At 59.1% G+C, this 55,991-nt stretch carries 57 protein-coding genes and 5 pseudogenes (2 of these 62 running past the window's edge); 31 read left to right on the top strand and 31 right to left on the bottom strand.

Annotation, left to right across the window (positions count from 1 at the left end):
- From LRP30_RS03430 to LRP30_RS03420, 3 genes are all read left to right on the top strand, one after another.
- Positions 1-1,089 carry the 3' portion of a TRAP transporter substrate-binding protein gene (locus LRP30_RS03430; protein ID WP_128931130.1) on the top strand. The gene continues 51 nt to the left of window position 1, outside the view, so only the last 1,089 of its 1,140 coding nucleotides appear in the window; its start codon lies beyond the left edge, outside the window; it ends in the stop codon at positions 1,087-1,089.
- A 95-nt stretch (positions 1,090-1,184) separates the two neighbouring features.
- The gene (locus tag LRP30_RS03425; protein WP_128931129.1) at positions 1,185-1,853 is read left to right on the top strand and encodes a TRAP transporter small permease subunit; all 669 of its coding nucleotides are present in this window, start codon (positions 1,185-1,187) and stop codon (positions 1,851-1,853) included.
- Positions 1,850-3,598: a TRAP transporter large permease subunit gene (locus tag LRP30_RS03420; protein ID WP_128947202.1), complete on the top strand. Its 1,749-nt coding sequence runs from the start codon at positions 1,850-1,852 to the stop codon at positions 3,596-3,598. Before LRP30_RS03425 ends, LRP30_RS03420 begins: the two co-directional genes overlap by 4 nt.
- Positions 3,599-3,662: 64 nt before the next feature.
- Here the strand turns inward: LRP30_RS03420 and LRP30_RS03415 are convergent, their stop codons facing one another.
- The 7 genes from LRP30_RS03415 to LRP30_RS03385 form a co-directional block, all read right to left on the bottom strand.
- Positions 3,663-4,574, bottom strand: a complete 912-nt coding sequence (locus LRP30_RS03415) for an alpha/beta hydrolase (RefSeq protein ID WP_249759368.1) — start codon at positions 4,572-4,574, stop codon at positions 3,663-3,665.
- 143 nt (positions 4,575-4,717) lie between these two features.
- Positions 4,718-5,182: an ester cyclase gene (locus LRP30_RS03410; RefSeq protein WP_249759367.1), complete on the bottom strand. Its 465-nt coding sequence runs from the start codon at positions 5,180-5,182 to the stop codon at positions 4,718-4,720.
- Between the two features lie 40 nt (positions 5,183-5,222).
- Complete coding sequence (locus tag LRP30_RS03405) at positions 5,223-6,662, bottom strand: MFS transporter (protein ID WP_249759366.1); 1,440 nt, start codon at positions 6,660-6,662, stop codon at positions 5,223-5,225.
- 52 nt (positions 6,663-6,714) lie between these two features.
- Positions 6,715-7,248, bottom strand: a complete 534-nt coding sequence (locus LRP30_RS03400) for a TetR/AcrR family transcriptional regulator (protein ID WP_249759365.1) — start codon at positions 7,246-7,248, stop codon at positions 6,715-6,717.
- A 406-nt stretch (positions 7,249-7,654) separates the two neighbouring features.
- Positions 7,655-8,056, bottom strand: coding sequence for a nuclear transport factor 2 family protein (locus tag LRP30_RS03395; RefSeq protein WP_249759364.1), 402 nt, complete (start codon positions 8,054-8,056; stop codon positions 7,655-7,657).
- A 16-nt stretch (positions 8,057-8,072) separates the two neighbouring features.
- Positions 8,073-8,768: a glutathione S-transferase family protein gene (locus LRP30_RS03390; RefSeq protein ID WP_249759363.1), complete on the bottom strand. Its 696-nt coding sequence runs from the start codon at positions 8,766-8,768 to the stop codon at positions 8,073-8,075.
- Between the two features lie 78 nt (positions 8,769-8,846).
- Complete coding sequence (locus LRP30_RS03385) at positions 8,847-9,692, bottom strand: NIPSNAP family protein (RefSeq protein ID WP_249759362.1); 846 nt, start codon at positions 9,690-9,692, stop codon at positions 8,847-8,849.
- A gap of 95 nt (positions 9,693-9,787) precedes the next feature.
- Here LRP30_RS03385 and LRP30_RS03380 point away from each other — a divergent pair, with 95 nt between their 5' ends.
- Complete coding sequence (locus LRP30_RS03380) at positions 9,788-10,378, top strand: TetR/AcrR family transcriptional regulator (RefSeq protein WP_245508756.1); 591 nt, start codon at positions 9,788-9,790, stop codon at positions 10,376-10,378.
- 233 nt (positions 10,379-10,611) lie between these two features.
- On the opposite strand, the pseudogene LRP30_RS45205 reads toward LRP30_RS03380, so the two are convergent.
- From LRP30_RS45205 to LRP30_RS03370, 3 genes and pseudogenes are all read right to left on the bottom strand, one after another.
- Positions 10,612-10,796 (bottom strand): annotated as a pseudogene (locus tag LRP30_RS45205) (hypothetical protein); the annotation flags it as partial.
- A 616-nt stretch (positions 10,797-11,412) separates the two neighbouring features.
- Entirely contained in the window at positions 11,413-12,108 is a 696-nt protein-coding gene (locus LRP30_RS03375; protein WP_249759361.1) for a VIT family protein, read from the bottom strand.
- Between the two features lie 2,426 nt (positions 12,109-14,534).
- On the bottom strand, positions 14,535-14,933 hold the full coding sequence (locus LRP30_RS03370) for a hypothetical protein (RefSeq protein ID WP_249759360.1): 399 nt from the start codon (positions 14,931-14,933) through the stop codon (positions 14,535-14,537).
- Here LRP30_RS03370 and LRP30_RS03365 point away from each other — a divergent pair.
- Positions 14,895-15,481: pseudogene (locus tag LRP30_RS03365) on the top strand (transposase); the annotation flags it as partial. The gene LRP30_RS03370 and the pseudogene LRP30_RS03365 overlap by 39 nt on opposite strands.
- Before the next feature lie 597 nt (positions 15,482-16,078).
- Here the strand turns inward: LRP30_RS03365 and LRP30_RS03360 are convergent.
- Complete coding sequence (locus LRP30_RS03360) at positions 16,079-16,390, bottom strand: hypothetical protein (RefSeq protein ID WP_249759359.1); 312 nt, start codon at positions 16,388-16,390, stop codon at positions 16,079-16,081.
- Positions 16,391-18,046: 1,656 nt separating this feature from the next.
- Here LRP30_RS03360 and LRP30_RS03355 point away from each other — a divergent pair.
- Both LRP30_RS03355 and LRP30_RS03350 read left to right on the top strand, forming a co-directional pair.
- Positions 18,047-18,418 carry a signal transduction histidine kinase gene (locus LRP30_RS03355; RefSeq protein ID WP_166812063.1) on the top strand — a complete coding sequence of 124 codons (372 nt, stop codon included), beginning with the start codon at positions 18,047-18,049 and terminating at the stop codon, positions 18,416-18,418.
- A gap of 182 nt (positions 18,419-18,600) precedes the next feature.
- Positions 18,601-18,846, top strand: coding sequence for a DUF2061 domain-containing protein (locus LRP30_RS03350; RefSeq protein WP_166812065.1), 246 nt, complete (start codon positions 18,601-18,603; stop codon positions 18,844-18,846).
- A gap of 74 nt (positions 18,847-18,920) precedes the next feature.
- On the opposite strand, the gene LRP30_RS03345 is transcribed toward LRP30_RS03350, so the two are convergent.
- Together LRP30_RS03345 and LRP30_RS03340 are read right to left on the bottom strand one after the other, a co-directional pair.
- On the bottom strand, positions 18,921-19,598 hold the full coding sequence (locus tag LRP30_RS03345) for a Crp/Fnr family transcriptional regulator (protein ID WP_249759358.1): 678 nt from the start codon (positions 19,596-19,598) through the stop codon (positions 18,921-18,923).
- Between the two features lie 310 nt (positions 19,599-19,908).
- Positions 19,909-20,328, bottom strand: coding sequence for a hypothetical protein (locus LRP30_RS03340; protein WP_249759357.1), 420 nt, complete (start codon positions 20,326-20,328; stop codon positions 19,909-19,911).
- 996 nt (positions 20,329-21,324) lie between these two features.
- Between LRP30_RS03340 and LRP30_RS03330 the strand changes: the two genes are divergently transcribed.
- Both LRP30_RS03330 and LRP30_RS44905 read left to right on the top strand, forming a co-directional pair.
- Positions 21,325-21,708 carry a hypothetical protein gene (locus tag LRP30_RS03330; RefSeq protein ID WP_166812069.1) on the top strand — a complete coding sequence of 128 codons (384 nt, stop codon included), beginning with the start codon at positions 21,325-21,327 and terminating at the stop codon, positions 21,706-21,708.
- Between the two features lie 145 nt (positions 21,709-21,853).
- Positions 21,854-21,988 (top strand): hypothetical protein, encoded by a 135-nt coding sequence (locus LRP30_RS44905; RefSeq protein ID WP_256477653.1) that lies wholly within the window; start codon positions 21,854-21,856, stop codon positions 21,986-21,988.
- Positions 21,989-22,536: 548 nt separating this feature from the next.
- Here the strand turns inward: LRP30_RS44905 and LRP30_RS03325 are convergent.
- Positions 22,537-22,794 carry a hypothetical protein gene (locus tag LRP30_RS03325; RefSeq protein WP_249759356.1) on the bottom strand — a complete coding sequence of 86 codons (258 nt, stop codon included), beginning with the start codon at positions 22,792-22,794 and terminating at the stop codon, positions 22,537-22,539.
- 275 nt (positions 22,795-23,069) lie between these two features.
- Between LRP30_RS03325 and LRP30_RS03320 the strand changes: the two genes are divergently transcribed.
- Entirely contained in the window at positions 23,070-23,315 is a 246-nt protein-coding gene (locus LRP30_RS03320; RefSeq protein ID WP_249759355.1) for a hypothetical protein, read from the top strand.
- Positions 23,316-23,425: 110 nt separating this feature from the next.
- Here the strand turns inward: LRP30_RS03320 and LRP30_RS03315 are convergent, their stop codons facing one another.
- The gene (locus LRP30_RS03315; RefSeq protein ID WP_249759354.1) at positions 23,426-23,773 is read right to left on the bottom strand and encodes a hypothetical protein; all 348 of its coding nucleotides are present in this window, start codon (positions 23,771-23,773) and stop codon (positions 23,426-23,428) included.
- A 344-nt stretch (positions 23,774-24,117) separates the two neighbouring features.
- Between LRP30_RS03315 and LRP30_RS03310 the strand changes: the two genes are divergently transcribed.
- From LRP30_RS03310 to LRP30_RS03295, 4 genes are all read left to right on the top strand, one after another.
- The gene (locus LRP30_RS03310; protein WP_188107693.1) at positions 24,118-24,384 is read left to right on the top strand and encodes a hypothetical protein; all 267 of its coding nucleotides are present in this window, start codon (positions 24,118-24,120) and stop codon (positions 24,382-24,384) included.
- Entirely contained in the window at positions 24,377-24,673 is a 297-nt protein-coding gene (locus LRP30_RS03305; RefSeq protein WP_249759353.1) for a hypothetical protein, read from the top strand. The genes LRP30_RS03310 and LRP30_RS03305 overlap by 8 nt, the downstream gene beginning before the upstream one ends.
- A 61-nt stretch (positions 24,674-24,734) precedes the next feature.
- Positions 24,735-25,013, top strand: a complete 279-nt coding sequence (locus LRP30_RS03300; protein ID WP_249759352.1) for a DUF1488 domain-containing protein — start codon at positions 24,735-24,737, stop codon at positions 25,011-25,013.
- Between the two features lie 421 nt (positions 25,014-25,434).
- A complete protein-coding gene (locus LRP30_RS03295) occupies positions 25,435-25,626 on the top strand; it encodes a hypothetical protein (RefSeq protein ID WP_249759351.1) in 192 nt (63 codons plus the stop codon).
- 100 nt (positions 25,627-25,726) lie between these two features.
- Here LRP30_RS03295 and rpsU read toward each other — a convergent pair whose 3' ends face one another.
- On the bottom strand, positions 25,727-26,005 hold the full coding sequence (gene rpsU, locus LRP30_RS03290; protein WP_249759350.1) for a 30S ribosomal protein S21: 279 nt from the start codon (positions 26,003-26,005) through the stop codon (positions 25,727-25,729).
- Positions 26,006-26,451: 446 nt separating this feature from the next.
- On the opposite strand from rpsU, the gene LRP30_RS03285 reads away from it, so the two are divergent.
- The 3 genes from LRP30_RS03285 to LRP30_RS03275 all read left to right on the top strand — a co-directional run bounded on the left by LRP30_RS03285 (position 26,452) and on the right by LRP30_RS03275 (position 27,271).
- On the top strand, positions 26,452-26,661 hold the full coding sequence (locus tag LRP30_RS03285) for a cold-shock protein (protein WP_249759349.1): 210 nt from the start codon (positions 26,452-26,454) through the stop codon (positions 26,659-26,661).
- 96 nt (positions 26,662-26,757) lie between these two features.
- Positions 26,758-27,000 carry a transcriptional regulator gene (locus LRP30_RS03280; protein ID WP_249759348.1) on the top strand — a complete coding sequence of 81 codons (243 nt, stop codon included), beginning with the start codon at positions 26,758-26,760 and terminating at the stop codon, positions 26,998-27,000.
- 55 nt (positions 27,001-27,055) lie between these two features.
- Positions 27,056-27,271 carry a hypothetical protein gene (locus tag LRP30_RS03275; protein WP_249759347.1) on the top strand — a complete coding sequence of 72 codons (216 nt, stop codon included), beginning with the start codon at positions 27,056-27,058 and terminating at the stop codon, positions 27,269-27,271.
- A gap of 14 nt (positions 27,272-27,285) precedes the next feature.
- Here LRP30_RS03275 and LRP30_RS03270 read toward each other — a convergent pair whose 3' ends face one another.
- Both LRP30_RS03270 and LRP30_RS03265 read right to left on the bottom strand, forming a co-directional pair.
- Positions 27,286-27,468, bottom strand: a complete 183-nt coding sequence (locus LRP30_RS03270; protein WP_249761689.1) for a hypothetical protein — start codon at positions 27,466-27,468, stop codon at positions 27,286-27,288.
- Between the two features lie 311 nt (positions 27,469-27,779).
- Positions 27,780-28,718 carry a putative zinc-binding metallopeptidase gene (locus LRP30_RS03265; protein ID WP_249759346.1) on the bottom strand — a complete coding sequence of 313 codons (939 nt, stop codon included), beginning with the start codon at positions 28,716-28,718 and terminating at the stop codon, positions 27,780-27,782.
- 458 nt (positions 28,719-29,176) lie between these two features.
- Between LRP30_RS03265 and LRP30_RS03260 the strand changes: the two genes are divergently transcribed.
- Positions 29,177-29,986 (top strand): transglutaminase family protein, encoded by an 810-nt coding sequence (locus LRP30_RS03260; protein WP_249759345.1) that lies wholly within the window; start codon positions 29,177-29,179, stop codon positions 29,984-29,986.
- 62 nt (positions 29,987-30,048) lie between these two features.
- Here LRP30_RS03260 and LRP30_RS03255 read toward each other — a convergent pair whose 3' ends face one another.
- From LRP30_RS03255 to LRP30_RS03245, 3 genes are all read right to left on the bottom strand, one after another.
- Positions 30,049-30,282: a hypothetical protein gene (locus LRP30_RS03255; protein ID WP_249761688.1), complete on the bottom strand. Its 234-nt coding sequence runs from the start codon at positions 30,280-30,282 to the stop codon at positions 30,049-30,051.
- A 481-nt stretch (positions 30,283-30,763) separates the two neighbouring features.
- On the bottom strand, positions 30,764-31,000 hold the full coding sequence (locus LRP30_RS03250; RefSeq protein WP_249759344.1) for a hypothetical protein: 237 nt from the start codon (positions 30,998-31,000) through the stop codon (positions 30,764-30,766).
- 299 nt (positions 31,001-31,299) lie between these two features.
- The gene (locus LRP30_RS03245) at positions 31,300-32,238 is read right to left on the bottom strand and encodes a GAF domain-containing protein (protein ID WP_249759343.1); all 939 of its coding nucleotides are present in this window, start codon (positions 32,236-32,238) and stop codon (positions 31,300-31,302) included.
- 120 nt (positions 32,239-32,358) lie between these two features.
- Here LRP30_RS03245 and LRP30_RS03240 point away from each other — a divergent pair, with 120 nt between their 5' ends.
- The 4 genes and pseudogenes from LRP30_RS03240 (at position 32,359) to LRP30_RS03225 (ending at position 34,947) form a co-directional block, all read left to right on the top strand.
- Positions 32,359-32,721 carry a response regulator gene (locus tag LRP30_RS03240; RefSeq protein WP_249759342.1) on the top strand — a complete coding sequence of 121 codons (363 nt, stop codon included), beginning with the start codon at positions 32,359-32,361 and terminating at the stop codon, positions 32,719-32,721.
- A 50-nt stretch (positions 32,722-32,771) separates the two neighbouring features.
- Positions 32,772-33,068, top strand: a complete 297-nt coding sequence (locus LRP30_RS03235; protein ID WP_249759341.1) for a histidine kinase dimerization/phospho-acceptor domain-containing protein — start codon at positions 32,772-32,774, stop codon at positions 33,066-33,068.
- 48 nt (positions 33,069-33,116) lie between these two features.
- Positions 33,117-34,671: pseudogene (locus LRP30_RS03230) on the top strand (ISL3 family transposase).
- An 81-nt stretch (positions 34,672-34,752) separates the two neighbouring features.
- The gene (locus LRP30_RS03225) at positions 34,753-34,947 is read left to right on the top strand and encodes a hypothetical protein (RefSeq protein WP_249759340.1); all 195 of its coding nucleotides are present in this window, start codon (positions 34,753-34,755) and stop codon (positions 34,945-34,947) included.
- A gap of 863 nt (positions 34,948-35,810) precedes the next feature.
- Here the strand turns inward: LRP30_RS03225 and groL are convergent.
- From groL to LRP30_RS03210, 3 genes and pseudogenes are all read right to left on the bottom strand, one after another.
- On the bottom strand, positions 35,811-37,451 hold the full coding sequence (gene groL / locus LRP30_RS03220) for a chaperonin GroEL (RefSeq protein ID WP_249759339.1): 1,641 nt from the start codon (positions 37,449-37,451) through the stop codon (positions 35,811-35,813).
- Between the two features lie 139 nt (positions 37,452-37,590).
- Positions 37,591-37,908: a co-chaperone GroES gene (locus LRP30_RS03215; RefSeq protein WP_249759338.1), complete on the bottom strand. Its 318-nt coding sequence runs from the start codon at positions 37,906-37,908 to the stop codon at positions 37,591-37,593.
- A gap of 343 nt (positions 37,909-38,251) precedes the next feature.
- Positions 38,252-38,522 (bottom strand): annotated as a pseudogene (locus LRP30_RS03210) (hypothetical protein).
- 140 nt (positions 38,523-38,662) lie between these two features.
- Here LRP30_RS03210 and LRP30_RS03205 point away from each other — a divergent pair.
- A pseudogene (locus tag LRP30_RS03205) lies at positions 38,663-39,096 on the top strand (IS701 family transposase); the annotation flags it as partial.
- Between the two features lie 20 nt (positions 39,097-39,116).
- On the opposite strand, the gene LRP30_RS03200 reads toward LRP30_RS03205, so the two are convergent.
- The gene (locus LRP30_RS03200; RefSeq protein WP_249759337.1) at positions 39,117-39,392 is read right to left on the bottom strand and encodes a hypothetical protein; all 276 of its coding nucleotides are present in this window, start codon (positions 39,390-39,392) and stop codon (positions 39,117-39,119) included.
- 209 nt (positions 39,393-39,601) lie between these two features.
- Here LRP30_RS03200 and LRP30_RS03195 point away from each other — a divergent pair, with 209 nt between their 5' ends.
- Positions 39,602-39,850 carry a hypothetical protein gene (locus tag LRP30_RS03195; RefSeq protein ID WP_249759336.1) on the top strand — a complete coding sequence of 83 codons (249 nt, stop codon included), beginning with the start codon at positions 39,602-39,604 and terminating at the stop codon, positions 39,848-39,850.
- A 307-nt stretch (positions 39,851-40,157) separates the two neighbouring features.
- Positions 40,158-41,522 (top strand): trehalose-6-phosphate synthase, encoded by a 1,365-nt coding sequence (locus tag LRP30_RS03190; RefSeq protein WP_249759335.1) that lies wholly within the window; start codon positions 40,158-40,160, stop codon positions 41,520-41,522.
- Between the two features lie 95 nt (positions 41,523-41,617).
- On the opposite strand, the gene LRP30_RS03185 is transcribed toward LRP30_RS03190, so the two are convergent.
- Positions 41,618-41,971, bottom strand: coding sequence for a hypothetical protein (locus LRP30_RS03185; RefSeq protein WP_249759334.1), 354 nt, complete (start codon positions 41,969-41,971; stop codon positions 41,618-41,620).
- 1,206 nt (positions 41,972-43,177) lie between these two features.
- Between LRP30_RS03185 and LRP30_RS03180 the strand changes: the two genes are divergently transcribed.
- From LRP30_RS03180 to LRP30_RS03160, 5 genes are all read left to right on the top strand, one after another.
- On the top strand, positions 43,178-43,438 hold the full coding sequence (locus tag LRP30_RS03180) for a DUF1488 domain-containing protein (protein ID WP_249759333.1): 261 nt from the start codon (positions 43,178-43,180) through the stop codon (positions 43,436-43,438).
- Between the two features lie 308 nt (positions 43,439-43,746).
- A complete protein-coding gene (locus LRP30_RS03175; RefSeq protein ID WP_249759332.1) occupies positions 43,747-43,995 on the top strand; it encodes a hypothetical protein in 249 nt (82 codons plus the stop codon).
- Positions 43,996-44,708: 713 nt separating this feature from the next.
- Positions 44,709-44,909: a hypothetical protein gene (locus tag LRP30_RS45200; RefSeq protein ID WP_346016203.1), complete on the top strand. Its 201-nt coding sequence runs from the start codon at positions 44,709-44,711 to the stop codon at positions 44,907-44,909.
- A gap of 139 nt (positions 44,910-45,048) precedes the next feature.
- Complete coding sequence (locus tag LRP30_RS03165) at positions 45,049-45,300, top strand: hypothetical protein (RefSeq protein ID WP_249759330.1); 252 nt, start codon at positions 45,049-45,051, stop codon at positions 45,298-45,300.
- 194 nt (positions 45,301-45,494) lie between these two features.
- Positions 45,495-46,604 (top strand): IS630 family transposase, encoded by a 1,110-nt coding sequence (locus tag LRP30_RS03160; protein ID WP_249759329.1) that lies wholly within the window; start codon positions 45,495-45,497, stop codon positions 46,602-46,604.
- Positions 46,605-46,661: 57 nt separating this feature from the next.
- Here the strand turns inward: LRP30_RS03160 and LRP30_RS03155 are convergent, their stop codons facing one another.
- Entirely contained in the window at positions 46,662-46,859 is a 198-nt protein-coding gene (locus tag LRP30_RS03155) for a hypothetical protein (RefSeq protein ID WP_249759328.1), read from the bottom strand.
- A gap of 676 nt (positions 46,860-47,535) precedes the next feature.
- On the bottom strand, positions 47,536-48,078 hold the full coding sequence (locus tag LRP30_RS03150; protein WP_249759327.1) for a hypothetical protein: 543 nt from the start codon (positions 48,076-48,078) through the stop codon (positions 47,536-47,538).
- Between the two features lie 797 nt (positions 48,079-48,875).
- Here LRP30_RS03150 and LRP30_RS03145 point away from each other — a divergent pair.
- Entirely contained in the window at positions 48,876-50,474 is a 1,599-nt protein-coding gene (locus LRP30_RS03145) for an OpgC domain-containing protein (RefSeq protein WP_249759326.1), read from the top strand.
- A 1,132-nt stretch (positions 50,475-51,606) separates the two neighbouring features.
- On the opposite strand, the gene LRP30_RS03140 is transcribed toward LRP30_RS03145, so the two are convergent.
- From LRP30_RS03140 to LRP30_RS03130, 3 genes are all read right to left on the bottom strand, one after another.
- Positions 51,607-52,788: a DUF932 domain-containing protein gene (locus tag LRP30_RS03140; protein ID WP_249761687.1), complete on the bottom strand. Its 1,182-nt coding sequence runs from the start codon at positions 52,786-52,788 to the stop codon at positions 51,607-51,609.
- A 370-nt stretch (positions 52,789-53,158) separates the two neighbouring features.
- Positions 53,159-53,473: a DUF736 domain-containing protein gene (locus LRP30_RS03135; RefSeq protein ID WP_249759325.1), complete on the bottom strand. Its 315-nt coding sequence runs from the start codon at positions 53,471-53,473 to the stop codon at positions 53,159-53,161.
- Between the two features lie 703 nt (positions 53,474-54,176).
- Positions 54,177-55,991, bottom strand: partial view of a ParB/RepB/Spo0J family partition protein gene (locus tag LRP30_RS03130; RefSeq protein WP_249759324.1) — the 3' portion only. Its footprint extends 201 nt past the window's final position; the window shows 1,815 of its 2,016 coding nt (coding positions 202-2,016); its start codon lies off the right edge, out of view; the stop codon is at positions 54,177-54,179.

Here is a 55,991-nt window from a genome sequence, read left to right as displayed (position 1 = left end):
GTCGCTGCTGCGGGGGCCGCCGCGACGGTCGCCGCGCCGAGCGTCGTCAGCGCCCAGGGGCCGATCAGCATGCGCTGGCAAAGCACCTGGCCGTCAAAGGACATTTTCCACGAATACGCCCTCGACTACGCCAAGAAGGTCAACGACATGACCGGCGGCGATCTCAAGATCGAAGTGCTGCCGGCAGGCGCTGTCGTGCCCGCCTTCGGCCTGCTCGATGCCGTGTCCAAGGGCGTGCTCGACGGCGGCCATGGCGTGCTGGTCTATCACTACGGCAAGCAGACCGCGCTGGCGCTCTGGGGCTCGGGACCGGGCTTTGCGATGGACGCCAACATGCTGCTGGCCTGGCACCGCTATGGCGGCGGCAAGGAGCTCCTGGAAAAGCTCTACGCGTCGATCAACGCCAACGTCGTCTCGTTCCCCTACGGTCCGATGCCGACCCAGCCCTTCGGCTGGTTCAAGAAGCCGGTCGCAAAGGTCGAGGACGTCAAGGGCCTGAAATTCCGCACCGTCGGCATCTCGATCGACGTGTATTCGGGAATGGGTGCAGCCGTCAACGCGCTGCCCGGCGGCGAAATCGTAGCTGCCATGGACCGCGGCCTCCTGGACGCGGCCGAGTTCAACAACGCTACCTCCGACCGCGTGCTCGGCTTCCCCGACGTCTCGAAGGTCTGCATGCTGCAGAGCTTCCACCAGAACGCCGAGCAGCTCGAGATCATGTTCAACAAGGACAAGTACAACGCGCTGCCGGACAAGATGAAGGCGATCATCGCCAATGCGGTGGACGCGGCTTCGGCCGACATGTCGTGGAAGGCGATCGACCGCTACTCCAAGGACTATGTCGAGCTGCAGACCAAGGACAACGTCAAGTTCTACAAGACCCCCGACGCCATCCTGAAGCGGCAACTCGAGATCTATGACGATGTGGCGAAGAAGAAGGCGGCGGAGAACCCGTTGTTCAAGGAGATCGTGCAGTCGCAGATCGAATTCGCCAAGCGTGCCACGCAGTGGGAGCAGGATACCGTAGTGAACCGCCGCATGGCCTACGATCATTATTTCGGGCCGAACGCCGCGGCCAAGAAGATCTGATGACGAAATAAAGCCGGCAAGGCGCCGTCCGGACCACCCGCCGGACGGTGCCTTGTGCTATATTGGGGGTCATATTTAATGCCGAACCTTATCACATGAGTGTACGGCGCTTACTGCACACGATCGACGGCATCTCCACCTGGGTCGGCAAGGCGACAGCCTGGCTGATGATCCTGCTGATGAGCGTGGTCTGCATCGAAGTGTTCAAGCGCTACGCCGTGAACATGCCGACGGCGTGGATCTTCGACGCCGAGAACATGATGTACGGGTCGCTGTTCATGCTGGCCGGCGCCTATACGCTGGCGCAGAACGCCCATGTCCGCGGTGACTTCCTGTACTCCTCGATGCGTCCGCGCACGCAGGCCGCGCTCGACCTCGTTCTCTACTTCGTGTTCTTCATCCCGGGCATCGCCGCGCTGATCTATGCCGGCTACTTCTACGCCGCGGATTCCTGGGCCATCAACGAGCATTCCAACGTCACGGCCGAGGGGCCGCCGGTCTACCATTTCAAGACCGTCATCCCGATCGCGGGCGCGCTGATCATGCTGCAGGGGATCGCCGAGATCATCCGCTGCATCGTGTGCCTGAAGACCGGCGAATGGCCGAGCCGACTTGCCGACGTCGCCGAGACCGACGTCATCGAGGAGCAGCTCGCGCACTCTGAATTCGTGGACGAGGAATCACGCAAGCTCGCCATCGAGGGCGCGCAGCGCATCGATGAAATGGCGCGGCAGCGCGGCATGGGCGGGGACCTGAACACATGAGCGATCCGGCACTCGGCCTGTTGATGCTGACGCTCATCGTCGTCGTCATCATGATGGGCTTCGCCACGGCCTTCACTCTGATGGGCCTTGGCATGTTCTTCGGCTTCATCGCCTTCTACGACCCGTCGCAGAACTGGACGCACAACAAGGTCTTCGAGCTGATGGTCCAGCGCAGCTACGGCGCGATGACCAACGACGTGCTGATCTCCATCCCGTTGTTCGTGCTGATGGGCTACGTGATGGAGCGCGGCGCGCTGGTCGACAAGATGTTCTATTCGATCCAGCTCGCCTTCCGCCGCCTGCCCGCCTCGCTCGCGGTCACGACCCTGATCGTGTGCACGTTCTGGGGCATCGCCTCCGGGCTCGTCGGCGCGGTGGTGGTGCTGATGGGCGTGATCGCCTTCAACCCGATGCTGCGCGCCGGTTATGACGTGAAGCTCGCCTCCGGCGTCATCACCGCGGGCGGCACGCTCGGCATCCTGATCCCGCCTTCGGTGATGATCATCGTCTATGCCGCGGTCGCCGGCCAGTCCGTGGTCAAGCTCTATGCGGCGGCGATGCTTCCCGGCTTCTTCCTGGCCTTCCTCTACCTCGTCTATATCGTGGCCTGGGCGATGATCAACCCGAAGATCGCCCCGGCGCTGCCGGAGGAACAGACCCGCGTCAAGGTGCCGGAATGGATCAGGAATTTCGCGACGCTGTATTCGCCGAACCTGTTCGTCGGCCTGTTCAAGGCGCTGCTCTCGCCCGCAAAGGCGAAGATGCTCCAGATCGACGGCAAGCCGATGGGCTATGGCGCGATCGTGCAGAACTTCGTCATTTCGCTGGTGCCGTTCCTGATGACCGCAGCCGCGCTCGGCACGGTCTGGTGGTACGTCGTGATCCACCAGCAGGCCGGCGCCGCGAGCGAAGCCGTCGAGGGCCTGCAGCAGCTCGGCAGCCCGGTCGAGCCGAGGGAGCTGTCACCCGCCGAAAAGGGACCGGACACCCAATTCTACATCTGGTTCGCGCTATCAGCCGCCGTGCTGGCAGCGTGGACGGCGCGCTCCTACTTGCGCATGGACGGCGAGCGCTTCGAAGTGTTGAAGCTCTTGACGTCGTCGGTGATGCCGCTCGGCATCCTCACCGTCGTGGTGCTGGGGGTGATCCTGTTCGGCATCACGACTGCGACCGAGTCCGCCGGAGTCGGCGCCGCCGGCGCCTTCATCCTCGCTATCCACGCCCGGACGCTCGACTGGAAGCGCACCAAGGAAGCAGTGTTCCTGACCGCAAAGACGACCGCGATGGTGTGCTGGCTGTTCGTCGGCTCGGCGCTGTTCTCGGCGGTATTCGCCATTCTCGGCGGTCAGGCGCTGCTGGAAAGCTGGGTGCTGTCGCTCAACATGACGCCTGTACAGTTCATGATCTTGTCGCAGGCGATCATTTTCGTGCTGGGCTGGCCGCTAGAATGGACCGAGATTATCATCATCTTCGTGCCGATCTTCCTGCCGATGCTGAAGCACTTCAACATCGATCCGATCCTTTGGGGCACGCTGGTGTTCGTGAACTTGCAGGCCGCGTTCCTGTCGCCGCCGGTCGCGATGTCGGCGTTCTATCTCAAGGGCGTCGCCCCGAAGCACGTTACGCTGAACCAGATCTTCGCCGGCATGATGCCCTACATGCTGATCGTGATCCTGTGCATGGTGATCATGTATCTCTGGCCCGGCATGACGCTGTGGCTGCCGAACTATCTGTACGCGAGTTGAGGCGCAGCGGGGCGCACCGGGCGCCCGAGAGGCGCGCTCCCTGAGCAACGAGCGAGAGCGTTGCTCAACGGTGCGGCCCCATGAAATCAATCAATCCGGCTGCAAAGCCTTCAGGATTCTCCTCGGCGATCCAATGGCCTGCACCGGGGAGCGGGAGGACCCTCGGATCGGTGCTGACCTCCTCCATCATGCCGCGTACAGGGGAGGCGGTCGGGCTCGTCGCGCCGACCGCAACCAGCACCGGAATTCTCAGCTTGCCCTTGTTGGCGAGAAGATCGCGATTGTCTTTCGAATCCTGGTCAAACGATCGATAGAGTTCGAACGCCGCGCGCATGGCGCCCGGCGCCGTGTAGGCCGTCAGATAATCCCGGAAATCCGCTTCGGTGATGGCTGCCGGATTCGATATCCGGAAGTTGAAGAACCATTGCAAGTATTCTCGTTCGCGACCCGACACCAGTAGCTCGGGCAAGTCCCGGACTTTGTGGAACGAAAACTGCCAGTTGCGCGAATTGCCGGACAGTTGGTCGAAGATCGCCGTTCCCGGTAGCGGAGCATCGACTGCCACGAGATGAGTGACGTCCTCGTGATAGGTCTGCGCGAACGCGTAGGCCACCATGAGTCCGATATCGTGGCCGACCATCGCCACCGGGCACGACAGCTTCAGGTGCTCGTAGAGCAGCCGATAGATGTCAGTGGCCATCGTGCGCTTGTCGTAGCCGGAAAGCGGCTTCGACGAATTGCCAGCGCCCCGATAGTCAGGGGCAATGACGCGAAAGCCCGCATTGGCCAATCGCGGAATGATGTGACGCCAGGCTCGCCACGTCTGCGGAAACCCGTGCAGCAGCACAACCGTCCGCGGCCCGCTTCCGGCGACCACATAATGGATGCTGACGCCAGGTTCGATATCCGCGGTGGCATGTTGCAGCGATGGGCTGTCCGGTTTGCCGATACTGGATGAGGCAACGCGTTGTTCCACGTGGTTCTCCTCTCAATCTTCCTGACTGAACTCGCCACTAACGCGCGCTGGTATTTGGCTGAATCGCCATCGCGCGCCAGCTCCTTGATTGAGCACGATCTTTCCGGAAACCTGCTGCATACTTTTGCGGATCATGCTCTGGACTAGAACATGCCGTTGGCGTTAGCCGCCGTTGCTTCGGTGAGGGGCTGGCGCACGTCCCAATGCTCGACGATCTTGCCGTTCTCGAGCCGGAAGATGTCCACGATCGCCAATCCCAATTCGCTCGGTTGGCGCTGCGCGTGAACGTGAAGGATGACGAAATCGCCTTCGGCGAAGACGCGCTTGATGTCGCTGCGCAGCTCGGGAAATTGCTTCTTGAGGTCATGGACGAAAGAGCGAAAGCCGTCGATGCCGTCCTTGATCATCGGATTGTGCTGGATGTAGCGCGGTCCGAAGTGGGTGGCGGCGGCATCAAAATCCGACTGCCTTAGTGCGGCATCGTAAAATGCCAGCACGGTCTGCTTGTTGGCTTCGCGGATGTCGTCTCGGGCCTGGGATGTTCCGGCATGAGCCGGCACAGCGCCGGCCGAAGCCAAAGTGAGTCCGAATGTTCGCCTGTCAATCATCTGGCTTCTCCTGGAAATGCGGGGGGCTTGTCAGCCGGGATCATACGGTCTCAATGACCTTGCTCGGAGCGTTGTCGATGCCCGGCTTGGCAACCGGCTGATGCGATCGGGCGGCGCTTGGCAATCGCGACGACACCAGCGCGGCGGTCGCCGAGAGCCCGGCCGTCAACAGCAAGACCGCGGAGTAGCCGGCCGCCATGGTCTTTGCCGTCGCGAGATTTCCAAAGCCGCTGAACACGGCGACGGCCGCGGCCGCGCCGCAGGCCCATCCCAATTGCCGCATCGTATTGTAGATGCCGGACGCTTTGCCCATGTCGGCGGGCGCAACGGAGCCGAGTACCGCGCTCTGCACCGCGGGCATCGCTAGGGCTATTCCAACGCCCGCCAACACCAGTGGCGCGACCCAGGCGCCATAGTCATAGGCGCCAGCGCAAAGGGCTGACATCCACAGCAGCGCAGCGCTCTGCAGCAGCAGACCCGCCACGGCCGGGGCCTTCTCTCCGAAGAGACCGGCGGCGATGCCGCCAAGGGGCGCAACGGCGAACAGCGATATCGTCCAAGGCAGCATCCTTTCACCGGCGCCCGACGCCGTCGCCTGCTGGGCAATCGAAAAATACTGCGCCATGAACATCAACGTACCCATCATGCTCATGAACATCAGCAGACACGCGAGATTGCCGGCCCTGAACTGAACCGAGGCGAGCAGCCGGCTCGGCACCAGCGGATGCAAAGCCCTGCGCTGCCAAGCGAAGAAGGCAAGCGTTGCCGCGGTCCCGGCCGTCAGCGCCGTGACGACCGTCACCTCGGACCAGCCAGATACATTGCCTTCCGACACGCCCCAAACGGTAGCTGTCATCGCCGTCGTCAGCAGGGTGACGCCGAGCCAATCGATTTGAGCGGCGACACGATCGTTGCGCTCGATGCGCCAGCCCGCGAGGAGCGCGGTCACGGCGCAGAGCGGCAGATTGATCCAGAACACCCAGCGCCAGCCGAAAGCGTCGACCAGCAGGCCACCAATGACCGGTCCGGACAATACGGCAAGGCCCGTGATGCTGCTGAACAGGCCCATCGCGCGCGGCCGTTGCGCCGGCGTCACCGCCGTTCCGAGCATGGCCATCGCGACCGGTACAAGCAGCGCGGAAGCCGCGCCCTGCAGCGCCCGGGCTGCAATAAGCCATCCAATCGAAGTCGCGGCTGCGCAGCCTGCTGACGCAACGGCGAAAGCGGACAGACCAAGAATAAACATCGTACGGCGCCCGATCCGATCGCCAAGCGCTGCGCCCGCCATCAAGAGCGCGGCGAAGCTCAGGCTATAGGCCGTCATCGTCCAGTGCAGATCTGACAGCGGCGGCGACAGGTCGCGGCGGATGGCATCCAGTGCCGTGGTGACGACCATGCCGTCCATCACGGCGATGAACGAGGCCGCCGCGATCAAGCCCAGCACCCAGCGCTGCTGGCCGGTGAATCTTTCGACACTCACGTCTGCTCCTCATCATTATGGACTGATCGGTCCGCATTAGATCAAAAAATTTTTATGTCAGTGCATTCAGCACCAGCGCGAGCGTCTTCCGCCGGCCGTCGGTTTCGAAACCGGCGCGTCCCAGCACCTGAAGGCCGTAAAGATTAGTGATGAGAAAGCCCGAGAGCGCATCTGCATCGACCCCGGACGCGAATTCTCCTCTCGCCTGCCCCCGCAGGATGGCGTCACGGTACGCCCGCTGCAGCCGCTCGAGTCCGCGACGAACGCGCGTGCGGACGAGTTGGTCGTGCCCTGCCAGCTCCGTCGCGCAGACTTGCAGGAAACAAATCTTGGAGGAAGGCACAAAGCCCAGGATCTTCTCGAAGCTGCGCATGATCGCCACTCGCGCGGGTCCGCGTTGCAAGTCTTCGATGTTCGCCTGCAGCACGGTATCAATGTAACGGTCAAGTGATGCCAACAGCATTTCGTGCTTGCTACCGAATACTCCGTAGAGGCTGCTTTTGCTCAAACCAGTCTTTTCGAGCAGATCGTCGAGTGACGTCGCCTCGTAACCGGCGCGCCAGAACTGCTGGAGCCCGCTGTCCAAGACCTTCTCGTAATCGAATTCTCTAGGTCGCGCCATTTTTTGGACCGATTGGTCCGAAATTGATATTCCCCCAAATCGATCTAGTCAATCCCCCACGGATGCCCAAGCTATCCACCGATGGAGGCCCGCGAATGTGTATTTCCGCCCACGATTTACAGGCGCAGGATCACTGGTCCGACAGCCTCTCTTGAAGCCAATCGCCTGTATCCACGTTCGAAGTCCCCCATAGAGACTGGTGCTGTCTATTGAGCAGCTGCCGGTTTGATGGACGCCGGGTTGAGCTGGTAGCTGCGTCCCATGGTTCAAGCGATGGAGGGACGATCCAAAGCTGGCTGCATAACCATCGCTGCAAGACGGATGCGAAACCTCGTCTCAGCTGCAGCGGCTCCGCCGAAACAATTGATCGCTAACCTTCCTGCTCCAAGCGTTTCGATTGCCATGTCGATACCGCGGCCGACCATTCGACGAATAGCCCATCGCGCACCCGCAGGATTTCGATCCCAAACACCTCCATCCGTATCCCGGAAACGCTGTCGATCCACGTACCCGTCCATGACGAAGCGATTTGGGAATCTCGGATGAATTCCAGCTTCTTGGAAAGCCGGTAGTCGCGCATCGCCGAGAATCTCCGGAGCAGCAGTTCTCGCAGCGCGTCCTTGCCTGCAAACGGGGGATTGGCGCCGTAGCGAACGCACACATCGTCGGCAAATCCTTGCAGGATTCCATCGACGTCACCGGCCGCGAACAGCTTTTCATATTGTCGCAATGCGGCCTGGACGGCTTTGTCGGTTGGCTCAAGAAGCTGCATGTCATTCTCCTGTCGATCAAACCGGACGTTGCCCTTCGCGGCCCGCCGCCGCGTCGCCGGCAAGGTCGGCAAGGAAATCCGGAACCGGTCGCTTGCTTGAATAGAGAAATTTCACCATTGGCCCGACTACGCTGCGTACCGCCGGTCGGGCGCTCATCGCGTCGCGCCAGCGAAGCAGGGCCGGCATCGTCGCATCCAGCGGCGCACCCATTCGTTCAGCGAACAGCTGCGCCATGTAGAAAGCGATATCGGCGTAGGAGAAGCTTCCCGCGAGGAACCGGCGGTCGGAGAGGATCGCTTCCATTTCCCTGTAATACGCCAAAGCAACTTGCTTCGCTGCGGCGGCGGCAGCTGCATCCGGGTTCTTTCGCAAATTCATCAGCCGGATAATGTGCGCAAAAAACACCTCGTCCGATTTCAACTCGAGAATCCTCGCCCACGCTCGCGCCGCAGGTCCCGACGGCCAGAGCGCCGGCACCGGCTTGAGATCTTCGAGATATTCGAAGATTTGGGTCGAATCGAAGATTTCGAGATCACCGTGCACCAGCACCGGCACTTGCTGCTTTGGATTGATCCTCACGACCTCGGGATGCTTGGGCTCGTAGTCCGAAACGAAAGGGACCATGATTAGCTCAAAATTGAGCCCCTTCTCCCGGGCCGCGATTTCGGCCTTGGCTCCAAACATGCTGAGCGGGCCGGAATAGATGCGCATGGTCGGCTCGACGCTGGTCATCGCAGTCTGCCTTCACTTTGGGAGAGCGTGAATGCTGCGGGTGACTTCCGCTCTCGGCTACGGCCGCAGTAGTGAGCGCGAGGTCGGCGACAGCCGCAAGACTTGCGGCCTCCCGTACAGCCTGCGGACCAAATCGGGGTAGACTTCCGACCGCCAGCCCCCATCATGGCCGATGGCCGTCAGATATCGATGATACGCATCGATGCTATCGAGGGCGGCGAATGACACCACCACATGCTCGTTCTCACGCAATGGCAACCGCGGGAAATTGTTGGCGCTGTATTCGCGCGTGAAAAGGCCGAAGGATCTGGCGCCGGCCCGCGCCTGCAGCGGCTCTACGGCATTGAAGAAGAACTCGAAGAAATCCGGCTCTGGACGATCCGGGAGGTAATACAGCGTCACCACGATCAGGCCGCAGGGAGGCGGCGATTCGAGCGCGGGGCGCAGCGCCGGATCGTGCAAGCGGAAACCGCGCTCTCCGCTTACCGGCTTCAGCATCAGCGCATCGGTACTGTCTATCATGCTCGACCGGGCCTTCTCGCCGTAACGCGCCCATGCCTCGCTGTGAAGATAGAATGCATTCAGCGCCCGCGCCCTCGACGGCATGTCATCGAAGCCGCGCATCCATACGAACTTGTTGGGATCGCCGAGATCCCTGAACTGACCGATCAACCTCATGTCGCAGGCTTCCTGCGTCTCCACGAACTGGCCATCGAACAGGTTGATGAACTCGTCGCGCGTTCCCGGATAGAGCGTGTATTGCCGGAGATCAATGATCGGACTGGCGAACGCCCCGGCATGTATTGGGCTCTCTGATGCCTGCGCTGTGTCAGTTGCCACGGATATCTCCAAACAGACCGATTGATCTGTTTGTAATACAGACCGGTTGACCTGTTTTGTCAAGTTGCTATTTTCTGGGAATCGAAGCCTTGAGGATTCTATTGATGCCAATAGCAGCACGCAGCCGATCGAACGCCCCTGACGAGACCAAGCGTCGCGTGCTCGACGCTGCTGCCGCGGCCTTCCAGTCGCGCGGCTATCATTCGACCACGACTCACGAGATCATGCGCGACGCGGCGGTCACGGCCGGCGCCATGCATCACCATTTCCCATCCAAGAAGAGCATTGGGCTCGCGGTCATCCGCGAACGAGTGTCGCTCGCGGTAGAGCAAACCTGGATCGAGCCCGTGCGGTTGGCTCGAAGCGGGGCGGAAGGCGTCAGGCAGGCATTCGCCGCGATCGCGAACACACTGGACAGGCGCGGGAGCGTGCTCGGATGCCCGCTTGGCAACTTGGCCATCGAGCTGTCGCTGGCGGACCCTGATTTCCGTAGAGAGCTCCAGGACGTCTTTGACAGCTGGCAGCGGGCAATCGCCGACAAATTCAGGGCCGATCACAAATCTGGCGAACTGAGGCATGGCAGCCCCGACGAGCTTGCTACCTTTGTCGTGGCTTCTTACTCGGGTGCGATGGCGATCGCGAAAGCCCGGCAGGATTCACTGCCGCTCAAGAGCTGCGCAAAGCAACTCGCCGCCTTGTTCGAGGATCACGCGAACCGGCGGCCAACTAAGGTAAAGCCGTCAAAATGAAAAAGCCCGCCAAAGGCGGGCTTGCTTTACTTGATGTCGGCGGATTGGTTGCGGGGGCTCGACTTGAACGTACGTGAACTTGGCGACCCCTAGGGAGAGAAATCCGCGAACGTTCCGCCGATCATCTAGCGAACGCAATCGCAAGATCGTGCTGCAGCATGGAAAAGCGTAGTTTTGGTGCGCCACTCAGAATAAAACTGCGAACTCTTATGTAATTGAAATCACTAGGTAAATCAACCATACTTTTTTGCCGACCGCTTAAGGATTGGACCGATCTTAAATGGGACAAGCACGCCGGCTGGAAGGACCAAGAGAAAGAGAAAGCGAGCGGCCTCAAGTGCCGTCATGCAGCCGAGACCGGCGTGACAGCCTTCCGATAGACAACGTCCCCCACGTCGCCAGCCGCAAAGAGGCCTGGCTTGAGCATCGCGGGTCGGTGAGGCCTACGCTCGCCTGCGCTGATCATCCGAGGAACGAGAATACGTTCTGCTCCTTCCAACAAGGTATCGTGCGCTCCAGCGATTGGTAGCGTACTGCAACGGCTCTAGGTAAAGTGATGATCCTATGACGATCGTCGAGAAGCGGGAGACCAGGCAATGATACGGGATGAGAAGCTCGAAAGGACCATCGAACGCGCTATCCAATCAGCTTTCGTTGATTTTCCGGACGCGGGAAACGGGACGGTGTGGCCGAAAACCTACAAAGAGCCCAACGAATGCAAGACTATCGCAACAGCCGTCCTCTCCGCTCTCGAAAATGCAGGCTACAAAATTTCGTTCAATTCAGACTGAGCATCACGGGAAGCTGGCATGAGGGATCTGCGCGAAGGTCTAAGATCCGCTGCATTTCCTGCAGCGCATCGAAGCGGTATCCAGGTTTGCACAGCACTTCCGGGAGGCTCCGTCTATCGCCCCTCTCTTCAGTCTAAAATTCGCACCGACACCAGGGTAAGCGATGGAGGGAAAACTCCGAGGGAGCATATGCCAAGGAAGCCGGGAGAGTGCATGAGGTGGCTTCGCACGCGCTACCGACGCTCACACAACCTTTCCAACAACTGCGCCAATTCCGGCCGTCAATCCCATCGCGCAGGCTCCCCAGAATGTCACTCGCATGGTTGGCTTTAACAAGCCGGCGCCTCCTGCCTTGGCGCCGATCGCGCCGAGCAGCGACAGGAAGAGCAGCGAACCTGCAGCGACGGCCGGGATCAACACATTGGATGGCGAGACCAGGACAAGCACAAGCGGCGCTGCCGCTCCGGCGGAGAAGGTCGCAGCCGATGCCAACGCTGCCTGCACCGGACGAGCGGTGCTGATTTCCGAAATGCCAAGTTCGTCCCGGGCATGCGCGCTCAACGCGTCCTTTGCCATCAATTGCTTCGAAACCTCGCGGGCGAGACCGGCCTCGACGCCTCGCGCGACATAGATCTGAGCGAGCTCTTCCCTCTCAAACACCGGGTCGTCTGCCAGTTCACGCTTCTCACGCGCGAGGTCGGCATGTTCCGTATCCGACTGCGAACTGACTGAAACATATTCGCCAGCCGCCATGGACATGGCGCCGGCGACCAACCCGGCGATCCCGGTCAAGAGAATATCGCCTCGGGAGACGGCAGCCGACGCCACCCCCAGGATAAGACTTGCTGTCGATATGATCCCATCATTGGCGCCGAGCACGGCCGATCTCAACCAGCCGATGCGCGCAACGAGGTGGGCCCCTTTGTGGAGTCGGCTCATCTGTCCAGATTCTCTCGACCGGTCCTTGCCCGCCCTGCGGAGGCAGGTTGAAGAGCCTGGCATCATGATTGAATGCCTTGATCTTAAGTATCCGGGACTTGGCGCTTGCCGTCCAAAATCAATAGGGGACTGCATAGCGGCGGTTCTGAGCGAACAGACGCCACCCGCATCGGCATAAAGGTCAACAAGATTGCAGTCGGCGACGCGAGCCGTTGGTCGGGGGACAACGACAGGGAATGAGCAGAAGAGACGCCCGCGGTTGGTGTCCTTCAGTCAGATTTGCTGTCAAACTTCGCAACTTTGCGAGAGTGCTCCCATAGCTCGACATTACTGAAGTTCGTGAGCTGCTCTGCAAGTCTCTTGCAGCGTCATCGTCGACGCACTCAAGGTCGACAGCTCTAATGTGATGGCCGTCTCGAGAAATGAGGTAGGCTTTATAATTTGACATGGCCAACGCTCCTTGGTTGGCGGGAGCATGCAGCACTCTCTGTCACCGATAACAGCCAACGACGGACGGTGATGGCGGTCATTGTGCTCTGCCTTTGTGTTAGAACGCGTCCGAACCCGATCATCGGGGGTAGACCGGGTCGAACGCCTCAGTTGCTCCAATGTCGCCTGCCGTGAGCTTGTGGTTTCGGGCAAGGCACGGCGAGACTGCTACCAGAAACCCTGCCTCAATAGCTGGGCGTCATGAGGCTGCGTCCGTCCGCTCTGATACGCCTACCCGGACGTCTTATGTGTCGCTGAGCACGGGCTTATCGTACAAAACCGGGTCCAGCAACGAACCGACGACCTCGATTTTCCGTTGTAGTTGATCAAGCCGGGTCCGCCCCGACCTTCCGGGCCACCTGTGACTTCAATCATTCGCTTTCGATCCAGTTTCGCTTCCCACACTCGCAAGTGAACATGCGGATTGTACGCCCTGTTCGGGGCACTAGGATGCTGGTGATGAACTTGGGTCGCCTTCCGCAATCTGAGCAGGTCAGTGCGATCGACTGTTGTGACGGTTGGTTTTCCATGGGTGTCTCCCGTTCGTGAGCGGGAGCACTGCCGGGTCTCTCAGCCACCGGAAGCCCAACGGACAGGGCCGGTGATTACGACAGAACGGCCACGAGGCCATTTGGTTGCAAATCATTGATGGATGCCTTGTGGGACAGCGGCACTGTCTCGCATTTCCTTCCCTAGCCGACAATGAGGCTTGCGTTTCCTGCGCAAGACGCGGCTAATATTGAATCTCGCGCACCACGCGGCTAAGTCCGTTGGAGGGCGCAATGAATGATTACATCAATCACGAAAATATCCGGAGCTATAAGAAGCTCATCGCCATCAGCGAAGGTGACCGCATCGAGATGAGGCTCGCCACGAAACGTTGATCCGGCTTCTAGCCGAAGAAGCCAAGCACACGAAGCCGGATGACTGGCCCAACAACATATAGGCCGGCGTCCGCGCTGACGATGGGCGATCTGTGGGGGAGCACAGACTGCGGCATGGATGATCCCGCCCCCTTGGTGGGATCCCCCGCCATCGCAGGCTTTCCGGCCCCGTTAGGCGTTTCGCCTATGCCCACAGCCAGACAATGGCGGCTCGCAGAAGCAAAAAGAGCACGTACAGCCAAGCACACATTGCTATAGTTATGGTGATGAAAAAGGTTAGGCGCCAATTGCGAAGTCAGGCAATGTCTGCCACTTTGCGGGCGCCGCTGGCAAGCTCAGTGCTGGATCAATCGGGAAGTGCTCGACCCCGAAGGGCTGGGCCATGTTGCTATCCTACGTTGGCGGGGGGAGCGCAAAGGCGTCTCTCAGCCACCGAAGCCTGCGTGACGAGCCTTGACGGGTGATGCGGCCCAACGCGCCCTGATGGGGAAGGTTCAGTTCGTCCACGCTCTCAGCCAAGCTGCTTATGGTTTGGCTTCGGACTTCTTGGCGGGTGAGCAAAACGGTACAGCGGCGGAACTCCGGTCAGTCCATTGTTGATAGCTGTCCCAGATCTCCCCGCTCTCAACGAGCCGCTTCCCAACCATCCCCAATAGCCACAGACCTGTTCGCGACGACATTTTGGACTTTGCGTTCCCTTCCCCTGAAGATCCAAAGTTGAAATCTGACCAAGCTGCGCTCTGGAAGACCCAATCCGGTCAGTCATCTGGCTTGGCTGCATCAACGGAATCTCAGGCATTGAGAAGTGACGGAGATGCCGCCCACTCTCCTGATGGAGCGATCGGAGATACCGTCACGGCCCTGCGACAAATGTGGTGTGCCTATGAGGCATCGGCTCGATCTTCGCAGTGTTGGCGCCCGCCCAGCTCAACGGATATTCCATTGCGATAATTGCCGCCACGTCGTTTCAGAGAAGTGGTGAATGCGTCCGGCAGTCGTCGGAGACGGCTTATGTCTCAAGAGTGGGCGAACTGGTGCATCACGGGACTCCATCTACGCCTCGATCAAGCCACGCTCATAACAGGCTTTATCGTAAGGAAGAACGACCGCCGGATCCGGCCTCTGGAGACGACGGTGCCGTCCGGGATAGTTCAGACGCCACAGCATATCGCGAATGACATTGAGCCGCGCATGTTCCTTGTCGCCGGCCCGGACCACGGTCCAGGGCGAGGTAACAGTGTGCGTCCGCTCCAGCATCTTGTCCCGTGCTTCGGAATAGGCCTTCCAATACTTCTGCGCCTTGGCATCGATGCGACTCAGCTTCCACTGCTTCAGGGGATCCCTTTGGCGGTCGGCGAGCCGCCGCTTCTGCTCTTGTTTCGAAATGTCAAGGTTGTCATTCGGCCTGCAAAATTTGCAAGCCGATTGACACAAAGCACCCTGGACGGGCATCTGCCGTTCCTGGACGCGCAGTGGTCAGGCGGCTGTCGCAACGGTGCCGAACTCTGGCGCCGTTTGAAGGGACAAGGCTTCAAGGGATCGCTGCGCGTGGTGGCGGAATGGGCGACGCGACGGCGGCGCGCCGAGACTATCAGCCATCAACAATTGCAGAAGGTCCCCGCCGCCAGGACGATACGCAGCTGATGACGACGAAGCGCGACCACCTAACCAAGGCCGAGACCGTCACGCTTGCCGTCATCGAACAAAACGTTCCTATGCTGGCTGATGCCCAAGCTCTCGTTGGCCGCTTCCACGCGATGATCCGAAGGAACGCCGAGATGGAGCTCGAACCTTGGATTGATGAATCCAAGCGGAGCCTCATTGCCTCCTTCGCGAATGGAATCGCCAACGATAAGGGCGCAGTGCACGCCGCTATTACGCAACCATGGTCCAATGGCCAAGTGGAAGCTCAGATCACCAAGCTCAAGCTGGTCAAACGGCAGATGTACGGGCGCGCTAAGCTCGATCTCCTTCAGGCTAGGCTGATTGGCGCGCCATAAAAACAATCACGGTCATCGAATATGCGTCAGAGCCCAACTTTGACCCCGCCAATTCGAGATCCATCAAGCACTTGAAACGCCGATCGGCGCAAAAGCCGGTCGGCGCTGCGTCCGACCGCTAAAGCCTACCATCTTTCGTTGGTGGTTCGTCTAAGCCTCGATCGAGCCACGCTCATAGGCATCCGGCGTGGGCCGCAACCTCTGGCAGTTCCAATCGCCTGGCGGTCGTTTCCAAATAGGGAAGCAGCCTCACAGGGAGGATCAGTCCCGAAAAGCAGGTTCTCTCTTTGTTGGAATGATGGCGAGCAAGTTAAGCAGTGGCGGCAGATGAAATTACCGACATGCCGAACAGGAGAAGTGCGTACAATGAAGCCGAGAGAGGGCCTGGTGGTGCTCCAGCGCATGGACATCGCTGGCTTACCGGAAGCGGATGACAGCGGGACCGACAACTACAATCCACCGAAGGGATGGTGGCCCGGCCGACACAGCGTTGGTACCGAAGCCCACGACAGGTATGATCAAGCTTTCAACCTTCACTACAGGGATAGAGAAGAGTACAGGCAGTGCATCGTCCTCTTTGCCGCTCCAAACTGGCGATTAGCTCTTTGATTCACGGACCAATCGACATTGTCCCGCAGGCCTCACGTTGATCTTTGCGAGCTCGCGACGTTCGTCGTCCGACAACTGCCAATCCTCGCACTGACCGCAAAGCTGCCAGAACACGTCATATAACTTGCTTCGAGCGACCTTGACGATTTCGGTGTCGTCGAATTCGCAAGAGCTCAGAAAGATTGGCAAGGCAAAACTGGTCTGATCGCCCTCGAATTGAAACGTCAAACGGATGTCCATGCCTCGTTCGTTCGGCGAAATCATCTCGATGCGTGCGACCCCTATCTTGAAGTTTCCCATTGTCTCACCTCGCTGGGTCGACTTTGATCGATCTTTCCGTATGAAATATCACTTACCACGGGTCATTCGGACGTCGTGGTCTTCATGTCGTCATGGTCGCCGCCTCGGCTTGGTCTCGATCGGGTCTCAACAGCAATGCGGCCGCGATCGTAACCAAAATGCCAGCGAGGCTGGGCGCGATCTGCATCGCAAGCTCATTGGAGATGTTGAGCAGGCGATGTGGCTGGCAAGCGCAAGCAGAACGCCGCCTTTCGATTTAGAGTGCCATCTGTCGCGCGTAAGTGCGCGGCGCGGTATATCGCGATGCCCGTCAAGGTCGACGCGCATTTCACCGTCAAGAACTGATCGTTACCATCTCGAGGAAAGGGCTGCGGGGCGCCGGCGCTGGCACCACGATCCTTGTGGCAACGTAAAGTCTGGAGAGGACAAATGCCTCCATCGACTCTTCGTCGGCAGAGCGGGCCGGTAACAACCGTTCGATCCGGAACGGGTGCTTGAGCACCACCGATTTCTGTCGCGATCGGGTCGTCGTCATGGTCATTCTCGCGCATTGGCTCATGAGGCGCCGCGTAGCGGACGGACGCTGAACCTGGATATCTCGTCGGGCGCAAGTGGCAGTCCGCATTGAGGACGTCACGGCCTCGATTGCAAACTTGATTGACGTTGGCGGTGCGCGGACGGCGCGGGAGCCATTTTTTCATTGCGACGCCTCTACGCAGGATACACCTCCGCGCCGACACCACAATTGAAGACCACCGGACGGTGCACGCCTTTTGCTCGAATAGCTATCCTTTTCTTTGGCTGACCGAGTCATTCATCAGAGACCAAGCTCCAGTTCATGCGAGCACCGGGTCATCGTCTCTTGCTCTCTCGCTCGACGAGCAGAAGAGCCGCTCCGCGGCGTCCGAAGCTAAGACGGACAGCTTGTCTTACCATCCCGCAGCGAATCTCTTTGGATCGATAGAACAGAAGCTTAGCGTGCGAACCAGCGCCGGGCCGCGATTGCCGTGGTTCCGTCTGTCAGCACCACTGATCAGACCGTCCCTGACGGGCCTCTCGTTCTGGTCGGACGCTGTCGGGCACCTGCTTCTTCGCCGCAAATTGCAGCTGACGCTATCGCTCGCAACTACGGTGCGGTCGAAGATAGGAGTGACTTGTTTCTGATTGCAGTCCGCCGCAGCGGCCCTTTTCCCAGGCGGGACGGCTGGACGCACGGCAAAGCTTATCCGCGCACTCCTTTGGCAATCTTATTTATGCCACGGACTCGTTATTCAGCCGTTCGATCCCCATATCCAAATCTACCCTGGTCAACCATCGAGATTGGCCGGATTGCGCGGAGACTTCCAACGAAAGGGCTCTGCATATGTTCAAATCTCAGCAACATCGCGCAAGAGCAACCGCGTCCGGCGAACTCGTCAAGGGTTCGACCCGCGCTGAGGAAAGCCGTAAATTCAAGGCTTGGAGGGCTGGCTTCGTCTTATTGACGGAGCTCGGGGACAAGAATGAAGTCGGTCGCAACAAGCTACCTTTAGCAAAGGATAGGCCTAGCGCTACGAGATCGGGCGCTGCCGCTCTGTCGCGGTGGGAGAACGAGGGAGGCTCAGTCCGCGACGAACTGCCGATGTGAGTAAACGCGGAAAGACAGGAGGACTCCTAATGTCACTTACACAATTTAGCGTCGATGACGGCCCCCATAGTATGGATGGGCTACGGCTTTTTGCTCAGGATGGAACTGAACGCGTCGAGGCGTTCGTCGGCCGCAAAGTGATGGACGTCTGGGCCAAATCTACCGAGCACCATGGCGGACGGCAAAGTCTGTTCCGCGATCAATACAATGCGCTCGGAAAGCTAAATCTTGCGGCAATCCAACGGATTGTGAGCGCGAAATACCAGCGAGGGGCTGCGTTCAACCGGCAACATCCATTTATCGAGGTTCTGTTCTCGGACATTGCAGAAAGCGGCGAGGCTTTAGATCTAAGTCAGCTCGTGCGAGAGGTTTTGCCGCCAGCATTTCATAGGCTGGCTTGAGATCTGCACCACGAGAATACCGCGAAAAAGTCGCCGGACAAGACTCAGTCGCGATAGCCAGGCCCCCTCAAGGAGGATAATGCGACTACGATTCAATTCCCGCCCCCGAAGCAGCATCAGCTACAGCCTGCCTTTGCGGGGATAGCCGACGTGATCGAGCTTAGGAGGGACGGGAGGGACGGATGTTCATTCGGACGCGAGATTCCCATTTTCGCTCCTTGGTCAAAGCTGTCAGCTGGAGGATCACCGGTAGTATCGACACCTTCGTGCTGAGTCTTATCTTCACCGGTAGCGTCAAGGTTGCAGGTTCGATCGCCGGTGCTGAGGCCATTACGAAAATGATCCTCTACTATCTGCACGAAAGAGCCTGGTCCGCCATTCGCTGGAACCAGCAGGGACAAACTGGCGGCGGCCCCAGTTCGCCCTGATCCGCTATCGCGTGGGCTGATGGCACGCGTTTGGCCTGGGCAATCGGCCATGCATTGGATTGACCGCGCGGCGGTCAATCCTTCCGGTCTATCTCGGATTTGTCGCGCAGCACCGCGTTCAGAAGCGAGCTATGAACCTCGATCTTTCCATTGTAGCTGATGAAGCCGAGCTTGCGGAACTTGTTCATGAAGAAGCTCACCCGTGATCGGGTCGCACCGATCATTTCGGCCAGCGTTTCCTGGCTGATAGTGACGCCTATGGGTTGCGAGCTGGCTTCCTTGCCGAAATTCGCCAGCAGAAGCAGCAGGCGCGCCAAGCGTTTCTCGCTCGAATTGAAGAGTTGGTCGATCAGGTCTTCTTCAATCCGGCTATTGCGCGCGAGCAAATACGCCATGAACAACTGAGAGAACTTCGGCTTGCCTTCGAGCGCTGCAATCATCGCGGTCTTCGATATTCTCGTGATGATACAGGGCTCCATTGCCGTAGTCGTGGCAATACGCAATGGATGACCATTGAGGCAGCCCTCGCCAAAGAATTGTCCCGGCTCCAGAATTCCGACGACCGCTTCCTTACCTTGGTCCGAAACGACCGTGAGCTTGATCTTTCCCTCTTGAATGTAGAACACCGCATCCGCGACATCTCCCTGTGCGAACACGTTCTGACCTTTGCCAAATTTAGAAATCGATTTTCCGGCCCCGACCTTGGCAAGGAAGGCTCTGGGATCAAACAAGTCCTTCGCCGCTTTCACCAAGGCAGGACTCTCGTTCGCTGGATCGCTAACACGCTATCATACTACCACCTACGACAATTTGAAATCATGTTCACCGGTTGGAAGGCGGCGTGGCGTGCGGCAAATTGGAACTGAAATGACGAGAGGAAGCCTTCGGCTCGACGTGGGCTTCACGGATTTCGGCTTCTTCGAGTTCTTCGTTCAAAGTCGATACGACTTGATGCTTGACCATCTGGCGACGACTGTCTGGCCAGCTTTGCAAGAGCCCCTTCGACTGCGCGAGATGCAGACTGGCGTCTATGCGCGGATTTGCGCCGCGCGACTTGCCTGACTATCCCCCCAGCTCCACAGCTTTCTTGCTACCAAGCGATTCGGCACAAGCTATTGCAACGGCTGAGTTTGGCTCAGAGCTTCCCGGCATCGTGGCCCAACCGCCTTTTTCGACGAACTTGCTCTGATCCCATGCATAGGTCGCCTTCTTCATTTCGACCAAGTTCGCCGACGCATCAGCGGCTTGTCGGAACCTGTCAATGCAGATGGGTGTGAGAGCTGCGACGACAGCCGTTGCAGCGCGGTTCGTCGCGAGGGTCTCGGCGGCCCCGCCCGTCATCCAGCCGCCCCAGCTGAACCCCACCATCGCCAGAGCAATTGCTCCGGCCGCAGCTCCCCACAGTGCCGGCCGCACGGCAGCTTTTGTCTCCCTGGAGATTTCCATGATTTTCACCTGACTAAGAGGTATGTTGAGCTTCATCCGTTGGTGAGGCTAGACACGTCTAGGGATCGGCGTCTGTACCAAATTGCTCACTCAGCGCGTGCGGACACTCTCGGGATGGCCTGATGCGCCGGCTCGCTGCAGTCTGGCGACGACGAGCATCTGCCCCGCGATGCTCCTGGAAATGCAGAGCCTTTGTGAGATTCTCTGCATCCGAAGTTGAGCGCGGGCGGTGCCAATAATCGGTTCAGGTGTTCCTTTTTGAACAGACGGCGACGACTCTCCCCGATTTATTCCGTGCATTGCCTGACTTGGAATATATTACCGATCAGCCCGGCCCTCGTGGCCGGGCTTTTCGCTTGGGAGGCCGTTCGCGGTCGAGGCCGATGGAGCAGCAGCCTCACCTCGGCGTCTCGGCAAGCGAGAAGAAGCTTCTTGGAAAGGTTCGTCGGACCGCGGGGTAGGCAGGCGGGTCTCAACTTGCTCGCTCTTTCTGTTGAGAAAATAGTCGTTGTAAAGAAGTAAGGGTCGTCTCCGTTCGAGGTCTGTTGACAGTAGTCCTGGCTATTGCCGCGTAACGGGCGCATGGTCGTACTCCAAGCGTCGGTTGGGCCCCTCTTCTCGAAAGGTAGGCGTGCATGACCATCCCGCGCGCGGCGAGAAACTGTCACGTTCAAGCATTTCTTTCGGATCCGCGGCATCGAGAGGCTGCTGGCCGCCGGAGCATATGATGTCTTTCAGACGAGAAGTCGATCGAGGGCCTCACCAGCCTATCGCCGCGTCGCTACGATGATCGCGGTGCCCTCGGACGACGTCCGCGGCTCCATGGAGATGCTCTCGATCGGGTCGATCGATCTTGCTAATGCGCGGGCTGCCTATGCAAGCGCAGTGCAGTGATTGACAGATGAACTCTACGAAATTGCCGGAAACGTCACCTGTAGGTAGGGCGCGTTGCAACCGCCTGTGGTCGATCGCCACGAGAGGGAAGGCGCTCCTGTCCGTCACGCGCCGTTCCGTTCGCGGGCTGAGGTGCACGTGCTGAAATTTATTAAACTCACTGCAGCGGTGGTTGCTGCGCTCCTCTGGATATCTCACCTCACGAGATACTACGTTTTTCCTCGTGATCGCCTGATAGAGGTTATTACGCGTTGTGAGAACGATTCCGATAAGCTCATGGTGGCGGATACTGCAAAATCGGCCGAAGCTCACCATGATGGTGTATTCAATCCGTATCAACGGCAGAGAGATGAGCGGGTGGAGACCTGTATCAAGGCGGATGGTTGGTGTTCGATGAGCGACGAAAATGCTGCCAAGCCTAGCCACCCTACTCCTGCTACGTTCGCGCCGCGCGACCCTATTGCGCGAGCAGTGTACGGATGGCGGTATGCCAACAAGCCCATTGAGTTTTGCCGCTATTAGGGCCGCTTCGCCGAATGCGCTTCGCAATTCGGCAAGCAGCGACCAATACTGCGCTGTTTCAGCAGTCGCGGCAAATGTTCTTTCAACTTAGCGGCGGTTCGGGCTCCTGGCGAAGGCACCCGCTCGATCGTTTGCGACGGCCGTGTTGGCCGAGATCTTTTGGCGGGTCAAGATCCTGCGCAAGCGGCTCAAGCTGACGGATGAGCAGTTTACCAGCGTCCTTTGCAAATCGGGCATTTCTAACTCGGCTATCGCCAAGGAAGCCTCTACTTTGAAGTAACGAACAGCAGCGCATAAAGATCGTCTTGTCTTCATTGTCTTGCGACGCAATTGATTGTCGTGTCGATAGTCCGGCCGATTGTCCCAGTAGCTCAATCGTGACAGACGCTTCCAGATTCGTCGGCGTATCGCCAACGATATAGCGCTCGGGCGACCGGATCACGCGGCGCGAACATGGCTGGATTACTGAATGCCGGCCGGTCATCACTCATTGAACACCAGCCGTCCGCCTTAATGCAGACCTCGACTCGAGCATCCCTTTGCGCTCGATACGGATTATTTGTCCCACCGTTGTGAGCTTCCGTCCATTTTGCCGCGTCGGAGGCCGTTAACTTGTCTGAGTCGGTCTCGCACTGCTTTGCGATCTGAATCAGACGGTCGCGGGGAAAAGCATAGTATCTCACGGCATGGGGGATCAGCGCGAGCGCAATGGCTGCTGCCAACGTGATCTTGATCAATCTCAGCAAATGGCGCCCCAGCCGGCAAACAAAACAGTAGAAGAATGCTCGACAGGCTTCACCTCGGGGCCGCACGCTGCGCCAAGGTATTTCACTGCTTCACAGGCTCAGTCGGTTTCGCGGTATCCCATGGGCGTTTGCCGGACGCGTCACGATCCCATGGGCGCGCAACCGATCCTGCTTTCTCTTCCAATACATCTTTAGCGCGTGCGGCCTTGATCTGGTCGCGAATTGACATTTCGGCTGCAGCAGTCGCTTGCTCGGCCGATCGAACAATAGCACTGGATGACAGGAAGAGGATCGCGCCGACCACTAAGATCCTTTTCATCAATGCCGATAGCACGATCACCCGTTGTTGTCCGATTTATCTTCGGCCCCAGCGCGGAGCTAACAACAACGATCGCCTTCCACGCAACGCAGTCGACGCAGTGATAGTCCCCCGAAGGCTGCCGTGCAGCTTACGCAAGTGTGCCAGGCTAGACAGCGGACTTTCGGATCCTCGTGCGGGCCGTCGGACCAGCAACCATTTGCTGCCACATCTGTTGTCCTCCATCACCGATCGAGGCTGCACAAGGGGCATCGGTCGCTGACACATGGAGCTCCCGTCTGTCTCCGGAGCGCGTCATGACCCGGTACTACTTCGATCTCGTCGACGATGACGGCCTGTTCCTTGACGAAGAAGGTCTGGAACTCTCGGACTTTCGGGCGGTGCAGGTTGAGGCGGCAAAGTCATTGGCCGACATGGCACGGGATGCGATGTATGACTCTGGCAGATCTTCAAAGCGCCATATGGCGATTGAGGTACGGGACGACGCCGGTCCCGTGATGCATGTCGGGTTCGAATTTGGGAACGAAAGGCGGCAACAGTGACACGGGTTGTGGGTCCCGGCGTCGCTCCTCGATCCATCTTCGAGCATCCACGAGGTCGCGCCCTCGCCGCAATAGCGATCAAGCGTCCGCCTCAAGCTTGATTGCGCCGCCTACTTCTTTTTCGCCGGCCCGAAATCCGGCTGCCAGGCGATCTCTTTTCGGCTGGGCTGTGCCGCGATCACCTTGGCCTTTTCCTTCTTCGGCTTCTTGGCTTCGCGATTGCCGCGTTGCTGTCCCTTGGCCATGACGTCCATCTCCCGTTGGGGTTCAAGTTCATCCAGTTCGTCCGACTGCAGGATGCGCCCGCGCGGCGTACAGACGCGGACATCCATGTAGCCGTCACGCAACAGCTTTCGCGCGAGCCGCAGTGCAACGGTCGCGCTGCCGCGCCCGAGATTTGCGCTGCCATATTCGTTGGTTCCCGTGACCAGGTAAGGCACGCGCTTTGCCCTAGCCATTGAGGATGGCCGCAGCACACACCAGAAGCAAAAGGAATAACGGAACGATCACCGGCGGGACGATCCATTCCGAGGCGCGAAAACGCGACATCGAGTGCTCCTGCAACTCTGTCGGCGGGAGCGCACGTGACCCTCAGTCACCGGTCGATGCCGTTGAGAAGAGCGGTGATGCGTGAACCCTACGCCTGCGGAGCGCCAATAGCGAGTACAAAACGCCGTTCGGGCAAGGCTTCATTGCGGCGTCAGCGCGCGGCAGCGACGAATGTGCTGGCTATTGCCCCATCATAGGCGCATGGTCGTCGCCGTCGGTCGGTTAGGGCCCCTCTTGCAAAAGGCAGGCGTGCATGACCATCCGCTCACGGCGAGAGACCGTCACGTTCAGACATCCGTTCCGAATCCGCGGCATCGAGCGGGTGCTGCCCGCCGGCGTCTACGAGGTCATAACTGATGAAGAGACAATCGAAGGTCTCACCTTCTCGGCCTATCGCCGCATCGCTACGATGATCATGGTCCCCGCGGAAGGCCTTCGCGACTCCATGGAGATGCTCTCGATCGGCTCAGTCGATCTCGCCAATGCGCAGGCTGCGGATGCGAGCGCCTCGCATGACTGACCATCCCGTCGATCTCGACAAGCATCGCGGGATGGCTGCGCAGAAGGCTACCGATCTGCGCCGCGCGCTGGCCGACGTCGAGGCCCATGTCAGGGAATTGCGCGAGCGGGAGGCCGAGCTTGAACATCGCATGATGACGGTGCCCGCCGCTTCCTGGCCGGAGGCCGCCGTCAAGGCGCGGCATCTGCTCAACCTCTATGCCGCGAGCCTGCCTGCCGAGGATACGAGGCATCGGGCGCTGGTGGCGGCGTTGCTCGACGACTTCGTTCGGCTCTCCGGCGAGGGCTGACGGCAGAGCAACTTTCCGCACGCGCGATCGTGCCAGCAACCATCGCGTAAAGGAGGAAGCCATGACGCTCACGAGCGGTCGCTACATCGGCCACGAATATAACCGGATGATCGTACTGTTCTCGATGCAGGACGGCAGTAAGGAAATTCCTTGCGCGATCTCGACGACCGCGATGGATTATCTCGAGCGCGGCCCGCAGGTCCGCCCCGAGCAGCGCGAAGCCCAATTCGTCCGCTTACGCGACCGCATCGAGGCCCGCGCGGCCAGCAAGTATCGAGCGACGGAACTTGAAGGCAATCCACGGGGTATCGTGCTGCGGGGCATCGATTTCAGGACGTAGAACTCACGTCCCACAATTGGCTCGGTCTAAGGTCATCCTTCTCAGGTGTCCGGCTTACGGCCAGCAAATCTGAACCGGTGTCCGACTAGGAACTTTATGAATACAGGTATATTGTTGCCAGATCATCGGCTGAGGCTTTGCCCGTAGGCGCTGGTGGCTGAGAGACCGAGCGTGCTCCCGCCTGCATGATAAGCGGAGCGCTCGATGGCAGAGCCGATCGGGTTGGAAGCTCACGAACTGTTGGATGCCGCAGACCGGGCGATTGCCCGGAGCCGTGAGCTTGTCCGTCAACGCCGGGAGATGATTGCGGAATGGGAGAGAATCCGGCGCGCGGAGGAAGTCCGTCTTCCGTTTCGCCGCGAGATTTGGAAACCTAAGTAGGTGCTTCTGCGTTTCCAAGTTCGGCCACGGATGAAGACCCATGCCCGAGAAGCCCCGCCCGACGCACATCCAGATTTTTCACCCCGGCGACTATGATCGCGAGCAGATCGAACGCGCGCGAGACCTCATCAAACTTGCGAAGCAAGTGTTGGCGGAGTCTGATCCATCGATTCTATTGCGCTGGCAAATACCTAAACCACGCTCGGACGGCCGGTCGGACAGCCGCGAGTGACGGCCTGCCCCACCCCAAAACGTTGGTTGCCTTGTTCCCGCGTCGGCTAGGCGGAATGCCGCTTCAGTTGACGCCAGCATTCCCAGAACCGTTCCGCCGGTTAAGCCCGTTCCTTGCCGGCGATCTGCGGCAAGGGCGGCTTGCGCTCGGGAAGCCTCTTTTTCGGTGGGGCCGGCAGCAGACCTTCCCTGATGGCCTGCTTCCGAGCGAGCTTACGGGCCCGGCGAATAGCCTCGGATTTTTCGCGCGTCTTTCTTTCTGAAGGCTTTTCGTATGAGCGCCGCTGCTTCATTTCGCGAAAGACACCCTCGCGTTGCATCTTCTTCTTCAGAACACGAAGCGCCTGGTCGATATTGTTGTCGCGGACAAGTACCTGCAATTGGAATCCCTCGCTGGCTGCGAATGCGCAAGCCCTGCATGCAGCCAATTGCGCAGGAGTCTCTTGGCGATTGCGATGATGGGAGTGACGGCGTCTTCTTCCGCCGGCCTCGAACAAGCCGGTCTATGCGTCCCGGCAATCAAGTTCGGTAGAGCAACGTGACTACTGTAAGCCGCACTGTCAATGGATAGAGCCGTTACCACCGTGTTTAAAGCCTCTCGATCGCAAAGAACGCGCGCTCTAAAGCGCTCACCTAGGAACGCTCTCGAAAACAATTTTGAGCGTTGTCTTGCAAAAAGCCGAAAGTGATGTATACTAAAGAAATTCGATTAGCCGCTGTGCCTTGTTGAACGCGCCCGCGGGCTCCTTTTCCAAAGACATCGACGAAGTTGATTTAATCGCGTGATCGTCACGCGATACGCGCTGGTGCGCTTTGGAGAACGAAAATGACGACAGGCACTGTTAAGTGGTTCAACGGCCAAAAAGGCTTTGGATTTATCCAGCCGACCGACGGCACAAATGATGTGTTCGTTCACATCAGCGCGGTCGAACGGGCCGGCCTTGCGGGTCTCGCCGAGGGCCAAAAGGTCAACTTTGAGGTCAAGACCGACAAGATGCGGGGCAAAGTGAGCGCTGAAAATCTCTCGCTGGCTTGATTTGTCGACGCCGTTTTCACGGATGTACTGAAACGGCACGCTGCCCGCTCGATCTTCGGATGGAGCGGGTTTTGTTTATCCTAATGCGGGTTGAGGATGATCGCCAAGAAATCGGGAGAGCCGTCGCCCGAAGGCATCGCGCGCTCGAACCGCAAGCGATTGTTTGCTGAAGACGGAGCGCGGGCATTGGCTGACGCGGAACGGCAGGCCATCGAGGTGCGAAGGAACATGGCGCGCCTCCGCGAGCTGCGTGAGGCCAATGAAGTTGCCGAAATCGCACTTCGGGCATCGCTTCCTGTGCCCGCGCCGAGAAAACGCAAAAACAAGCCGGCGCGGTAGTCCAACTTGCGATCGCACGGCACCATCGTGAAACCGATTCACACGAGCAGGGTGGATGCCTAGAGTCAAAGCAGACGGCGGCGGAACGATCACTTTCATGCTCGCGCTTGGCGCAACACGACAGATGTGCAGGCTGACGACAACGTTTCAGACCGACAAGCAGGCCTTCAGTTATCTTCACAAATATCGAAAAGAATTCGAGCATATAGCCCGTGCGCGGCTCGCCTCCGGCGAGCTCGAAAACGGAATCGTGGTGCTCTCGATGCTCTAAATCGGGAGCGGCAACTATGCCTGATCGTCTTTCGGCTTGGCTTCACGCACCAATCGGGCCGCCTTCAGGCGCTCGTGATTCTCGTGAAGGGATTGCTGATCCTTCGCGTAATCGGTCATTGGTTGTTCTGTTCGCACAGCTTTGAACGCGTTGTTCGCTTCCCGCAGATGCCGGGCAGCCTTCGCTTCGCTTTTCATCATTTTGATTCTCCAGGAATTGGATCAGCGCCGGTCTGGGGCTCGGATATTCGCCATGACAGCCCAAACGATATTTGCCGGGAGCGGATCAGCGTGAACGCTCCGCTTTGCGCCAGATCTTTCGCGCGGTCACAGCGCGTTGTCTAACAACGGCAAGCGGACGCTGCCTATAATTATCAACGCTTTCGCAGGCCGCAGGTTCCCGAGTGGCGAGCCGAAGCCCACGCCGCCGCTCGCCTGCCAGACGTTCAGCTAAAATCGCACCAGGTGTGGCGCTGCTCACGAGCTAAGCGCTTCGACCAGAATTCAGGTTAGCACATCATCTGCGTTGTGTGCGCATTTCGTTGCCGATTCCTGAAGGCGGTAATCGCCATATGCACCAAGTGTAGTTTGCCCTCGACTGCGGGTGAAATGTCGAACGGGTACGCGTCGGCAAGACCAAGTGAGCGGTTGAGGCGGTTGATCGTCAGAGCGAGGGGGGTCCACAACTGGAGCAACGCACCGAAATCGCTTTCTAGATACGGGTCGTTCAGCGTGTGCTTTCCACGCGCGTCCAACGACAACGGAAGCCCTGCTAGGGAATCCAGGGTCGAGACGATGTGCAGGAAGTGAGCGAAAGTCTCTGCCCAGTCTTCCCAGGGATGAGACGTCGCATACATGCTAATGTGACTTGCTGGATCGCAAGACCGGTCTTGACGGGTATAATAGTCGGCAAGCGCAGCCTGGTAGTTCTCAGTCTCGTCTCCAAACACCAGCCGAAACGGCGCTCGAAAGCCCGCTTCGTAGATCAGAGCATTCCAGTAAAAGTGCCCTATTTCGTGTCGAAAGTGACCAAGCAAAGTGCGATAGGGTTCACGAAAGGCAACGCGCCTGATCTCGCGCTGCACATCGTCGGCTTCCGCAAGATTGAGCGTTATCAGACCAGATTTGTGACCGGTCATGACCGGCCCATGCTCGTCCGACAGAATCTCGAATGCCAGTCGAAATCCGCCCGCGAACGCGATGGGCAGGCGGAGCCGTCGCAGGTCGTAGATCAGCCTGCGCTTGGCTTCCTCCACGCGCTTCCAAAGGGCCACGTTACGAGGATTTTGCGTGGCGGGAATGACATGCGTCAGGGAGCACGACATGCAGTAGGGAGTCGTCGCAACCGCGCACCAGTTGCAACCGATGATATTCCGATTGACGCATGCGAGGGCACTTTCCGCACCGATCATTGCCATGTTCTCGGGATCGAAGATCAACGGCTGCATGCAGCCGTTGCATTTGGAGAGCTCGAAGGCCGATAGCTGCCCGCAATGAGGACATTTGAAATCTCTCATGATGGCGCACGACCATTGAGGGTGTCGATCAGCGCACGTTGCCGCTTCAACGCGCGCTTCCTCAGAATGTCAGCATCGGCCTCGCTCACAGTGCGACACGCGCCCTGGTAGGAAGCCTTCTCGGATATAGGCTGTGCCCGCCAGTCTTGCGCCGGTTGAATGGACATGGGCGTGACTCCGGATCGCATTTTCATCTTCAACAAAGCCTTCAGTTTGAAACGGGTTCCCGTCAGGTTGCTGGGCGGATGTTCTCAACGCAATCGAGCATACGGCTGGCGGTCGGGACTGCGATGGCATACCGTTCACACCCGAGCGCTCGCAGCCTTCATCGGTGACGATGCCCAAACGGGTTTCGCGACGATCGCAATCATCTCTTTGGAGCTACTTCCATGAAGATCCGCGTCGGCTTCGAGATGATCTACGACTTTCTGCAACCGACCCCTCTTATCGCAGTCGTCGGCACTCACTTCACACGGGCATCCGACATTGTCCTGCCCGATCATCTTGTTAGCGAGCCGTCAGTGCCGATCACGCCATACCGCGACGGTTTCGGGAATTGGTGCAGTCGTCTTGTCGCGCCCGCCGGCCGCATGCGCCTCACAGCGGACGGCACGGTCCGAGACAGCGGTCTAGCCGACGTGATCGTACCATCGGCCCAGCAGCATGCGGTGGAAGATCTTCCGTCGGACACCATCCTATATTTGCTCGGCAGTCGGTATGTCGAGACTGACCGACTTACCGACGTGGCGTGGAAGTTGTTCGAGAAGACCGCGCCCGGTTGGGCACGGATCAAGGCGATCTGCGACTTCGTGCATAACCACATTGCTTTCGGCTACGAGCACGCCCGCCAGACCAAGACCGCCTGGGAAGTGTTCAACGAAGGCAAAGGCGTTTGCCGGGACTATGCACATCTGGCTATAGCGTTCTGCCGCTGCATGAACATTCCTGCGCGCTACTGCACCGGCTATCTCGGTGACATCGGCATGGCGCCTCCATATGCCGCCGGCGATTTCGCCGGCTGGTTCGAGGCCTATATCGGTGGTCGCTGGTACACATTCGATCCACGTAACAACATTCCCCGGATTGGTCGCGTCCTGATCGCGCAGGGCCGCGATGCCGCCGACGTTCCGATCACCCAAACATTCGGACCCAACACGTTGCTGAGTTTCAGGGTTTGGACCGACCAACTCGTTGGCTGATCGCAAGAGGGCTGCAATGCGACGGTCCATATCGAGCCCGCGGAACCGCGACAAAGACAGCCCTATTGGGCTTTATTGGCTTCGAAGGTCAATGCAGCTTGAAATACGCGCCCGGCTTCCGTTCGAACCTCGATAGCAACGTCCGGCCGGTCTTCCTGACCCGCCAAATCGCGGGCCAATCCCGCCAATGTGTGAGCCGCCTCCATCTCGGCCTCACGTTGCGTTGAAAACTCTATTCCATCTTCGTCCGGGTAGAGCTCCCGATCGTCTCTGATATCGAAGAAATATCGGATCATCATGAGCGCCCTGTTGGAAAGATGTCTGCGCCAGCGCGAGAGGCCCGAAAGCAGGTCCAGGCCTTCGAATTACATTGGCGGTTGAAGTCCCGGAGAACTGAGCCACCTGTTCACCTCCAGGGCAACATCGATCTGCCGGGCCTTCTGAAGTAGTTCGGCGCGGCGGACGCAAACAGGCATTCCTTGAGCCTGCTGGCGTAAATTGATCGCCTCTTGAGTGAGACGGTATTCGAACGTCGAAGATTGAGATTCGCTACGAACCTGCACGGCTTTCTCCCTTGAATGGGCGGGAGCGCGACAGGCGTTCTCATCACCGATGGTTGCCTCGGGCGGGGCGGTGACGACCTCGATATATGTGCTCGAAGGCACTCCGACCAGACATGATCGAAGAAATGTTTTGGACAGCCTCACGGCTGGTCGAGAACTCCAACTGGAGCGGGAGACCCAATCGAGATGGAGGTGTCCGTTCTCACAGGCAGTCTCAATGTCTAGTGCTTTCACTTCGATAGACGATCGATACGCAGAAAAGCCGTTCAGTCCTCGAGCGCACCTCCACTGCCAAATCTGGACGACTGCCTTTGAATACGGACTCTCTGGCGATCCCCGTCAGCGTTTGCATCGCTTCAACTTCAGCAGCCTTCTGATTGGGCAGTCGTAGTCCTTCCTCGTCGGCGAAGAACTCCCGGCCACTCTGGATGTCAAAGAAATAGCGTTCCATAGGAGCACTCCGGTTCCGTGCAGGCGGGAGCGCTCTCGGTCTCTCAGTCACCGACGCCTACGGGACAAGCCTCGGCCGGTGATCGGAAGACAATACGCCAGCTCTAACTTGGTTGCCAGAGGTTCCCCCAGACCATCCGGTCCAAGCAAGCCGGCGCCGGGCTATGCCGGCGTCGAGCGCCGCGGGAATGCATTCGAGCCATCGGGCATCGACGCCATTACTTGACTTGATCCAGATGCACGAGAAGCACCCGGAGCAGATCCTGCGCCGCTTTATCTGCCTTCTTGCGCCGGGAGAGTTCAAGAATGCGAGAGATCATCCGGCCTTCCCTTCCTACGACAAGACATCACATCGGCCGCCGAAACAATGATTGGCTTGTCGATGTCGCCATAGGTGATCGCATTCCCGAGCAAATTGGAGAACAATTGGCTGATCTTGATGCGGTCGCATCGAATCGGCTCGTTCAGAGCAATATCGGTTTCGAGATTAATGTTTGGCCACGCCAGACGCATTTCGTCGACAACGTGTTCGATGACGGGGGCCAGCGGCTCGTTTGCGTCGGGCCTGATTGTCCCGGCTATGGATGCCAACGGATTGCGGAGGTCGTGTCCCAGGACGCCGATAAACTGCTCGCGCAGCTCCGACGTCTTTCGTTCGTCAAGCAGATCGGCCCGGGTGCTTTTCAGATCTGCTTCGGCAGACTGCCGCCCCACTTCACTGGCCAGCAGGCTCTCCGACCTCGCGGCAAGGTCGGCTTGAGAGCGCTCGAAGCGCTCGTTGAGATCGAGCTGCGCAGCGATCAATTCCCCAAAAAGCCGAAAGCTATCGACGATCTCAGGTCGATTCAATTCGCGCGGTCGCGGATCGATCGCGCAGAGCGTGCCCCAGATGCCTCCGTTCGCACGCTTGATCGGAGCGGAGATGTAGCTCCTGAAGCCATAGATGCGCGGCGTGGGATGATTGCAAAATCCGGTATCCGTCTCGACGTCATCGATGACAACCAGTTCGCCATGGTCGCGAATCTCATTGCAGATCGTCGTTTCGACGCGAAGCTCGCTGCCTTCCACGAGGCCGAAATCGATGCTGTCGCGAACGGCACAGCACAACCACCGATCGCTGGTCACTCTGGCGACCGCTACGAAGCCCATGCCCGTCATGCGGGTTACGGCATCCAAAATCTTCGGAACAGCGTTGATTTGCTGAACAGCAGTGATGTCGGCGCTGAGGTCGGGCATCATCGAACTACATTTGGAAGCATCTGGGTTCCAAGACCAACGCCCGACGAGATGAAACGTTCTCGGAACAATGCGAGGCGGAGTCCGTTACCTGTGGATCTCCAGAGTAAAGTACCCCCTTCGGTGGCTCGCAAGCTCATTGTTCTGATAGTCGAGGACGAGTATCTCATTCGTCTGAGCGCGGCTGAGATGGTGCGCGAGCTCGGCTTCGAGGTCGTAGAGGCCGTCGATGCGGATCATGCAATCGATCTCCTGGAGACCACCGCCGATATCGCGATCGTATTTACCGATATCCAGATGCCCGGCTCGATGGACGGCCTGCGACGTCTAGCCCTTGTTCGCAACCGTTGGCCTCCGATCGCACTGCTGGTCACCTCGGGCCAGGTAGAACCTGCCATCGAGGATCTTCCCGCCGGAGCCCGCTTCCTTGCCAAACCCTATGCGCAAAGGCAGCTTGGCCAGCATCTCCATGCTCTTACCGGATGATGGCCGGTCCCTCGCACCGCGATTGAAGTAGAAACTGTAGGGGCCCGCTTATGCAACGCTCTGGAAGGCGGGGATGCTGCCGTCAAGCCGCTGTTCATCCGCTTGGCTTTGCTGAAGGCTACGGTTCGGCGGAGCGACGAGCAGGAGCTTCTGGCGGCGCGAGAAGCTGCAGGACGAGTTTGGCGAGCGAACGCGAGACGTCGGAGTTGCGCGAGCAGTTCATTGCAGTCGTTGGCCACGATCTTCGTAACCCTCTCGCGTCGGTCAGCGCCAGGGCCCGCATACTTGGCCGGGAGGCCCAGACGGATGTCATTCGGCCTGCAATATTGGCTCTGACTCACTTTTGATGCAGTTTAAGAGATGTCTGGCGCTTTGATTGGGGGAGAATCAGCGCCATGCAGCAAGCACTCCACCGCTCCAGTCTGGTGCCGCGTGGGTTTGTTGTAGAGAGTGCGTATTACGAAGGTGATAAGGCCGTTATTGCCGTTCGGGCGTCCGGAAGCGTTGGTCTGTGTCCATCGTGCGGTACAGTTTCTCGGCGTGTTCATAGCCGGTATCGGCGACGCGTGACCGATCTGCCGCTTGCAGGGCGGATCGTACAGCTCCTGGTAATCGCCCGCCGCTTCCGCTGCGATGCCGTCGTGTGCGGGCGCCAAATCTTCACTGAGCGTTTCGCCGAGGGGGTTCTGGCGCCGTCCGCCCGAAGGACGGCGAGGCTGGACTCTATCGTCCATCATCTCGGTCTGGCGCTTGGTGGCCGACCGGCAGCCGGCTTCGCAAAACGGCTGATGCTGCCAGTTAGCAAAGACACGCTCCTGCGCGTAGTGCGGCGCCGCAGCCGTCCCCCGGCTGACCCGCTCACGGTCATCGGCATTGACGATTGGGCCTGGCGCCGCAATCACCGGTACGCCAGCATCATCTGCAACCTGGAGAGGCGCCGGATCGTCACGCTGCTGCCGGACCGGGAGCCCGCGACCGCCCAGGCCTGGCTCGCTGCGCATCCCACGATTGCGATCATCGCCCGTGACCGTGGTGGAGGATATGGCGAAGCGGCAGCAAAGGCCCTACCGCAGGCTGTTCAGGTCGCAGATCGTTGGCATCTAATGGAGAACGCCAGTCGGGCTTTCCTCGATGCCGTCCGCAAATCGATGCGCCAGATACGCACCGTCATCGGTGCGACCACGATTGATCCCAAGCTGCTCACAGCCGCCGAGCGCCTCCAGTATGAGGGCTATTTGCGCCGCGAGGAGACCAATGCAGCCATCCTGGCTCTGTCGAAGCGCGGCCTACCTATCAAGCAGATCGTGCGCCAGACCGGCCATAGCAGAAAGCTGGTACGGCAGGTGATCCGCGGTGAACGTAACGATGTGTTCCGGACCCGGCAAAGTTCGTTGGACTTGCATTTGCCATGGCTCGACGATCAGTGGGCGTCTGGCTGTCGAAACGGAGCTGAACTTTGGCGCCGCTTAACGGCGCGCGGCTTCCGAGGCTCGCTCCGCGTCATCAGCGAGTGGGCGACCCGCAGACGACGGGCTGAAAAGGCCGACGCGCAAAATCTTCAGCGGATTCCGTCGGCCAGAACGATCGCGCGCCTCCTGACAATCGGGCGGGATTTGCTCACGAAAGCTGAGACCCTCACGGTCGCGGCTCGAAGCTGGCGTACCAACGCTGATTGAGGCACGCGAGCTCGTTGCCGAATTCCACTTGATGATCCGGAGCAAGGCTGAGGCGGGCCTTACCCCATGGATCGAGCGAGCTCGCGCTAGTCTCGTCGCGTCCTTTGCCGGCGGCGTCACCAAGGATGAAGCGGCGGTTCGGGCAGCAATCGCTTCGCCCTGGTCCAACGGGCAGACTGAAGGTCAGATCATGCGCCTCAAGCTGGTCAAACGTCAAATGTACGGTCGCGGCAAAATCGATCTGCTTCAAGCGAGATTAATCGGCGCAGAATAATCGGAGCTGCACCAAAATTGCGTCAGAGCCAAATTTGCAAGCCGATTGACACAGACGGAAGAGCAGCATCAAGTCGCGGCGATGACGCAGACCACCGTCATGCGAACGGCCGGGTTGATTGACAACGTGCTCGATTTCGCACGCGGGCGGCTGGGCGGAAATGTCACCCTGCAACAGGTGGTCGATGAATTGCGACCGTCGTCGCCCGACCGCGAGATCGATTCCGACTCGGCAGCCGCGGAGGTTTCGTTTATGGCAGTCATTGCAGAGTGCTAAAGGAGTCTATCTGCGTCAGAAAGACAGTTGCACTCTTGCCTTTGCGGGAGTTCCCAATGCCTGGCGAAGTTGGCTTCCGCATAGGTGTGATCGTACTCGCGGCCATCCCTGTCGTGTTGGTTATCGCCGCCGTTTTTTGGAGGTGAACCCGCCCAATCCAGAGACGCTACCGACTGCCAGTCCACTCTCGGCAGCAACGGTTCAACATTTGATCTGGCTAGGTGGTAAGAAGACTGCTATATGATGAGCAGAAGACTGCTATATGATGAGCATCACCGCGCGCTTCGTGGCTGTTATCGGTGACTGAGAGCTCTGCGCTCCCGCCTTAACTCGAGTGAAGGCGGTAAAATGTCAAAATCCGACAAATTCGAAATTCGTGAGTGGCTTATGCCACCGCTATTGGTGCCGATCTTCCTCGCACTGCTGATAGCGGTTGTGGCTATTCTGTAGCTGCAGGGCGGCTCAGTCACCATGCGTTCAATGCGTTAAAAATGCAAACCGAGCGGTTGAGGCTAGTTCAAGCCAAATGGGAGCCGGTGAATGGCAAACACTGCAATCATCAGGGATGCCTACGGCGTTCCGGCAATATTCGTTGGCTCGAAAACAGGCCGGGACGACGCGCCCTTTGTTTTTGTGAGCGTCGGAGGTGAGGAGCGCCGGATGCGCTGCTCGGAGTGGGATGCTCTTCCAGTCTGGACCGGCGTGCGTCCGTCTTGGGTCAACAAAGTTGGACAGTGAAGGGATCTTCAGTATGAGCAGAATTCACGACGCTTCCCAGCGGCCGCTTTCTTGCCAGTTCCTGCAATAAAGGCCCGGCATCTCTGCCGGGCCTTCGTTATTGTTGAGCTCTAAACGAGCTCGACTTAAAAATCCATACCACCCATGCCGCCACCTTGAGGCATGCCGCCACCGCCGGCGTTTTTCTTTGGCAATTCGGCCACCATGGCTTCGGTAGTGATCAGGAGCGCCGCAACAGAAGCCGCGTTCTGAATCGCCACACGAACGACCTTGGTCGGGTCGATGATGCCCTTGGTGACCAGGTTGCCGTACTCACCGGACTGGGAGTCAAAGCCGTAGCCATACTGATCCTTCTCCAGGATCTTGCCGACGATGACGGAGCCGTCCTCGCCAGCGTTGATCGCGATCTGGCGCGCCGGATAGGATAGCGCCTTGCGCACGATCTCGACGCCGGTCTTCTGGTCATCGTTCTTGGTGCGTAGCCCCTTGAGATGCTCGGAAGCACGCAGCAGGGCGACGCCGCCGCCCGGCAGGATGCCTTCCTCGACGGCCGCGCGGGTCGCATGCATCGCGTCATCAACGCGGTCCTTGCGCTCCTTCACCTCGACCTCGGTCGCGCCGCCGACGCGGATCACCGCGACGCCGCCCGCGAGTTTGGCGAGACGCTCCTGCAGCTTCTCACGGTCATAGTCCGAGGTGGTCTCCTCGATCTGCGCCTTGATCTGCGCCACCCGCGCCTCGATGTCGGCCTTCTTGCCGGCGCCGCTGACGATGGTGGTGTTCTCCTTGTCGATCATCACCTTCTTGGCGCGACCGAGCATGTTGAGCGTGACGTTCTCGAGCTTGATGCCGAGGTCTTCCGAGATCGCCTGGCCGCCAGTCAGGATCGCGATGTCCTGCAGCATGGCCTTGCGGCGATCGCCGAAGCCCGGCGCCTTCACGGCCGCGACCTTCAGACCGCCGCGCAGACGGTTCACGACCAGGGTCGCAAGCGCTTCGCCTTCGACGTCTTCCGCGATAATCACAAGCGGCTTGCCACTCTGGACCACGGCTTCCAGCAGCGGAAGCAATTCATTCAAGTGAGACAGCTTCTTTTCATTGATGAGGACGTAGGTATCTTCCATTTCGACGCGCATCTTGTCGGCGTTGGTGACGAAGTAGGGGGAGATGTAGCCGCGGTCGAATTGCATCCCTTCGACGACCTCGAGTTCGGTCTCGAGCGACTTGGCTTCCTCAACCGTAATGACGCCTTCGTTGCCGACCTTCTTCATGGCGTCGGAGAGGAACTTACCGATCTCTGCGTCGCCATTGGCCGAGATGGTGCCGACCTGGGCGATCTCCTCGTTCGAGGTGACCTTCTTGGAGTTCTTCACGAGGTCCGCGACGACGGCGTCGACCGCGAGGTCGATACCGCGCTTCAGGTCCATCGGGTTCATACCGGCGGCAACCGCCTTCGCGCCTTCGCGCACGATCGCAGCCGCGAGCACGGTCGCGGTGGTGGTGCCATCCCCGGCTGCATCTGCCGACTTGGAGGCAACTTCTCGCACCATCTGCGCGCCCATGTTCTCGAACTTGTCCTCGAGCTCGATCTCCTTGGCGACGGTGACGCCGTCTTTGGTGATGCGGGGGGCGCCGAACGACTTGTCGAGCACGACGTTCCGGCCCTTGGGACCGAGCGTGACCTTAACTGCATTGTTGAGAATTTCGACACCGCGCAACATCCTGTCGCGGGCATCGACGCCGAACTTGACTTCTTTGGCCGACATAATGATCTCCGTTTTCAACTGTCAAATCCGAAAGACCGCGCGACTCGGCAAGCTCTTAAGGGGCGGGATTTCAACTTCCGGGCCTTATCCTTCTCCTTCGAGACGCTGGCTGCTTAGGATAAGGAAAACAGACTGGCGCTTAGGCGACCTTCTTCTTGGCGGCGGTCAGCTCGGTGAGAACGCCCATAATGTCGCTTTCCTTCATGATCAGTAGTTCCTGACCATCGAGCTTGATCTCCGTGCCTGACCACTTGCCGAACAGGACGCGGTCGCCAACCTTGAGATCGATGGGAATCAGCTTGCCGGATTCGTCGCGGCCGCCTGGGCCAACCGCCGTGATCTCGCCCTGCGAGGGTTTCTCCTTAGCAGTGTCCGGAATTATGATGCCGCCAGCGGTCTTCTCTTCGGCTTCGATACGCTTGACCACAACGCGGTCGTGAAGCGGACGGAATTTCATGCTGTCCTCCTGCTTTCTCGTTGTTGTTGCTTTGGACGAAATGGCAGTCGTGGCCAGCGAGTGCTAACAGCACATAAGCCGCCGCAAGGGGACGTACAAGCCCGTCCCGAAACGATATTTTGCTCAGAGCATCACGAAATAGCTGCCAAGACCGCGGCGGCTAAGGATCCGGTGAAGGCCAGCTGTGTGGTGCGAAAGTCGTTTGACGCCGCGTCATCAGATTTAAGAAAGCTTCCCATCGCGCAGGGGCTTTGCGTTGCTCTCGACATGCGCCAGAATACGCCGGACGTCGGTCGCTTCTTGTGCAGCCACTCAGCGGTGCTTGTCGAGATCGAGTGGCTCGTCACTCACGAGGCGCGTCGGCATCAATGCGCTGAGCGTCAGCCAAATCGACCGGAATTGATGGAAATCCTCTCCATCGTTGAAGTGCGCGGCGGCGCCGCCGGCACCGTGATCATAGTGGCAACCCGGCGAAACGACGCGAACGACAATCCTTCGATCATCTCCTCATCGGTGATGACCTCGTAGGCGCCCGGAGGCAGCAGGCGGTCAATGCCCTTGATCCGGAAGGGATGCTTGAAGGTGACCGTTTCGCGTCGGGAGCGCATGGTCATGATCGGCTATCCTTCAGAGACAGCTTTGCATCGGCGCTATCGTGAAGCAATCCGATTACAGTGCTCTTTGTGCCGAGATTAGCTATCTCTTTATCATGAGATGGCTGCGAAGTCACCAAATACAGGCAATACACATCGCGGATTTGTTGTCGATGCCGGCGGACGAGATGCTTGCTGATGCCAAGTGAAAAAATGCGAGTTGGCAATCGGCGAGCATCGCGACTCGGAGAGAAGAATTGCTATCCGAGATAGACCTGCGGCGATTGGCTGCAAACGTCAAGACGCGATGGATCTGCGAGCAAGCGCATCTACAGTTGAAAGAGGAATTCGGTCTCGATCACTTCGAGGGACGGTCCTGGCACGGTCCTCACCGTCACGCTCTTATGACGATGATTGCTTACGCCTTCTTGCAGCACTGCCGCATTGCCAAGACGGGGCGGAAAAAAGAATCGATGGCCACCACTTCAGCCCAGCCTACCGGCCACGCTTCCACCATCGTCGCTCTCATTCTTCGGCCATCAGATCCGCGATACCCATACTGCAGAAGACGGGTCAGCGAAAAGCAACGGCGTGAACGAATCGGCCAAGGTAGTGTCAGCGCACACGCGAAGCGTCTTTATGATCGTGCAGGAAACGGGCGATCCGCGTCTTCAACAGGGTGGCGTCGTGCGATTTGCCCGAGGCCGCCTGCTCGAAGAGCCTGCGCTGGACGTCAGTAGGCAGATCATTCCATTCGCTGACAAGGGCGGCACCCAGGCATTCCAGGACTCTGCGCTCCACATCCCGCAAATCGCTGGCTTCATAGGGTGAAGGCCACGCCAGCTCCTGCGCTCCGCCTTCCTCGTCCCAACGGTCGAGAGCGGTTGCCATTGCTTCTCCCGACGTTGGCCTTCGACCTTTCTTTTTGACCATTCCATATAGTCGCACATATCGGCATTAAGCGCCATTCGCTGGATCGCGGGTCGATCCGAAGCGGCAATCCTTCCAGTACCGAGAATGCCGCGGCCGCGGAACTCGGTAGTTCGCCCATCGGTTATTGCAACGGTTTGTCCGCGCGGCGTACAGGCTCAAGGTTCACCATGGATGTGATCGTTACACCGGCAGAGGGAGGCACGGTTTGGCAGCTGACGGACCTGCTCGGCCGCTCGATGGGGCGCATCACGGCAAGCGCTCCCCGTCAGTTCATGATCCATCCGGAAGGCCACGCATCGGAAACTATGGCCGGCATACAGCAAGGGCCGCACGCCTCGCTCGACGCCGCACTGGCTGAGATCGAGAGGCACACCCGGGGCGTCTGCCGTCGAAATCCTGGCGAAGATCAGTTTTAGACGGCGCCCAGCAATCCAGCTTGTCGGCAAAGTATCCTATATTTACCGCGAGAAGATCTATATGTTCTACAAGTAACGCCTTGATCTTGCCGCGCAATATCCATGCATCGCGCCCGACCTCAGCGCCCAGAATGCCTGATGACGGCACCATCGGTTACGGTAGAAGGACTTGTGGATTTTCGCGTGAGGACCGATGCGAATGTGGCTCCGGCGGATGTCACCGCTCGATCATTTGCGACTGCCGTGTTGGCCGAGATCTTTTAGCGGCTCGGTTTGACGCAGCCCCGACAGCGCGGAGGGAACCCGCTTGAGCCGCCTGGTCATCGTCTCCAACCGTGTCGCCTTGCCGGGAGAAGCTGCGCAGCGCAGCGGGGGGCTTGTGACCGGCCTCGTCGACGCTCTGCACCAGGCTGGAGGCCTATGGTTTGGGTGGAGTGGCAAGCTAGGAGAAACAGCACCACAGCCGAACGTTTTCGAGACCAAGGGAGTGACGTACGCCACCGTCGATCTTACTCGCGCGGACCATGACGGCTACTACAGCGGCTTCTCCAATGCGGCGCTGTGGCCTCTATTCCACTATCGGCTTGATCTCATGAACTTTACCCGCCGGGACTTGGCTGCCTATCGACGGGTGAATGCCCTACTCGCCGACGCCCTCGCGCCCTTACTCAGGCCGAGTGACCTTGTCTGGGTGCATGACTATCACTTGATCCCGATGGCCGCGGAACTTCGCCGCGCCGGGGGCACACAACGAATCGGGTTCTTCTTGCATACGCCGTTTCCGTCTTTGGGGGTGCTGGCGACCCTTCCCCACTACGGCGACTTGCTGAAATCATTGTGCGCTTACGATCTCGTCGGATTCCAGACAGTGGAGGATTTGACCGCCTTCCATGACGCCATCTTTCGCCGTGCAGGCGGCACGATTTCGTCCGATGGCCACGTTCACGCTTTCGATCGGGATCTACGCGCCGGCGCCTTCCCGATTGGTATCGATACTGAAGCCATCGCCGAAATGGCCAGTGGCGCCGTGAAATCCCGAACGGCACGCCGGCTGCAGGAGAGTCTCCGGGGGCGCCAGCTCATCATTGGGGTGGACCGGCTGGATTACAGTAAGGGTCTCGAGCACCGGTTCAAAGCGTTCGCCGCCTTCCTCGACGGTTATCCCGCGTACCGCAACCATGTCCGCTTGCTGCAGATCGCCACCGCAACGCGCAGCGACGTTCCTGAATACCGTGCGCTGCGGCAGAGGCTCGGTGCGCTGGCGGGCGACGTGGCCGGTCGCTACGCGGAACTCGATTGGGCGCCAATCCAGTATTTGAACAGGAGCTTTTCCCAGCGCTCGCTCGCTGGCTTCTTTCGGCTCAGCCGTGTCGCTCTTGTCACTCCGCTGCGCGACGGAATGAACCTGGTTGCCAAGGAGTATGTCGCTGCACAAAACCCCGATGACCCGGGCGTGCTCATCCTCTCGCCGTTCGCGGGCGCGGCCTACGAACTCGACGCTGCCGTGATCGCCAACCCGTATGATCCCGACGCCGTCGCCGAAGCATTGCAGACAGCGCTGAGGATGACACGTGAGGAGAGATGCGCGCGTTGGCGGGCCATGATGGCGGTACTGCGTCGCAACAGCATTACGGCGTGGCGCGAGAGTTTCCTCGGGGCCCTCGGCAACTAACTGAGGAGGTCGTTTGAAGGATCCATCACTGCACAGGTCGCGGTTCGCTCGTCAACCAATCTGACCCAGTCCACCGATAAGGTGTCAGTTCGAGCTCATCTCCGGGGCGGAAATGATCCACGAGTGACGGGACCAGTTGTCTCCGTTTCATCGTCGCGCCGAACCAGATAGACCAAATGCAAATCGCCCGCAGCGTTCTCCGTTTTCGCGTCAATGTAATAGACTTCTTCTGCTGGCTCGGCGCGACGCACCCTAATCGGCGACTTCCCATCCCAAAGCGGCCTGTGCCCGGACGTCATTCGCTTCAAGTCCTCTTGCAGCCAGCGCTCCTTGCCGAGTTCTCTGGCCTGGCGAAATGTCGCGGCCCTGAACGCCAGTATTGGCTGACCATCGATCTCCAGCACGAAGACGGGCAGAGGTGGCGCCTCGGCTTTCACTGGCATCATCATCTGAACCACCCTCTCCTCGGCTGGCCGAGGCGCCCTTGGCGCAATTCGGTCGGTCCTCCGGTCAGTCGGCGCTTGCGTTCCGTACGCTCCTCACCGGTGGCGGATTCATTGCTCATCTTATCGATCTCGCGATTCGGCCAGGAGAAATTCGGGCAGACGGATGCGACAAAAAGATCGAATCCTATGGCCGGTCGGCCCTCTGTTCTTGTTTTGCAAATTTTTGACTTCGCCATAGACGTCCGCACGCGATTTGTCGGCGTTCATTCCGCTCAGGTCCGGGCGGGAGCGACCGAGCAAACCGGAGCATCTGGCGGCGCAATTGAACAAGTTGCGAGATGCTGGAGCGGACTTGATTGTCTCTTCGCACTGAAGTGACGGCATGACATCAACACCATAGATGGTGCGGGCGCGTAACAGGCGTGACAGTCACCGGTAGATATCTGGAACCAGAATGGAACTCGGGTTCCTGCTCCGCTGGTCAATATTGCTCACCTCTCCAAATAAACAATTAGCGCTCCCCAACGTCATACGCCTATGTCTTCATCCTTCATCATACCGCGCAAGGCGGTCCTCGCCGGAGCGATACCAGCGTCCTCTAGGATCGTTGCCTTTTGCAGCGCCTCCACGCGCTCGTGTCCCGGCGGCATCTTGCGAGTTCTATCCACAGCGTCTGCCGCTCTGACATTCAGCTCGGAAGCGAACGACGATGGGGCTCGTTTCATTGGCCCGAATGAGCCGCTGGCTTACGCTGGCGGCGCCGACCGGCGGAAACTACCACTGAATAAGCATCGCAGCAGCGATCAGCAGCGCAAAAAAGATCGGCAGCAGTACCGGAGGCACCAGCCACTCGCGAACGCTAAATTTGGAGATATCTGACATAGTAACCGCCTCTTGGTCGCGGCGGGAGCACAATGCTCTCAGTCACCGATAATAGCCGAGGAGCGCGCGGTGATGTCTGAGATATAGTGCCCATCCGCAGAATAACGAGGCCAGGCGCAACTATTTGCTGTGACAGGAACGAGCGGGGTTGTAATCCGCTTCCAGCGTAGCCACTTGAAGATTGGCGCAACCAGATCGCTCCTCACTCCCCTTCGCGCCAAGCTTTGGCATCGCCTCCACACTATTTCGACGTGTGCGTCGCGGGACAGGATAAGCTATGGCCAGTAAGCACGAGTCTTGTGTACCGACAACTGATCGGCCTCAACCATGATTGAGTTTCCAAATCACAGTCGTTCGTATGACCGTACGCGGCGTGCCGTGCGATTTTGGGGACACGACAGCGCTATTGAGGCATCGTTTTTCATAAACGAAGATGCGCTGAAGCGAATTCAACCAGATGCTGGTCACGATGAGTCAGGTTTTCTGCACGCGTTCGATTCCAATCGTGACTTGATATGTGTCGCCGCTGCCAAGGTCTACGTCCGCGGCAGCAGGGGCTCTTACGATCTGGTCGCCGCAAATTTTTGAACCGATTTCGCACCTGCCGGCCTGATCAGCGAAGACACTCGACGAATAGCGAAACGTCGGCCCTTCGATGTGGTCGTCTGATGATCTGATCACCTGAAAAACCGCGGCTGGGCTGACACCAGGGTAGCGGCAGAGTAGAACCGAGACTGCACCCGATCATCATCTCTCTTGGGAGAATGTCATGGACACAAATTTCTTGACGCAAAGAGCCCCCGCATCGGCGGACCTGACGCCTCTCCGGGGAGAAAGCCCATTACATGCCACAAGAGAAACCTGAGCCGGATCGCATCCGAGAGCTTGAGGATGCGTTGAAGGAGGCCGAGCGGCGCGCCGCCGAAATGCGGGCCGAACGCGATCAAGCGTTTGAGCTTGTCGAGCAGATGAAAGAGCACGTCAGCGACGTTGACACCTTGATCGATAGCTGGATCGAGGCATTCGAGGTGCAGCTCAGCGAGGATGGCAAGCGAACGCGCGATGCGCTGCCGGAGAGTATCAAGAAAATTCTCACCGATGCTGTCGCCTTACAGAAGCAGGCGAAGGGGCTCGGCAAGAAGTAAGATGATCCCGGTCCCGCACCAAAAAACGCGACGGCGGAAAACTACAAGAACCGGAAGAGACGAGTCGGCACCTTCTGTGTTGCTCGCCGTTTAGTCGCAGCGGCGCTCCTTGCGCGTGATCCTGCGGCCGTCATCCCGTTCAACCGTGGTAGTCACCGTGCGGCCGTCGTGAGCGCCAAAGCCGACCGCTACAGGTTTTGTTACATCCCGTTCCAGCAGTGGCGGCTTTTTCGGCGAGGTCGAAAGAGATGGTGACTTACGGCAGCAGCACTGTCTTGAAGTCGCCTCTCGACCAGCCATATCAGGCTGGTCGATGAGACGCGTAGGACTTATCGACATCGCGGTAGGCAACGCGGCGCGCCTCGGCGCATCGCAACGTTCCACCAAGCCCACCAAGCGACGCTGCGCGTCGCACCACATCGCTACGCAACGCGCGAGCCGCTGGGGAATCCCGGCGGCTCTCGCGCGTGGCCCGGATGGTCCGCCGATTTCGCGCGCTACTATTGGATTTCGCGTGGCCTCGACGAGTGTCCCGTCCGCGCCAAATCGAATACGAAAGTCCGTCGGTCCGTCGGGGCCGAGAGCACGTTTTCGCAGAATCTGAACGACTACGGCGCTCTGGCGAAAGAGCTGCAGCCGCTCATCGACAAGGTCTCGCTGTCCGGCACCACTGCAAGTCCACCGGTACCCGGGGTCGGACGGCGCCACTAAAGGTGAAGTCTTCCGACTTCGAACTGATCACGCGCAGCAGATCAGTGGCCGCCATCAGCACCTCGCAAAATCTCGCAAGTCTGGATCTCGACCCCTTGAAGCAACTCATGGCGCCGAAGTCTATCCGGCTCCTCGGCATTTCCGTTTCGGGATTAGCTTGGTCGGAAGTGAACGGTGACCAATTGCCGCTCATGCTGGATTAGTAGAACAGTTGAACTAGCTGCCTTCGATGTCGTCTAATACCCTAGCGGCGCAAAAGCCGAGCTATCTTTAGGTTCGGGTTAAAGGCGGACATGAGACCCGCCGCCAACTGAGGTGGCCTTATCCGCCTGCGTCTCTCGTATGAGCTGCCAATCGATCAAGCTGGGTCGCCAGACCGCTAAAGCTTCGCGCGATGTTTTTCAGCATGGCGGCGCGGTCCTGGGCGATACCCCGTTCCAGCGAAAGACCTTTATATTCGTTCGCGAGGACCTGGCACTGTGCGGCAGTTATCATTCTGAGGGTCTTTCTACTCTAGCTATTCCCGCTGAAAGCACGGTTTTTGATGATGACAAAGAGGTCGCCAATTGGGGCGGCCTTACTTCCCTTGGTTGAGCATTGCCTTTGTCTATTTCCTTCTGGATGGCGATCGCACATCTTTCCGTCTCTTTTTCCCAGAGGCGGGTTAGCGTTGCCATCATTGCGGAATCGGCCTCAGTTGCCAATCGTCTACGAAGACAACCTAGTCATCTGGAACGCAAGTTCGTCACATTAGTTGATAGCTCGAATCTCTACAGAGGAGAGTGCGAGTGGCGAATACAGGTGAGCGAGGCCGGCCGATCGCGCCGTTAGTGCTGAGTGCGCAGGAGCGGACGTACTTGGAGAGGCAAGTTCGTCGTCATCGCGTAGCCCGGTCGCTATCTGAGCGATGCCGTGCGATCCTGCGGTGTGCGGATGGCTTGCCCAGCAAGTCCGTAGCTGCCGAACTCGGTCTCCATGAGCATACCGTTGGTAAGTGGCGTCGCCGGTTTTTGAAGGATCGCTGTGATGGGCTGCTTGACGAAGCGCGACCTGGCCGCCCTCGCACCATCAATGACGATCAGGTTGCCGCCGTGATCGAGCGGACGCTGCGGACGACGCCGGCCGACGCGACGCACTGGTCGATCCGCTCGATGGCGGCGGAAACTGGGTTTTCCCACACCACGATCCGCCAAATGTGGTCGGCGTTCGGCTTGCAGCCGCACCGTAGCCAGACATTCAAGCTGTCGAGCGATCCGCTGTTCGTCGACAAGGTGCGCGATATCGTCGGCCTTTATCTATCCCCACCGAACCGTGCGCTCATCCTCAGCATCGATGAGAAGAGCCAGATTCAAGCGCTCGATCGCGAGCAGCCGGTCTTGCCGATGATGCCTGGCGTGCCGGAACGGCGCACGCACAGCTATGTGCGGCACGGTACAACCTCGCTGTTTGCCGCGCTCGACGTCGCCTCGGGGTTCGTCATCGGCAAATGCTACAAGCGGCACAGGGCAGTCGAATTCTTGAAGTTTTTAAAAGAGATCGATGCCCAGGTCCCTGAAGGCCTCGATGTCCATATCGTCATGGACAACTACGCCACCCACAAGACGCCCAGGATCAAAGCATGGCTCGCTCGCCGGCCGCACTATCATGTCCACTTCACACCAACTTCCGCGTCATGGATCAATCAGGTCGAGCGTTGGTTCGCTGAACTCACCAGAAAGCAGATCCAGCGAGGTGTTCACACCTCCGTCAGGCAGCTCGAGGCCGACATCCGTACCTTCATCGACCTGCACAACAAGAACCCAAAGCCCTTCAAATGGACCAAGTCCGCAGATCAGATTCTGGCTTCGATCAAACGCTTCTGCCACAAAACTCAGCAGACTTTATGTGGCGAACTTTAGATTCACGTGACTAGCTTTTTGCTGCTTGCGAGCACGTAGGCGCGGTATTTGCACACATTACTTCGACGCTTGCAGGTTTGGGGATGAAAGCCACTCGTTGATTTGGACAGCCGTTTCGAGTTGGCTGGCCTTCCTCAAGAGCATCTCGCGCTCTTTGCCGCGCCGGATTTTGTGAGCCCGGTGTTTCAGCGACCTGCCTTCCTGTTCCAGGCGGTCCGGGAATGACAGCATATGTTTGAAGCTACGTCGCTGCATGGCGCTTCTCGTTTGTTTGCAGAAGGCGGGAGCGCAATACTCTCAGTCACCGATGAATGCCGGGGCCGTGCGGTGATGGCGAGACTGTGCGCCAGGACAGTCGCAAGCGCGAGTCATTTATTAACCATTACGGCCACAGGCAAACTAAGCCCGAAAACAGGCCCGTATCACCCATACAAAAAGCCGGGCGCTGGGGCGTCGAGCTGATCGTCAATATATACCTTGAGACCGGCAATGCGGCGAACTAGGCACAGGTTAAATCAAAGCTGTCTGTATAAAATTGACCACTCCTGCAAAAGGGTTCATTCAAGGACGGGAATTGGGACAACTGATCGTGAACACTTTAACTGCTGTCCCCACGTCTCGCGCTCAACTATTGCAAGGTGCAAGTTTGTCTGAGGGAGCGCGGCTTCTGGAGCCGCAGGCTTCGGGGCTTGCCGGCCGAAATGAAAGAGGCCGCCTGAGGCGGCCTAGTACTCGTCCTCGTCGCTGTGATGAAGATTAAAAGCTCTATCGTACCTGTCGCGGGCTTCGGTACCAACGCTGTATCGGCCGGGCCACCATGAATGCGGTGGATTGTAGTTGTCGTTCTCAGCGTCTGCCTTAGCTTTTTCGCCTAGCTTCTCGGGCGTCCAAAGGGACATTGATTTATCTTTACCCCACATCTTGGTCCTCACTAACCATCCTCGACGATGACCTTGCTGCGGCCTATGGCGCCGGCAGCAATTTGAAACGAAGTGCCAATCGCCCAACAGCATCCCACCAGAACGCTGAATCCATCCCGCATGGTGTGGTCAAGAACAATGATGCCAACGGACAGAAACACCGCGATCGCGGCAAAGAAAGTTCCGGCCGCGCTGGCCATCGCCGCCGCATCGGTGTCGAAGCTCCATTCTCCCGGTCGTGTGAATTTTACTGTCTGCGCAAGACGGCTAGGCATATCGATGCCCACATAGAAGCCAAAGGCCCCGTAAAGCATCATTAACAACACCATCCATTCGTTTCGAAACAACTCGTTTTCCATGCGCATCAGTCCTACGGCCACGTACAGGCCGCCCGCCCCTCCAACCATGGCAAGCCCAATTCTTTCGAGGATGTGCGCCCCTTTGATGAGAACGGAACGGCCGAGCCACGTGGTAGTGGCGACGTGAGCGTACTTCGCCAACTTTTTTTCTCCAAACGACAACGCGCTAAAAACAACTGCGATGCTCATTTTCATGGGTCTTCTCCTTTCTTGCTTGCTAATTGGTCGCCCAACGCACGCAGGCACTGCCTCGCATCGTGATGCAATTCGAACATCAATTTTCAGGATGATGTGTGCCTACCGACGGCACTGGGCTGCCATTTGATGGAAGCGGAGACTTCGGTGCGTCGCCGTTTTTCGGGCAGCTCTCGGACAAGCAATCCGCTCGACCAAGCCAACACGCTACGCCATTTCCGTTCCAGCACCTAATGAATAACTTCCGCTTCGGGGCTTACTCATCGCGTTACCCACCGAGGTCGGTATTAAAAACGGCAGGGCGTCAATTTGCGCCAGTCTCGCGCCGATCAGGGTGATCTTCAGGCGTGACGGCTCCGGATCGAGACCCCGTGTTTCGTCGTGCAGTGCGGCCAAACGGTTGAACGCTACATCATGCCACAGGCCGGCATGCCGCGCACGAGCCCAATTTTCATACACTTCGGAGAGCGCGAGCCGATTGGAATCAGTAAGTGGGGCTGCCACTCACGACTGGGTTTGGTGGATGACTCGAGTAATAGAAAAAGATAGCTATTCGGGCATAAAGAGCGCACCGTCGCGTAGTGTTCGATTGTGGCGCTGGCGCGGAGCTGTACTCCAGCGGGATGAAGCGTAAAAAAAGAAGAATAGCTTCAGCGCTTTCCACGCACCGTGGAGGCCAATTGAGTTTTCAATCGGAACGCATTCGCCCGAAGAGCTGAATGGCGCTTGCACCCGGCGACATCGCCCCTGTGCTAGCGGTTACGGCGGCACGTCGTGGCCAATTTGCGAGAATGATCATGGCGATGACCCGATCGCGGCGCGAAATGGTGGTGTTCAAGCACCCATTCCGGATCGCAAGCGTTGAACGACTATTACCGGCGGGCTCATATGAGGTTATTACCGACGAAGAGTCGACGGAAGGCTTGTCATTTCCGTCCTTTCGGCCCGTCGCCACCATGATGATGGTGCCCGCGGTGCCGCCCCGCAGCCCTTCCGTCGAGATGGTGACGATCAGTTCGATCGATCTTTCCGATGCCCGGGAGCCGATGCGATGGCGTGACGCGCCTGTCGACCTTGACAAGCATCGCGGTAGGGCCGCGCCGAACACTGATATTTGCCGAACGCTGGCGGAGAGTGAACGCAATGCCAAGGTGTTGCGCGGTCGGCCTCTGCAGCTCGAACCTGAGCTGCTCACGACACCTGCGAAGCCACGGGCGAGCGCGCTGCCGGAGCTGAAAGAGCCGGGCCGCGACCTGCGCATCGATGTTTGCCGCGGCATCGCGCTCTGGTGCATCTTTCTGAACCATATCCCCAACAACATCGGAAGCTGGCTGACGTTGCGGAATTACGGCTTCAGCGATAGCGCGGAAGTGTTCATGTTCGTCTCGGGTGTGACCTGCGCGCTGGCCTACGGCAAGGCGCATGCGCGCGGCGGCTGGACCGGCGTGCTCGGCCGTACGCTGTGGCGAAGCTGGGACATTTATGCCGCATTTCTGCTGCTCACTCTTGCTTGCGTCATCCTGGTTTACCTCGCCGGCGGCGGCCGGCTTGCCGACGAGACCAATACGCGCATTCTCTTGGAACATCCGGGAGCGACGCTCGCGCATGCGGCAATCCTGCAATACCGTCCCGTCAACACCGACGTCTTGCCGCTCTTCGTGGTTTTCCATCTTTTGTTCGCGCCACTGTTGTGGCTGCTGCTGCGAGTGCCGAACGTAACGCTCGGCGCCTCGTTGTTGCTTTATGCGTTGGTGCACGTCTTCGGCTGGACCGTTCCGGCGTGGCCGAACAACGCTTGGTTCTTCAATCCGCTGGCCTGGCAGTTGCTGGTTGTGCTTGGTGCGTGGTGTATCACAGAGGGCAAGAGGTTCTGGCCGTGGATGACCTCACGCACGGCGCTTGTACTTGCCGTTCTCTATCTGGCTTTTAGCCTGACTATCTCATTGGGTTTGAGCATCAAACCACCGGAAGTTCTGGTCCCACAAACCCTGGCAAAGCTGCTTTACCTAATGGACAAATCGGATCTCGATCCTTTGCGATTGCTGCATTTTATTGCCCTTGCGATTTTGGCGGTATGGCTCGTGCCTCGCAATTGGGGAGGGCTGACGACGCCAGTGATGCGGGGGGCGATCCGCTGCGGCGAGAACTCCCTGGCAATCTATTGCCTCGGTGTTCTGCTGGCGCTTGCCAGCCACATAGCGCTGGCCAACATCTCAGATGAGCTTGCAATGCAGATCGCACTCAGTTTCGTCGGCATCCTGGTGCTGATTGCGGTCGCAACGCTGCTGAGCTCGATCAGGACCAAACCAAGGCAGCAACAACCGCTCCTGACATCCGATTTCATTGCAGAGGATGCGCAGCGTAGCGCATCTTCGCTCCGGCGACCAACCGGCTGATGTCGCGCGACACGCAAAGCGGAATTGCTGCGGTGCCACCGCTGTCTGCCGAACCGCGGTGATCGAACCACTCGACAACGCCCCCCGCGATCGGCCATCTTCCCGGAAAATCTGCAACTCCCGCAATGTCCGCATCCTGTCATTCGGCCCAACTGCGGTCGCTCCGGCGCAAAATGATGCACAGGTGTGATAGCAGCTTTTCGCAACCTTGCGCTTTGTTGCACTTTGTTGCGCTCGAACGAACAGCGGACTCTCTGCTGCCGGTGTTGGTTCGCTGGCAGGGCGTGGCCACAAGCAAGATAACGTGTGTTCCGTCGTCGTGGATCTGGATCAGGTCTCATCCGCCAGTGGCGGAGCTCTGTTGGGCGCATCCGGGTCGCCGGATTCATTGCGAAAGAGCCCCCGCAACTTGGCGGTTGACTTGCGAAGCCCCCACTGTTTGCGAGCATGTGCGATAGCGATCGTTACCCGAAGGGCCGAGACACCCATAGGGTGGCTCGGTGAGGAGCGGAGCGACGAGTAGAGCGCGGGCCGAAGGCATCGCCCATATGCCATCAGCACGCAACTATCGCACTCCGCCGCGAACTCTTGCCCGCGTAAGTGAGTGAGGGTCGCTTTAGTAGCGAACCCGAAAGTCTAACATCATGATCGTCTTCAACGTTTCGAATGCAAGCCGAATGTCCGTCACAGGGCGCAAGCGAACCTGGAGCTGACGGCTGGCGACAACGATCCGGCCTCATGGTCGAGCCACCGCAAGCGGCCAAGATGCGGTTTGAGCGCGGTCTTGTGCTGCGCGAGGACGGTCGGATCTTCGGTGGAAGACGACCTGACGATCGGCTCACGATCAAGCAAGCGAGTCATCGTCAAACTTCCGAGTCAACCGCTTACCGAGTCGGATTCGTGTACAGTCGCAACGCTCAAGTTTCTAACTTTTGCGATTTGGACGACCGGCTCTGCAAGAGTGCGAAACATGACAGGTGTTAGACCGTTGAGTTTCGCGAGCCGGGCCGTGAGGCCCGGCGAGCTCGCGACGCGGACACGCGTCATCGCCGCCGGTCCGGCTTGCTGGATCGGCGGCGCGAATTCTTCCAGATTGTGAGGCTGCGTAACTCCAGTTACGCGGCCAATGATCTTAGACAGCTCGCTCCATCATTCGCTTTGCTTTGCCTTCGAACTCGAGGCGAACATCTTGGTGGGGCTTGGCCCGAGCGAATGCGGTGATTCCCTGCACGAAATCGAAGATACTTTCGGGCTTACGGTTTTCCTCGCCAAGAACGGTTTCGATGACTTTCGAGGTCTCGGATTTGGTGAATCCGTTCTTGCGCAAGAATGCTTCTCGGTCCTCGTCCGTCCGAGCAACGATCCGCTCGCGAGCCGCCTTGATGCCGGCAACGAAGGGCGCAGCCGAGGAATTGGCAAAGCGTGTCAACGCGGGCGCAGCCTCGTGCGCAAAGCGCTGAGCGGCGAACTTCGAATGACGGATGGTAATCTGCTCAAAATTCTCCACGCCCCAGAGATTGCGGTTCATGCAGACGGCGCGCAGATAGAAGCTGGCGATGCCTAGCGTCTTGCTGCCAACTTCACTGTTCCAGCAATAAAAGCCCCGGAAATACAGATCCGGCGATCCATCCGGCAGCCGTCCAGCCTCGATCGGATTGGTATCGTCGACCAGAAACAGGAACACGTCCCGATCGCTGGCGTAGAGCGTCGTGTTGTCCTTCGTGACCTCCACAAAGGGATTGTGTGTCATGGTCGACCAATCCAGAACGCCCGGCACCTTCCAACGGGTGTCGCCAGTGCCGTTGCCTGCGATCTTCATGACGGCGGCGACAAGCTCATGATCCCAAATGCGACCGTAATCCGGGCCGGTCACGGCGCGGAGTTCGATGCGCCCGCTATCCGCTTCCAACGTTTTGATGAGCTCTGCGCGATGCGATAGCAGACCATGCTGCAGGTTGATGGCTGACAATGGGGCCGGGAGTTGCCGCAAGTAGGAGGTCGGGGCTCCGACGAGCGTGCACAATTGGCCAAAGCTCCAATGGGTCGGTGCAACTGGCTCGTCCCGTCCCGGCACCATCAGGGCCAAGCGCTCCGAATTGTCCCGGCTCGCTTCGACCCGGATGGACCTGCTTTCAACCGTCCGCGCCTGCGCGCGCTCGGCACGTCCTCGCACCGCTGTATAGAGGTCCGGTAGGTCGAGATAACGCTCGTCATCGGGTCGAGCAAACCATTCTGACGACACCCGGCCAATTCGCTGGCCGCGCGATATGTCTACGCGGAAGCCGCTGGGAGCAGGTTGTTCGGGCAAGGTCATGATGTTCACGGTCGTTCTCCTTTGGATTCAGGTTGGAGCGCAGCGCTGCGCTGCAACCCTGCCCGTCGGCGAGACCTGGGGTAGCAAGGGCAAGGGCGGCCGGATGCGGAGGGGGATCACCCGCCCGAAGGGGCGCCGCGCGCGGCGCATCTGCACGCGCCCCGCGACGAAGGTCGCGATCCAAGACGGCGCGGAAGATCGGGGATACCGTTCCGGCCGGCACGGCGTGCCGTGCTTCACCCTTGCCGGCGCGAGGGCGGAGCCCTTAGTAGTCCGCTTCCAAGAGACATTGCGCTTCCTTGAGCCGCATCAGCGGCAGAATCAAAGAAGGCCCCGCCTCCAGTGAGGCGGGGCCGGTAATCCCTTGGGATCAATCGCCACTACGGCGCGACCAGATCAGAGCGAATTCGTCAGCACCATCGATCTTGACGAGCGATGCATAGATCGCGCCGGGCAGCGATGGATCATCGATCTTGCAACTGAGGTAGGTGCGATCGCTGTCGCGCGCGACCTTCTTCCACGCCGCCCCACACTCGACAGTGCCCGCGACGATCCGGTACTCGGGCGCCTTGTCGCTGCCCGTTTCGGCGTTGGCGACCAGCTTTGCTTTCAGGTTAAGCGTAAGGGTCTTGATGGACCCGACATAGCCGGTTTCCGACGCGGTGAAGATGCCGATCTGAGCCATGATAGTCTCCATTTGTTACTCGGGCCGCGACCATCGCTGCCTCGATGGCGATCGTTGGCCCGGGGAGCGATCGGCCCGCAGCCGTCAGGCCCGCAGCGCACGCGGAGGACTGCGTCAGCCGGCTTTTTTGACTTCTCGCGAGGAATGCCGCCGCTTCGCGGCAGGGGAAAAAAGCTGGCGTAGCAGTTGCGGGAAGACGATTGAGGCGAAGCCGGCCCTCGGGCTTGATCCGCTCATTCGAGGTTGCGCAGGACGCACGCCGTTGACAGGCAAACGGAGACAATCATGGCGCATGGCGCTGGATTGCAGGAGGATTAGACCGGTCTTGTCGGGGACATGGGCGATACACACGTTTCGAGGGCCGGGCGGCGAAGTTAAAGCAGGGTTGGCGATCAGATTTGGCGGTTTTCGCGCGGCACAAAAGGTGGCGCACCTTGGTCGCTCTGCGACGGTCGATCTGCCTTCGATTTATGCATGATCCATGCTGCGCTGTTACGGGTGGTCCTCTCGTCGAAAAGTGCGGGTGAGATAGCGCATCCGGTCGGCCAGGCGGCCGGCACCCATGATACATGGTCCACCCTCTCGGGGACCTTTGTGCTCGGAGTGGGATTGCTCCATTTCATAAATTCGCCGCGCGCCGGTCTGGCGCGCGGCGAATTTTTATTGCTGGGCCGGGGCCGCATAAGCGGCCCCGGCCTTAGCCTCATTCGGCGGTCTCCGATATGAGGTCGCCGTCTCGCGCAGCGTTTGATGTATCCATGACCTTGTGCCGAGGTTCGGCCGTTCTCAGCGGGGAGGGCAGCCATCCGGTCGCCGCCAGCAACTGTTCGGCTGCTTCCGCCATGTCGGCCTTCTTCATATCAGCCATGCGCTCGGCGGCCTCGTTGCTCACGCCTTCACTGACTGCCTCCAAAATGCGCGCCTTGGTGATGCGGCCGAGATAGCTGCGCACGGTCGGACGCCAGTATCCGGTCATGTCGAGGGAGACGGCTTCCGCCAGTTGGTCGGCCGTTGCCAACGCGCGCGGTCGCCGCTCCAACGGGAGTATGACCGCATTGACAGTCAGCGCGACACAATGCGCAAACAGGCTCATGCGACTGTCGTGATCCAGCTCGGCCACGAAAGTCCACAGTTCCGTGACGTCCCGCGGCATCTGCCGTGCCCAATTGGCGTGACGATCCGCCCAAGCCTTGCCGGGGGGAGTATCCTCGATGCCCTCCGCATGCGCGGCGAGATCGGTCTTGACCGGACGGATGCCGACGACATGCGCATCCGCACCGAGATAGAAGATTTGGGCCGCGAGCGCATGCGTGACCGCCACGATGGCGACTTCGGGCTGTTCGCTCAAATTGAGTCGCAGTCCCAGGGTGCGATGTGCGGTGATGTCCCGGACGAGAACGTCGGACAAGGGCCGGTCGTCGGCCTCCTCGCTGGCAGCCTCTGCTCCCTCTGCGTTACCCTGCATGGATTGGCCGTCTGCATCATGGCTTCCGTTCCTCGACCGATCACCACTCTCCTGCTCAGCTTCGGACTGCGGTTTTTCGTCTCCCGGGCGAACGAAGCCGCGTTCGATTCTGACGGTGCCGTCGTGATTGAGGATCACAAAGGCTCCACTGCGCGCGATGTCGTCAGCATCGTAGGCCTGCCGCTTCGCCTCCAGCCGTTCGATTTCTGCTTCAAGCTCGCCGAACTGCGCGTCTACGTCGTCGGAAAGCTCTTCGACGGTTTGATACTGTTCGGTCAGTTGGTCGAATTGGCTCTGGGCCACCTTCAGAGCGCGCGCGTCTTTTGCCGAGAGTTCGACGGAATGCGGATAAATCCGCCGCATGCCGTGTGCATGCGGGAAATCAAGGTGCGCTTCGGTCCATTTCCAGCCCTCGGCCTCTCGTATCGCGTCGGCCTCGCTGCCGAGCTTTGCCGTGACCAAGCCGTCGAGCAAGGCAACATCTTCCAGATAACCGCCGCGATCCTCGGTGAAGAGATCGCGCAGCACCGTGCCGCCCGCTTCCGTATAGGCCTCGATCCCGACGAAGCGGGCGCGGCGGTCGGTGGCGGGGACGTGAGTTTCGGTGAGCAGGCGGCGGATCGTACTGGCGTCCCGATTGTAGGATAGCCGCTCATAGACGGCTTCCTGCCGGACATGATCGTCGGTGATGGCAAAGGCCGCCAGTTGGTCGAGGCACAATTCACCATCGCGATAGGCCTGCATCATCTTCGGCGAGATCGCACCCAACCGCAGGCGTTGCCGCACCACGTTCGGCGTTACGCCGAAACGGGCGGCGATTTCTTCGGCACCAAACCCGCGTTCGTCCGCCAGCTTCTTGAAGGCCTCGAACTGGTCGGCCGGGTGCATGTCCTCCCGGGTGACGTTTTCGTCAAGACTGATTTCGAAGGCGTCGTTCGTGGTATCGACGATGCAACGGATCGGCTCGGTCTTCTTGATCTCCTTCCGCTTCACCCGCAAGAGCTGCGCCAGCCGCCGCCCCTCGCCGATGGTCACGAAGTAAAATCCGGTCGC

The sequence above is a fragment of the Bradyrhizobium sp. C-145 genome, from assembly GCF_023375135.1.
Taxonomy (GTDB): Bacteria; Pseudomonadota; Alphaproteobacteria; order Rhizobiales; family Xanthobacteraceae; genus Bradyrhizobium; species Bradyrhizobium zhanjiangense.
This window is presented reverse-complemented; position numbering and strand designations above follow the sequence as displayed.

Bases quoted from the DNA above. Each gene is read 5' to 3' on its own strand.
- LRP30_RS03135 (WP_249759325.1), bottom strand. From the start codon at position 53,473: ATGGCTCAGATCGGCATCTTCACCGCGTCGGAAACCGGCTATGTCGGG.
- LRP30_RS03165 (WP_249759330.1), top strand. From the start codon at position 45,049: ATGAGCTGCCAATCGATCAAGCTGGGTCGCCAGACCGCTAAAGCTTCG.
- groL (WP_249759339.1), bottom strand. From the start codon at position 37,451: ATGTCGGCCAAAGAAGTCAAGTTCGGCGTCGATGCCCGCGACAGGATG.
- LRP30_RS03395 (WP_249759364.1), bottom strand. From the start codon at position 8,056: ATGCAGCTTCTTGAGCCAACCGACAAAGCCGTCCAGGCCGCATTGCGA.
- LRP30_RS03350 (WP_166812065.1), top strand. From the start codon at position 18,601: ATGTTCATTCGGACGCGAGATTCCCATTTTCGCTCCTTGGTCAAAGCT.
- LRP30_RS03320 (WP_249759355.1), top strand. From the start codon at position 23,070: ATGACCCGGTACTACTTCGATCTCGTCGACGATGACGGCCTGTTCCTT.
- LRP30_RS03410 (WP_249759367.1), bottom strand. From the start codon at position 5,182: ATGATTGACAGGCGAACATTCGGACTCACTTTGGCTTCGGCCGGCGCT.
- LRP30_RS03280 (WP_249759348.1), top strand. From the start codon at position 26,758: ATGATCGCCAAGAAATCGGGAGAGCCGTCGCCCGAAGGCATCGCGCGC.
- LRP30_RS03195 (WP_249759336.1), top strand. From the start codon at position 39,602: ATGGATGTGATCGTTACACCGGCAGAGGGAGGCACGGTTTGGCAGCTG.
- LRP30_RS03185 (WP_249759334.1), bottom strand. From the start codon at position 41,971: ATGATGATGCCAGTGAAAGCCGAGGCGCCACCTCTGCCCGTCTTCGTG.
- LRP30_RS03375 (WP_249759361.1), bottom strand. From the start codon at position 12,108: ATGAGCCGACTCCACAAAGGGGCCCACCTCGTTGCGCGCATCGGCTGG.
- LRP30_RS03200 (WP_249759337.1), bottom strand. From the start codon at position 39,392: ATGGCAACCGCTCTCGACCGTTGGGACGAGGAAGGCGGAGCGCAGGAG.
- LRP30_RS03225 (WP_249759340.1), top strand. From the start codon at position 34,753: ATGACGCAGACCACCGTCATGCGAACGGCCGGGTTGATTGACAACGTG.
- LRP30_RS03265 (WP_249759346.1), bottom strand. From the start codon at position 28,718: ATGCAGCCGTTGATCTTCGATCCCGAGAACATGGCAATGATCGGTGCG.
- LRP30_RS03260 (WP_249759345.1), top strand. From the start codon at position 29,177: ATGAAGATCCGCGTCGGCTTCGAGATGATCTACGACTTTCTGCAACCG.
- LRP30_RS03250 (WP_249759344.1), bottom strand. From the start codon at position 31,000: ATGGAACGCTATTTCTTTGACATCCAGAGTGGCCGGGAGTTCTTCGCC.
- LRP30_RS03245 (WP_249759343.1), bottom strand. From the start codon at position 32,238: ATGATGCCCGACCTCAGCGCCGACATCACTGCTGTTCAGCAAATCAAC.
- LRP30_RS03360 (WP_249759359.1), bottom strand. From the start codon at position 16,390: ATGGGAAACTTCAAGATAGGGGTCGCACGCATCGAGATGATTTCGCCG.
- LRP30_RS03355 (WP_166812063.1), top strand. From the start codon at position 18,047: ATGTCACTTACACAATTTAGCGTCGATGACGGCCCCCATAGTATGGAT.
- LRP30_RS03305 (WP_249759353.1), top strand. From the start codon at position 24,377: ATGACTGACCATCCCGTCGATCTCGACAAGCATCGCGGGATGGCTGCG.
- LRP30_RS03425 (WP_128931129.1), top strand. From the start codon at position 1,185: ATGAGTGTACGGCGCTTACTGCACACGATCGACGGCATCTCCACCTGG.
- LRP30_RS03150 (WP_249759327.1), bottom strand. From the start codon at position 48,078: ATGAAAATGAGCATCGCAGTTGTTTTTAGCGCGTTGTCGTTTGGAGAA.
- LRP30_RS03180 (WP_249759333.1), top strand. From the start codon at position 43,178: ATGATTGAGTTTCCAAATCACAGTCGTTCGTATGACCGTACGCGGCGT.
- LRP30_RS03390 (WP_249759363.1), bottom strand. From the start codon at position 8,768: ATGCGCATCTATTCCGGCCCGCTCAGCATGTTTGGAGCCAAGGCCGAA.
- LRP30_RS03255 (WP_249761688.1), bottom strand. From the start codon at position 30,282: ATGATCCGATATTTCTTCGATATCAGAGACGATCGGGAGCTCTACCCG.
- LRP30_RS03370 (WP_249759360.1), bottom strand. From the start codon at position 14,933: ATGCCCGTCCAGGGTGCTTTGTGTCAATCGGCTTGCAAATTTTGCAGG.
- LRP30_RS03235 (WP_249759341.1), top strand. From the start codon at position 32,772: ATGCAACGCTCTGGAAGGCGGGGATGCTGCCGTCAAGCCGCTGTTCAT.
- LRP30_RS03340 (WP_249759357.1), bottom strand. From the start codon at position 20,328: ATGAAGCTCAACATACCTCTTAGTCAGGTGAAAATCATGGAAATCTCC.
- LRP30_RS03300 (WP_249759352.1), top strand. From the start codon at position 24,735: ATGACGCTCACGAGCGGTCGCTACATCGGCCACGAATATAACCGGATG.
- LRP30_RS03270 (WP_249761689.1), bottom strand. From the start codon at position 27,468: ATGAAAAGCGAAGCGAAGGCTGCCCGGCATCTGCGGGAAGCGAACAAC.
- LRP30_RS03145 (WP_249759326.1), top strand. From the start codon at position 48,876: ATGGCGATGACCCGATCGCGGCGCGAAATGGTGGTGTTCAAGCACCCA.
- LRP30_RS03275 (WP_249759347.1), top strand. From the start codon at position 27,056: ATGCCTAGAGTCAAAGCAGACGGCGGCGGAACGATCACTTTCATGCTC.
- LRP30_RS03315 (WP_249759354.1), bottom strand. From the start codon at position 23,773: ATGGCTAGGGCAAAGCGCGTGCCTTACCTGGTCACGGGAACCAACGAA.
- LRP30_RS03215 (WP_249759338.1), bottom strand. From the start codon at position 37,908: ATGAAATTCCGTCCGCTTCACGACCGCGTTGTGGTCAAGCGTATCGAA.
- LRP30_RS03420 (WP_128947202.1), top strand. From the start codon at position 1,850: ATGAGCGATCCGGCACTCGGCCTGTTGATGCTGACGCTCATCGTCGTC.
- LRP30_RS03155 (WP_249759328.1), bottom strand. From the start codon at position 46,859: ATGCAGCGACGTAGCTTCAAACATATGCTGTCATTCCCGGACCGCCTG.
- LRP30_RS03140 (WP_249761687.1), bottom strand. From the start codon at position 52,788: ATGACCTTGCCCGAACAACCTGCTCCCAGCGGCTTCCGCGTAGACATA.
- LRP30_RS03295 (WP_249759351.1), top strand. From the start codon at position 25,435: ATGCCCGAGAAGCCCCGCCCGACGCACATCCAGATTTTTCACCCCGGC.
- LRP30_RS03310 (WP_188107693.1), top strand. From the start codon at position 24,118: ATGACCATCCGCTCACGGCGAGAGACCGTCACGTTCAGACATCCGTTC.
- LRP30_RS03285 (WP_249759349.1), top strand. From the start codon at position 26,452: ATGACGACAGGCACTGTTAAGTGGTTCAACGGCCAAAAAGGCTTTGGA.